Source organism: Pannonibacter indicus, from assembly GCF_001418225.1.
GTDB lineage: Bacteria > Pseudomonadota > Alphaproteobacteria > Rhizobiales > Stappiaceae > Pannonibacter > Pannonibacter indicus.
This window is the reverse complement of the sequence record NZ_LIPT01000017.1, coordinates 1-56,815: the sequence shown is the minus strand read 5'-3', so window position 1 is coordinate 56,815 and position 56,815 is coordinate 1. Positions and strand designations below refer to the sequence as shown.

Annotated in this window: 51 protein-coding genes and 1 tRNA gene; 27 read left to right on the top strand and 25 right to left on the bottom strand. The window is 64.1% G+C overall.

The window, feature by feature from the left end; translation table 11 throughout:
- Positions 1–211: 211 nt before the first annotated feature.
- From ASC48_RS17400 to ASC48_RS20025, 3 genes are all read right to left on the bottom strand, one after another.
- Entirely contained in the window at positions 212–1,297 is a 1,086-nt protein-coding gene (locus tag ASC48_RS17400; RefSeq protein WP_055456962.1) for an SH3 domain-containing protein, read from the bottom strand.
- A 263-nt stretch (positions 1,298–1,560) separates the two neighbouring features.
- Positions 1,561–1,634 (bottom strand) — tRNA-Gln (locus ASC48_RS17395).
- A 459-nt stretch (positions 1,635–2,093) separates the two neighbouring features.
- Positions 2,094–2,456 (bottom strand): hypothetical protein, encoded by a 363-nt coding sequence (locus tag ASC48_RS20025; RefSeq protein ID WP_167345152.1) that lies wholly within the window; start codon positions 2,454–2,456, stop codon positions 2,094–2,096.
- Between the two features lie 144 nt (positions 2,457–2,600).
- Here ASC48_RS20025 and ASC48_RS19850 point away from each other — a divergent pair, with 144 nt between their 5' ends.
- The 5 genes from ASC48_RS19850 to ASC48_RS17370 all read left to right on the top strand — a co-directional run bounded on the left by ASC48_RS19850 (position 2,601) and on the right by ASC48_RS17370 (position 8,457).
- Positions 2,601–3,977, top strand: a complete 1,377-nt coding sequence (locus ASC48_RS19850) for a Ppx/GppA phosphatase family protein (RefSeq protein WP_244270101.1) — start codon at positions 2,601–2,603, stop codon at positions 3,975–3,977.
- Complete coding sequence (locus ASC48_RS17385) at positions 3,974–4,720, top strand: RlmE family RNA methyltransferase (protein ID WP_055456960.1); 747 nt, start codon at positions 3,974–3,976, stop codon at positions 4,718–4,720. Before ASC48_RS19850 ends, ASC48_RS17385 begins: the two co-directional genes overlap by 4 nt.
- A 205-nt stretch (positions 4,721–4,925) precedes the next feature.
- A complete protein-coding gene (gene guaB, locus ASC48_RS17380) occupies positions 4,926–6,428 on the top strand; it encodes an IMP dehydrogenase (protein WP_019966407.1) in 1,503 nt (500 codons plus the stop codon).
- 70 nt (positions 6,429–6,498) lie between these two features.
- Entirely contained in the window at positions 6,499–7,791 is a 1,293-nt protein-coding gene (locus ASC48_RS17375) for an RsmB/NOP family class I SAM-dependent RNA methyltransferase (protein WP_055456971.1), read from the top strand.
- A gap of 165 nt (positions 7,792–7,956) precedes the next feature.
- A complete protein-coding gene (locus ASC48_RS17370) occupies positions 7,957–8,457 on the top strand; it encodes a DUF4405 domain-containing protein (RefSeq protein WP_055456959.1) in 501 nt (166 codons plus the stop codon).
- A 51-nt stretch (positions 8,458–8,508) separates the two neighbouring features.
- On the opposite strand, the gene ASC48_RS17365 is transcribed toward ASC48_RS17370, so the two are convergent.
- The 8 genes from ASC48_RS17365 to topA all read right to left on the bottom strand — a co-directional run bounded on the left by ASC48_RS17365 (position 8,509) and on the right by topA (position 16,766).
- A complete protein-coding gene (locus ASC48_RS17365) occupies positions 8,509–8,928 on the bottom strand; it encodes a hypothetical protein (protein ID WP_055456958.1) in 420 nt (139 codons plus the stop codon).
- A 23-nt stretch (positions 8,929–8,951) separates the two neighbouring features.
- Entirely contained in the window at positions 8,952–9,332 is a 381-nt protein-coding gene (locus tag ASC48_RS17360) for an NHLP leader peptide family RiPP precursor (protein WP_055456957.1), read from the bottom strand.
- Positions 9,333–9,366: 34 nt separating this feature from the next.
- A complete protein-coding gene (locus ASC48_RS17355; RefSeq protein WP_141659005.1) occupies positions 9,367–9,756 on the bottom strand; it encodes an NHLP leader peptide family natural product precursor in 390 nt (129 codons plus the stop codon).
- A gap of 329 nt (positions 9,757–10,085) precedes the next feature.
- Positions 10,086–10,253, bottom strand: coding sequence for a 50S ribosomal protein L33 (gene rpmG, locus ASC48_RS17350; RefSeq protein WP_019966402.1), 168 nt, complete (start codon positions 10,251–10,253; stop codon positions 10,086–10,088).
- Positions 10,254–10,417: 164 nt separating this feature from the next.
- On the bottom strand, positions 10,418–11,164 hold the full coding sequence (locus ASC48_RS17345) for an NUDIX hydrolase (RefSeq protein WP_055456955.1): 747 nt from the start codon (positions 11,162–11,164) through the stop codon (positions 10,418–10,420).
- Positions 11,165–11,179: 15 nt separating this feature from the next.
- Positions 11,180–11,647, bottom strand: coding sequence for a DUF983 domain-containing protein (locus ASC48_RS17340; RefSeq protein WP_055456954.1), 468 nt, complete (start codon positions 11,645–11,647; stop codon positions 11,180–11,182).
- 2 nt (positions 11,648–11,649) lie between these two features.
- On the bottom strand, positions 11,650–14,019 hold the full coding sequence (gene rnr / locus ASC48_RS17335; protein ID WP_082440177.1) for a ribonuclease R: 2,370 nt from the start codon (positions 14,017–14,019) through the stop codon (positions 11,650–11,652).
- Complete coding sequence (topA, locus tag ASC48_RS17330; RefSeq protein WP_055456969.1) at positions 14,016–16,766, bottom strand: type I DNA topoisomerase; 2,751 nt, start codon at positions 16,764–16,766, stop codon at positions 14,016–14,018. The genes rnr and topA overlap by 4 nt, the downstream gene beginning before the upstream one ends.
- A 257-nt stretch (positions 16,767–17,023) precedes the next feature.
- On the opposite strand from topA, the gene ASC48_RS17325 reads away from it, so the two are divergent.
- On the top strand, positions 17,024–17,473 hold the full coding sequence (locus ASC48_RS17325) for a DUF2267 domain-containing protein (protein WP_341860391.1): 450 nt from the start codon (positions 17,024–17,026) through the stop codon (positions 17,471–17,473).
- Positions 17,474–17,479: 6 nt separating this feature from the next.
- Here ASC48_RS17325 and dprA read toward each other — a convergent pair whose 3' ends face one another.
- From dprA to ASC48_RS17290, 7 genes are all read right to left on the bottom strand, one after another.
- Positions 17,480–18,619, bottom strand: coding sequence for a DNA-processing protein DprA (gene dprA, locus ASC48_RS17320; protein ID WP_055456953.1), 1,140 nt, complete (start codon positions 18,617–18,619; stop codon positions 17,480–17,482).
- Positions 18,616–19,269: a glycerol-3-phosphate 1-O-acyltransferase PlsY gene (gene plsY, locus ASC48_RS17315; protein ID WP_055456952.1), complete on the bottom strand. Its 654-nt coding sequence runs from the start codon at positions 19,267–19,269 to the stop codon at positions 18,616–18,618. The genes dprA and plsY overlap by 4 nt, the downstream gene beginning before the upstream one ends.
- Positions 19,270–19,293: 24 nt before the next feature.
- Positions 19,294–20,595: a dihydroorotase gene (locus ASC48_RS17310; protein WP_055456951.1), complete on the bottom strand. Its 1,302-nt coding sequence runs from the start codon at positions 20,593–20,595 to the stop codon at positions 19,294–19,296.
- An 11-nt stretch (positions 20,596–20,606) separates the two neighbouring features.
- Positions 20,607–21,506, bottom strand: coding sequence for an aspartate carbamoyltransferase catalytic subunit (locus ASC48_RS17305; protein ID WP_197717608.1), 900 nt, complete (start codon positions 21,504–21,506; stop codon positions 20,607–20,609).
- 160 nt (positions 21,507–21,666) lie between these two features.
- Positions 21,667–22,593 carry an AEC family transporter gene (locus ASC48_RS17300; protein WP_055456950.1) on the bottom strand — a complete coding sequence of 309 codons (927 nt, stop codon included), beginning with the start codon at positions 22,591–22,593 and terminating at the stop codon, positions 21,667–21,669.
- Positions 22,594–22,605: 12 nt separating this feature from the next.
- Positions 22,606–23,133 carry a Holliday junction resolvase RuvX gene (gene ruvX, locus ASC48_RS17295; protein ID WP_055456949.1) on the bottom strand — a complete coding sequence of 176 codons (528 nt, stop codon included), beginning with the start codon at positions 23,131–23,133 and terminating at the stop codon, positions 22,606–22,608.
- 192 nt (positions 23,134–23,325) lie between these two features.
- Complete coding sequence (locus ASC48_RS17290; RefSeq protein ID WP_055456948.1) at positions 23,326–24,021, bottom strand: GntR family transcriptional regulator; 696 nt, start codon at positions 24,019–24,021, stop codon at positions 23,326–23,328.
- Positions 24,022–24,309: 288 nt separating this feature from the next.
- Between ASC48_RS17290 and ASC48_RS17285 the strand changes: the two genes are divergently transcribed.
- Complete coding sequence (locus ASC48_RS17285) at positions 24,310–25,017, top strand: metal-dependent hydrolase (protein WP_055456947.1); 708 nt, start codon at positions 24,310–24,312, stop codon at positions 25,015–25,017.
- A 15-nt stretch (positions 25,018–25,032) separates the two neighbouring features.
- On the opposite strand, the gene ASC48_RS17280 is transcribed toward ASC48_RS17285, so the two are convergent.
- Positions 25,033–25,758 carry a GntR family transcriptional regulator gene (locus ASC48_RS17280; RefSeq protein ID WP_055456946.1) on the bottom strand — a complete coding sequence of 242 codons (726 nt, stop codon included), beginning with the start codon at positions 25,756–25,758 and terminating at the stop codon, positions 25,033–25,035.
- 37 nt (positions 25,759–25,795) lie between these two features.
- The gene (locus tag ASC48_RS17275; RefSeq protein ID WP_055456945.1) at positions 25,796–27,220 is read right to left on the bottom strand and encodes a formimidoylglutamate deiminase; all 1,425 of its coding nucleotides are present in this window, start codon (positions 27,218–27,220) and stop codon (positions 25,796–25,798) included.
- A 75-nt stretch (positions 27,221–27,295) separates the two neighbouring features.
- On the opposite strand from ASC48_RS17275, the gene hutI reads away from it, so the two are divergent.
- The 8 genes from hutI to ASC48_RS17235 all read left to right on the top strand — a co-directional run bounded on the left by hutI (position 27,296) and on the right by ASC48_RS17235 (position 37,080).
- A complete protein-coding gene (gene hutI, locus ASC48_RS17270; protein WP_055456944.1) occupies positions 27,296–28,507 on the top strand; it encodes an imidazolonepropionase in 1,212 nt (403 codons plus the stop codon).
- On the top strand, positions 28,504–30,030 hold the full coding sequence (hutH, locus tag ASC48_RS17265) for a histidine ammonia-lyase (RefSeq protein ID WP_055456943.1): 1,527 nt from the start codon (positions 28,504–28,506) through the stop codon (positions 30,028–30,030). The genes hutI and hutH overlap by 4 nt, the downstream gene beginning before the upstream one ends.
- Before the next feature lie 204 nt (positions 30,031–30,234).
- Complete coding sequence (gene hutG / locus ASC48_RS17260; protein ID WP_055456942.1) at positions 30,235–31,050, top strand: N-formylglutamate deformylase; 816 nt, start codon at positions 30,235–30,237, stop codon at positions 31,048–31,050.
- 60 nt (positions 31,051–31,110) lie between these two features.
- On the top strand, positions 31,111–32,796 hold the full coding sequence (gene hutU, locus ASC48_RS17255; RefSeq protein WP_055456941.1) for a urocanate hydratase: 1,686 nt from the start codon (positions 31,111–31,113) through the stop codon (positions 32,794–32,796).
- A gap of 53 nt (positions 32,797–32,849) precedes the next feature.
- Complete coding sequence (locus tag ASC48_RS17250) at positions 32,850–33,950, top strand: TRAP transporter substrate-binding protein (RefSeq protein ID WP_055456940.1); 1,101 nt, start codon at positions 32,850–32,852, stop codon at positions 33,948–33,950.
- A 486-nt stretch (positions 33,951–34,436) separates the two neighbouring features.
- Positions 34,437–34,937 (top strand): TRAP transporter small permease subunit, encoded by a 501-nt coding sequence (locus ASC48_RS17245; RefSeq protein WP_019966381.1) that lies wholly within the window; start codon positions 34,437–34,439, stop codon positions 34,935–34,937.
- On the top strand, positions 34,934–36,481 hold the full coding sequence (locus tag ASC48_RS17240; protein WP_055456939.1) for a TRAP transporter large permease: 1,548 nt from the start codon (positions 34,934–34,936) through the stop codon (positions 36,479–36,481). Before ASC48_RS17245 ends, ASC48_RS17240 begins: the two co-directional genes overlap by 4 nt.
- Positions 36,481–37,080, top strand: a complete 600-nt coding sequence (locus tag ASC48_RS17235) for a HutD/Ves family protein (protein WP_055456938.1) — start codon at positions 36,481–36,483, stop codon at positions 37,078–37,080. The genes ASC48_RS17240 and ASC48_RS17235 overlap by 1 nt, the downstream gene beginning before the upstream one ends.
- A 102-nt stretch (positions 37,081–37,182) precedes the next feature.
- Here the strand turns inward: ASC48_RS17235 and ASC48_RS17230 are convergent, their stop codons facing one another.
- Both ASC48_RS17230 and ASC48_RS17225 read right to left on the bottom strand, forming a co-directional pair.
- Positions 37,183–38,079, bottom strand: a complete 897-nt coding sequence (locus ASC48_RS17230) for an ROK family protein (RefSeq protein ID WP_055456937.1) — start codon at positions 38,077–38,079, stop codon at positions 37,183–37,185.
- A gap of 40 nt (positions 38,080–38,119) precedes the next feature.
- Positions 38,120–38,824 carry a class II aldolase/adducin family protein gene (locus ASC48_RS17225; RefSeq protein WP_055456936.1) on the bottom strand — a complete coding sequence of 235 codons (705 nt, stop codon included), beginning with the start codon at positions 38,822–38,824 and terminating at the stop codon, positions 38,120–38,122.
- Positions 38,825–39,399: 575 nt separating this feature from the next.
- Between ASC48_RS17225 and ASC48_RS17220 the strand changes: the two genes are divergently transcribed.
- The 5 genes from ASC48_RS17220 (at position 39,400) to ASC48_RS17200 (ending at position 45,638) form a co-directional block, all read left to right on the top strand.
- Positions 39,400–40,494 (top strand): ABC transporter ATP-binding protein, encoded by a 1,095-nt coding sequence (locus tag ASC48_RS17220; RefSeq protein WP_055456935.1) that lies wholly within the window; start codon positions 39,400–39,402, stop codon positions 40,492–40,494.
- A gap of 76 nt (positions 40,495–40,570) precedes the next feature.
- On the top strand, positions 40,571–41,668 hold the full coding sequence (locus ASC48_RS17215) for an extracellular solute-binding protein (protein WP_055456934.1): 1,098 nt from the start codon (positions 40,571–40,573) through the stop codon (positions 41,666–41,668).
- Positions 41,669–41,858: 190 nt separating this feature from the next.
- A complete protein-coding gene (locus ASC48_RS17210; protein WP_208975798.1) occupies positions 41,859–43,184 on the top strand; it encodes an ABC transporter permease in 1,326 nt (441 codons plus the stop codon).
- Between the two features lie 11 nt (positions 43,185–43,195).
- Complete coding sequence (locus ASC48_RS17205; RefSeq protein WP_055456932.1) at positions 43,196–44,050, top strand: ABC transporter permease; 855 nt, start codon at positions 43,196–43,198, stop codon at positions 44,048–44,050.
- A 361-nt stretch (positions 44,051–44,411) separates the two neighbouring features.
- The gene (locus ASC48_RS17200; RefSeq protein WP_055456967.1) at positions 44,412–45,638 is read left to right on the top strand and encodes a M24 family metallopeptidase; all 1,227 of its coding nucleotides are present in this window, start codon (positions 44,412–44,414) and stop codon (positions 45,636–45,638) included.
- Between the two features lie 97 nt (positions 45,639–45,735).
- Here ASC48_RS17200 and ASC48_RS17195 read toward each other — a convergent pair whose 3' ends face one another.
- A complete protein-coding gene (locus ASC48_RS17195) occupies positions 45,736–46,227 on the bottom strand; it encodes a MarR family winged helix-turn-helix transcriptional regulator (RefSeq protein WP_055456931.1) in 492 nt (163 codons plus the stop codon).
- An 84-nt stretch (positions 46,228–46,311) separates the two neighbouring features.
- Between ASC48_RS17195 and ASC48_RS17190 the strand changes: the two genes are divergently transcribed.
- From ASC48_RS17190 to ASC48_RS17180, 3 genes are read left to right on the top strand one after another with little or no spacing between them, the layout of a single operon-like run.
- Positions 46,312–48,087: an N-acetylglutaminylglutamine amidotransferase gene (locus ASC48_RS17190; protein WP_055456930.1), complete on the top strand. Its 1,776-nt coding sequence runs from the start codon at positions 46,312–46,314 to the stop codon at positions 48,085–48,087.
- Between the two features lie 3 nt (positions 48,088–48,090).
- On the top strand, positions 48,091–49,875 hold the full coding sequence (gene ngg, locus ASC48_RS17185) for an N-acetylglutaminylglutamine synthetase (protein WP_055456929.1): 1,785 nt from the start codon (positions 48,091–48,093) through the stop codon (positions 49,873–49,875).
- Between the two features lie 2 nt (positions 49,876–49,877).
- Positions 49,878–51,032: an osmoprotectant NAGGN system M42 family peptidase gene (locus ASC48_RS17180; RefSeq protein WP_055456966.1), complete on the top strand. Its 1,155-nt coding sequence runs from the start codon at positions 49,878–49,880 to the stop codon at positions 51,030–51,032.
- A 3-nt stretch (positions 51,033–51,035) separates the two neighbouring features.
- On the opposite strand, the gene ASC48_RS17175 is transcribed toward ASC48_RS17180, so the two are convergent.
- A complete protein-coding gene (locus tag ASC48_RS17175) occupies positions 51,036–51,671 on the bottom strand; it encodes a TetR/AcrR family transcriptional regulator (protein ID WP_055456928.1) in 636 nt (211 codons plus the stop codon).
- 388 nt (positions 51,672–52,059) lie between these two features.
- Here ASC48_RS17175 and gatC point away from each other — a divergent pair, with 388 nt between their 5' ends.
- From gatC to ASC48_RS17155, 4 genes are all read left to right on the top strand, one after another.
- Entirely contained in the window at positions 52,060–52,347 is a 288-nt protein-coding gene (gene gatC, locus ASC48_RS17170; protein WP_055456927.1) for an Asp-tRNA(Asn)/Glu-tRNA(Gln) amidotransferase subunit GatC, read from the top strand.
- A gap of 21 nt (positions 52,348–52,368) precedes the next feature.
- Positions 52,369–53,841 carry an Asp-tRNA(Asn)/Glu-tRNA(Gln) amidotransferase subunit GatA gene (gene gatA / locus ASC48_RS17165; protein ID WP_055456926.1) on the top strand — a complete coding sequence of 491 codons (1,473 nt, stop codon included), beginning with the start codon at positions 52,369–52,371 and terminating at the stop codon, positions 53,839–53,841.
- Between the two features lie 500 nt (positions 53,842–54,341).
- On the top strand, positions 54,342–55,190 hold the full coding sequence (locus ASC48_RS17160) for a chymotrypsin family serine protease (protein ID WP_055456925.1): 849 nt from the start codon (positions 54,342–54,344) through the stop codon (positions 55,188–55,190).
- Positions 55,191–55,365: 175 nt separating this feature from the next.
- Positions 55,366–56,466, top strand: coding sequence for an NAD(P)/FAD-dependent oxidoreductase (locus tag ASC48_RS17155; protein WP_055456924.1), 1,101 nt, complete (start codon positions 55,366–55,368; stop codon positions 56,464–56,466).
- A gap of 45 nt (positions 56,467–56,511) precedes the next feature.
- Here the strand turns inward: ASC48_RS17155 and ASC48_RS17150 are convergent.
- Positions 56,512–56,815: integrase core domain-containing protein (locus tag ASC48_RS17150; RefSeq protein WP_141659003.1), on the bottom strand; the 304-nt coding region annotated here is incomplete at its 5' end.

Sequence of the window (56,815 nt, the reverse complement as noted above, 5' to 3'; positions counted from 1 at the left end):
ACTTCCCACGAGTTGGGGTCTCCGGCAAACCCGGGGCGGTTCAGCCCCTTGGAACGGCCTTCAATTCTGACCTCATTCAACAGTTGAACGAGCGGAGCAGACAGCGGTGAAGTCCGCAGCCTTCTATCGACGGCAGCAGACCTCGTTCACATAGGTGTTGCCAACGGTGACAAACGCATCGTCAGGCACAAGCGACCGCTCTTTGAGGCCCCTAAAGCAGTTGCGTAGCCTTATCTACGGGCAGCGTGTCCTGAAGGGCGATGGCATACCATTTGTTCGTCGCCAAGAAAGCAACGAGTGGAAGCTGCGAGGCCTTCACATAGCTCTGTGCTTCTTCGAAGTTGTCGAAGCTCTTCACCTGAATGAACCGGTCACCGAACGGCTTTTGGATGAACTGGTCAACCCGAACCCAATTGTGGTGGAGGTATCCCGTTCGCCCTTTCACCTTGACCCGATACCAGCGCTCACCAACGCCCAAGATCTCGACGGGCTCTCCGTTGCTGATGGCCATGATCTTTGCGGACGATTGGTCCTCGGCTGCACGTAGGAATTCCTTGCCCTTCGGAACTCTCAGGGCCCCGCTGGTGGAGAGGGGGATGGTGAAGCGAGCATCATCCGCTGCGATCCGGTAATCGGGGAGCGCTGCACCTGCCGAGGCCGGCTGGTTGGGTGCGCTTGGACTTTGAGGCTCCGCTGACATCGAGGTCTGAGGTGCGCTCACCCCGCCAGTAGTCACGCGATACTGCGCCATCTCGCTCTTCGACAGATATCGCATGTCGTCCCGCTCATATCGCAAGGATAGCTGTAAGAGCCCGGGGGCCACGCCCATCTCGGTCAAATAGGCGATGGTCTCAGCAGTCTGGTGTTGGATGTAGGAGACGGCGTCATCGACGGAGATCCCGGAAACGCCGGAGAACGAGGACTTGTGGACGCCGATGGAACCGGTTTCGGCGTAGCGCGAAACTCCACCCATGAAGGCCAAAGCACACGCAGAAACACATTCGAGAGATCGGGGTTGAAGCGTGGAAAGACCGAGCGACCGGATCAAGCGCCCAAGTTCGATTGCCTTAGAGGGATTTCCGCCGGGCGAGTTGAATACGACCGTCGAACCTTTGCCGCCCAGCCTTTGAACCGCCTGAACAAATGGCGTCAGATTGTCGGACGGCTCGAACACACCGGATACAAGAATGTAGGATTTCGTCGGATCGATGTCCTCGACCGAAACAGTAATCGCCCAACTCGGCTGACAGGCGGAAATGAGCCCGACAGCACCCAACAACACGCGAACGAAATACACTCGATCCCCAATCTACCTTGGGTTGCAGTGTGCCTAAGCCGCCATTCCTGGGTCAATCCGCGAGTGCAGGTTACGCGTGTGTCGTAAGGCTTAGTTCCCAGCAAAGGTCAGATGCAACAAACAGTCTGCCATGCATCGCAGCGCCAACGCTGTAAGGCCAGCAAATCAGAGACAGATTTTCACACAGCCGAGGTACATTCAGCGGTACCATTTGAGGTACGCGGCGCTTGCTAAACATTTGAATCTGAATGCTGATAGAAGGATGGCTGGGGAACCTGGATTCGAACCAGGACTAACGGAGTCAGAGTCCGTGGGTCTACCGTTAACCTATTCCCCAGTAGACGCCTTGTTGGCGGGCGGCGCCTGGTGGCGCTGCGATGAGGGGGCTTATAGCGGCTTGGGGGCGGGGGATCAACTGGGGAGCGGCAAAAAAATGAAACGGCTGTGCGCCTGTGGATGAATGATCTCAAGCGTTTGGAAAAATGGCGGAATCCGGCCCCCCGGAATCTGTCCTGTTTTTGCGGTGCCATATCCGCCGCCGTGACCGGCCGGTGGCGGTCCGCGCTGCGGATGCTGCGTCCGGGTTTTGCCGGCCGGTTTTGATGGGGCTCAGCTGTCGTTGCGTCTTTCCTGCCTCTTGCGCTTTGCCGCCTTTGCGCTGCGGCAGGCAAGCTGATACACTTTGTCCAACATTATCTTGTTGCGCGCGCTGTCCTCTTGAGGGGCTCCTCCTGGGTGACCGGCGCCGGCGCAGAAGGGCATTCAGGTGGAAGAGCACGGTCAGGAGGCTGCCCCGCTACGGGAGCGGCAGGCTGGTGCGGCTTCGGTTCAGGATGCGCGGTCCGGCAAGGGCCCGCGCAAGAAGCGCCGTTCCAAGGGCAGGGGCGGCGCCCAGAAGCGAATCGAGAACGGGCCAGTTGCGCCCGGACCGCAGGCGGAAACGTCTTCGGGGCCGCGTCCGGCAAAGAAGAAGCACAGGCGCCGTCCGCGCGCCGATCAGCGGCCCAATCGTGCCGAGCGGCGCGCCTGCCTTCAGGGCGGGGATGGTCCTGCCGCCGGTGGCGCAGAGCAAACCGCCAGTGCCAGAGCTGCCGGCCCCAAGGCTTCCAGTCCGCAGGGCGGGCATGGAGGTGCCGGTCATGTCGGGCGGAACGGGCAAACGGGTTCTGGTTCCGGTTCGGGTTCGGGTTCTGGCAACCAGCCGCGGCATGCCCGCGGCGGGCTCCCCGGTTTCAAGGGACGGAGCGCTGGCGCAGCTGCTGGGGCGTCTTCAGGGCCATCTTCAGGTCAGCCTTCCCATCAGCTGCATGACCTGCCGCAGTCTTACGGTTCCGGCACCAGAAACGAGGCAGGCCATCTTGCAGCGGGGCAGGCCGCCCATCCCGGCGCAGAGGCGGACGGGGCAGGCGGGCGTGGCCGCAGGCGGCGGCGCGGGCGCGGCGCTGCGCGCGGCGTGCAATCCGCATCCGCCCATCCGGCCCCGCGCGGGGCTTCAGGGCCTGATAAGGCTGGCGGGGAGCAGGCTGCTCACCCGGCTGCTCACAATGCCGCCCGGCAGGCTGCGGAGCCGGGCTCCCATTCGCGCCCCCGGCCGGGCCATGACCTGCCGCAGGTGCGCCGCTCCGGCTATGAGGCAGGGCGTTCCAGTGAGGCGGACGGCGATCTTTATGCCGCGCTTGACCTTGGCACCAACAACTGCCGCCTGCTGATCGCCAAACCGGATGAACGCGGCTTTCGCGTCGTTGATGCCTATTCGCGCATCGTGCGCCTGGGGGAGGGCGTGGGCGCCAGCCGCCGCCTCAGCGAGGCGGCCATGGAGCGCGCCATCGAGGCGCTGGACAGCTGCCACCGCAAGCTGGCGGAGCGCGGCGTGCGCCGCTCGCGCCTGATTGCGACGGAGGCCTGCCGCGCGGCGGAAAATGGCAAGGAGTTCATCGCCCGCGTGCAGCGGGAAACGGGGCTGGCGCTGGAAATCGTCAACCGGGAAACGGAAGCCCGGCTGGCGGTGGCGGGCTGCGCCTCGCTGGTGGACCGGGATGCGGATGGTGTGCTGCTGTTCGATATCGGCGGCGGCTCGTCGGAGATCGTCTGGCTGGATCTGCGCAACCGGGGCGGGGCGCGCGGCTATGCGCTGACGCGCTTCATCCGCGCCTGGGTGTCGCTGCCGGTCGGGGTCGTCAATCTGGCGGAGCGCCATGGCGGCATGGATGTGAGCCATGAAGTCTTCGAGGCGATGATTGATGATGTCAGCAGCCACCTCGATGGATCGGCGCTTGGCGCCGGGCTCCGCGAGGCGATGGCCTCCAGCAACATGCACATGCTGGGCACCTCCGGCACGGTGACGACGCTGGCGGGCGTGCATTTCGGCCTGCGCCGTTATGACCGGCGCCGTGTGGACGGAGCCTGGCTGGCGGATGAGGATGTGTCGGCCATGGTTGCCAAGCTGCGCGACATGTCCTACCGGGAGCGGGTGGAGAACCCTTGCATCGGTGCAGACAGGGCCGATCTGGTGCTGGCGGGTTGCGCCATTCTGGAAGCCATTCGCCGCCGCTGGACCTGCGCGCGCCTGCGCGTCGCCGACCGGGGCCTGCGCGAGGGCATTCTGACCGAACTGATGGCTGCGGATGGCGTATGGTCCCGCGGCGGACGCGGCCACAAGGGCCAGAAAGGAAAATCATGACAGGCGGCAAACGCGGAGCGGGTGATCGCGGTCTGCATGTGCGGGTGAAGACAGCGGCCAAGCGCAAGGAATCCTCCACGCGATGGCTGGAGCGCCACCTCAATGACCCCTATGTCCGCCGGTCCAAGATCGACGGCTACCGGTCGCGGGCGGCCTACAAGCTGCTGGAAATCGACGAGAAGCTGAACCTGCTGCGGCCGGGCCTGCGCGTTGTGGATCTGGGCGCGGCACCCGGCGGCTGGTGTCAGGTGCTGGCCGATGTGGTCAAGTCCACGCCGGAAGAGCCGCTGGTCGTTGGCATCGATTATCTCGACATGGACCATCTGCCGGGTGTCGTGCTGCTGAAGAAGGATTTTCTTGATGAGGACGCCCCGGACGCGCTGATCGCCGCCCTTGGCGGGCACAAGCCGGATCTGGTGCTGTCGGACATGGCGGCGCCCACCACGGGCCACCGCAAGACCGATCATCTGCGCACCACGCATCTGTTCGAGGTGGCGATTGATTTTGCGCTGACGAATCTGGCACCGGGCGGGGCCTTCCTTGCCAAGGTATTCCGGGGCGGCACGGAGAATCAGCTGCTGACCGGCCTGAAGAAGTCCTTTGAGTCCGTCGCCCACATCAAGCCGCCGGCCAGCCGCAAGGAAAGCCCGGAGCTTTACGTGGTGGCAAAGGGGTTCCGCGGCAATCGCGCCGCCTCCCGCGACCCGCGCCTGATGGAGGGCGAAGGAGACGGCGAGGACTGAGGTCCGGGCAGGGCGGCGGTGTGGCCGGATGGAAGACGGCTTCAATCATCCATTTGTCACAGCTTGTTTGTTTGCCCTTCCCAACCTGTCACCTGCGTGTTATTCACCCGCGCCAACTTCTCCGGCATTGCCGAAGCGCATCCTGCCGCCGCCGCCTTCCCAAGGGCTGGCGGGTTCCGGCATTTCAACTCAAGGGGAATTGGCCATGGCTTCATTTTTCGTTCCGACCACCGGCGTTGATGCGCTGACCTTTGATGACGTCCTGCTGATGCCAGGCCATTCGGAAGTCATGCCGGGCCAGACCGATGTACGCACCCGCATCACCCGCGGGATTGAACTGAACCTGCCGATCCTGTCCTCCGCCATGGACACGGTGACGGAAGCCCGCCTTGCCATCGCCATGGCCCAGGCTGGCGGCATCGGCGTGGTGCACCGCAACCTCACCCTCGACCAGCAGGCCGAGCAGGTGCGCCAGGTGAAGAAGTTCGAATCCGGCATGGTGGTGAACCCGGTCGTCATCGGCCCGGACGCCACTCTCAAGGATGCGCTGGACCTGATGAAGGCCTATGGCATTTCCGGCATTCCGGTGGTGGAAAACGGCGGCAGCGGCGGTCTGGTCACCGGCCGTCTGGTGGGCGTGCTCACCAACCGCGATGTGCGTTTTGCCACCAATCCGGGCCAGAAGGTCTATGAGCTGATGACGCGGGAAAACCTCGTCACCGTGCGCGATACCGTCAGCCAGGAAGAAGCCAAGCGCCTTCTGCACCAGCACCGCATCGAGAAGCTGCTGGTGGTGGACGATGCCTATAACTGCATCGGCCTTGTCACCGTGAAGGACATCGAAAAAGCCCATCTCAACCCCAATGCCACCAAGGACGAGCAGGGCCGCCTGCGCGTTGCCGCCGCCACCAGCGTGGGCGAAGAAGGCATGCAGCGGGCCGAGCGCCTGATCGATGCGGGCGTCGACCTTGTGGTGGTGGACACCGCCCACGGCCATTCGGCCCGCGTGCTGGAAATGGTCAGCAAGGTCAAGGCCCTGTCCAACGGTGTGCAGGTTCTGGCTGGCAACGTAGCCACCCGCGACGGCACCAAGGCGCTGATCGATGCCGGTGCGGATGCGGTGAAGGTCGGCATCGGGCCGGGCTCCATCTGCACCACCCGTATCGTAGCCGGTGTCGGCATGCCGCAGCTGACCGCCATTCTGGAAGCCTGCGACGAAGCCACCAAGCAGGGCGTTCCGGTCATTGCTGATGGCGGCATCAAGTATTCGGGCGATCTGGCCAAAGCGCTGGCCGCTGGCGCTTCGGCGGCCATGATTGGCTCGCTGCTGGCCGGCACCGAGGAAAGCCCGGGCGAGGTCTATCTGCATCAGGGCCGTTCCTACAAGGCTTACCGCGGCATGGGCTCGGTTGGTGCCATGGCGCGCGGCTCGGCCGACCGCTACTTCCAGGCGGAAGTGCGCGACACGCTGAAGCTGGTGCCGGAAGGCATCGAAGGCCAGGTGCCGTATAAGGGCCCGCTCTCCAGCGTGCTGCATCAGCTTGCCGGCGGCCTGCGCGCTGCCATGGGCTATGTTGGCGCCAAGACGATCCCTGAGCTGCAGGAAAAGGCCCGCTTCGTGCGCATCACCGGTGCAGGCCTGCGCGAAAGCCACGCTCATGACGTGACGATCACGCGCGAAAGCCCGAACTACCCGACGAATATCTGAGCATTTGACTGACACCGTCCTGCGCAGGAGCATGACGCCCTGCGCAGGACAACGGAACCGGAGTTGCATGATGAAGGACGGCGGACGCCTTGCAGCGGCGATCGAGGTGCTGGGTGAGGTGGAAAGCCGCCGCCGCCCGGTGCAGGAGGCCCTGAAGGACTGGGGCAATGCGCACCGCTTTGCCGGGTCGGGCGACCGCACCATCATTGGCAATCTGGTGTTTGATGCCCTGCGCCATCAGCTCAGCCTCGGCTGGCAGATGCGTTCGGGAAGCCCGCGTGCGCTGGCGCTGGCAACCTATGCCCGGCTCTGGGGCCAGGGTGTGCCGCGCCTCACCGAGGTGCTGGCCGATGACCGCCATGCCCCCGAAGCCTTGAGCGAAGAGGAAATTGCCTTCCTCTCCACGGACCGGGACGAGCCCGCGCCGGACCATGTGACCGCAGATGTGCCGGAATGGCTGTGGCCGATGTTCACGGATGCCTTTGGCGCGGCAGCTGTTGCCGAAGGGCAGGCGCTGGCCGCCCGTGCGCCGATTGATCTGCGCGTCAACACGCTGAAGGCCACACGGGAAAAGGTGCTCAAGCGCCTTGGCGAAGAGGGGGCGGTGGAAACCGGCCTGTCTCCGCAGGGCCTGCGTATTGCCCCGCGCCCCGGTGCATCCCGCATGCCGCATGTGCAGGCGGAAGAAGGCTACCGCAAGGGCTGGTTCGAGCTGCAGGACGAGGCCAGCCAGCTGGCCGCGCTCATCGCAGCGCCGAAGCCCGGCGAACAGGTGCTGGATCTTTGCGCCGGTGGCGGCGGCAAGACGCTGGCGCTCGCGGCCCTCATGGAAAACCGGGGCCAGATCTACGCTTACGATTCCGACCGGCTGCGCCTTGCGCCCATTCATGAGCGGCTTGCCCGTGCGGGCGCCCGCAATGTGCAGGTGCGTGATCCCAAGTCGTCCTCGCTGGAGGATCTGGAAGGGCAAATGGATCTGGTCTTCGTCGATGCGCCTTGCACCGGCACGGGCGTGTGGCGGCGGCGGCCCGATTCCAAGTGGCGCCTGACCGAAAAGGCCCTTGGCGAACGCATGGAAGATCAGGCCCGCGTGCTGGATACGGCGGCGCGTTTCGTCAAGCCGGGCGGGCGGCTGGTCTATGCCACCTGTTCGCTGCTGCCGCAGGAAAACGGCGGCCAGATCGAGGCCTTTCTGGCGCGTGACAGCCGCTTTTCGCGCGGCTCTGCCGTGGCCTCCTTCGAGGCCGTGCTGCCGGGCAAGGCCTTGCCGGCCCATGCCACGGCTGAGGGGCATCTGGTGCTCACCCCGGCCTCGACCGCGACGGATGGCTTCTTCGTCTCGGTGGTGCGCCGTACGGCTTGAAGCTGACAGGACCCGCCGCGCGGATATTGAGATCTTCGCGGCGGCATCCCTTTGATTACGTATCGTTACAATTGGATACGCGCACGGACAGGTGCCGGTGCTATGGAATCCGGAGCCAAGGGCAGCCGCGATCAGGCGCTGCCCGATAGCCAAAGGTTTCCAGTCATGCGCGATCTTCTTTTCCGATGGGCAACCCCGCTGACGGCCGGGCTGTTCCTCGTCTCCACCATTTCAGGTGTGGCCCTCTTCTTCGGCTGGCAGTCCGGCCTCTTCCACGAAATGCATGAAGTTCTGTCCATGGTGCTGCTGGCGCCTGTGGCCGTTCACCTGTGGCGCAACTGGAAGCCGGTGCTGGGCTATTTCCGCCGTGCCGCCATGCCGCTGGCTCTGGCAGGGAGCCTTGCCGCAGGCGGCTTCTTTGCGGCCGAAGCCTTGAACGGGCCGGGCCGCAGCGGCAATCCGGCCATGGCCATGGTGAAGGCGGTCCAGAGTGCACCGCTGTCGGCTGTCGCTCCGGTTCTGGGCCTCGAGGAGGCTGCGCTGATCGCAAGGCTTGAGGCGGCTGGCATCACAGGCGCTTCCGGTTCGGATACGCTCTCCAGCCTTGCAGCAAGCCGCGGGGAGGCGCCCATGGCCATGCTGGCGAAGGCAGTCACAGCTCCCTGACCGGTATGTGATCTGTGCGCGGCGCATCACGGCAGCCGCGCACCGGCTGGCTCACCACCAGGATGTGCCGTAATTGATGTTCCAGGTAAAGCTTGTGCCGGCGCCTGAGCCGCCCGGCAATGTGGACCATGCAATAGACGCGGGACCGCCGGTCTGCGGGCCCTTCTGGAAGATGAAGAAGCCAGAGCTGCCACTACCCGAATTGTTGATCGTGAGAGTGTAGCCGCCGGATGCGGCTGCCAGCTGTGCGTCGGACAGTTCACCGGGCAGGGGCGGCAGCACGAGCACCACCTCACCGGGCACTTCCTCGATGACACGGAAGGTCAGATCGCCCTTGGGCGCCTGTCCGAAGGCTTCACCTATGGCTTCAGCCGGGTTGCTGACGAGCCTTGCTCGAAACTCAGCATCACTTGCTGCCTTCTCACGCAGCAGGGCTTCACAGGCGAGACGGGCGGGAAGTGGCGTTGTCATGAGTTTGGTCCTTCATCGCCGGATCATCGGGGGAAGAAAGGGAAGCGGATCGAGTAGGGACTGCCATCCCAGCCCATGGCGTTGTTGCCATCGCCGGGGTGCTTCGTGTTTGCTTGGGTGACGGAATCGGTCACCTGCGCATTGACGGCGTAGCCGCCGGCTACGGCCTCCAGATCCTTGCCGGAAAGCTCACCTGCGCCCGCTGGCAGCACCAGCGCCACTTCGCCCGGTTTTTCCTCGATGACACGGATGCTGACGCCCGGCTGCGCAGCGATGCCGAAGGCAGCTTCCAATGCGGTGGCCGGATTGGCCAGTAGCGCGGCGCGGAAGGCGCTGTCCTCCGCTGCCTTGCTCTGGATGGCAGCTTCAAGTTCGATGCGGCTGGTGATGGACGGTTTTGTCATATTCAGGCCTTTGCCAGTTTTGCGTGAAAGCGTGTCAGCGCATGTTGCCAATCACAGGCGACCGGCCGAATACAGCGTTGTTGATATGGCTGACCAACGCTTCAAAGGCTGCCTGGCGTGCCGGAGAATTCAGGAAGGCCATGATTTCGGCCTGTGACGGCATGCCGCCGGAGACCTTGTCGAGATCCTGCGCGGACAGTTCATCGCGAGCTTCAGACGGAATGGCAGGTAAAACCAGAACGACTTCGCCGGGTTTCTCCTCAATGATTCTGATCTGCAGGCCAGGAATACCCTGCGATCCGAAAACCTCTTCAAGCAGCGTATTGGCGTCTGTCAGCAGCATAGTGCGGAAGGCAGGGTCCTCACCGGCCCTCGTGCGAATGGCCGTCTCCAGGGTCTGGCGGGTATCCAGCATCATATCCATCGGTTTCGTCTCCATGCCGTTTACATGTTCAGACAGTAGCGGCCGGAGAGGATACCCGGAGAGATAGACCTTGAAAGTTCCGGTAAGAGGGAGATGGCGAACGTTCAAAGCCATGGGCCGCATGATTGCGTCAGGGCCCAGTTTACAATGCATCGAGCCATCCCTTTCCGTCGTGCCATGACGGAGGTGAAAGAGAGCGCACAAACAGCAAGAAGCCCGCAAGGTGATACCTTGCGGGCTTCTTGAAGGAAGATCATGTCCTGCGCTCTGCCATGTGCGGCCACGGGGATGGCGCGGGCGAGGGCTCCGCCAGTGCGGAGCGGCGCGGATTACTTGATCTTGGTTTCCTTGAATTCGACGTGCTTCTTGGCAACCGGGTCGTACTTCCGCATGGACATCTTCTCGGTCATGGTGCGGGAGTTCTTCTTGGTCACGTAGAAGAAACCGGTGTCAGCGGTGGAAAGCAGCTTGATCTTGATGGTGGTCGCCTTGGCCATAGCCTTCGATCCTGTTCTGGTTAGTCCGGCAAACGCTCAATGCGGCCAGTCTCTGGCGCCCTTTGAGTTCGCTGCGGTGTCACGAAATCAGGGCGCAAACTACTCATAAGCCAGCCAAAGTCAAGCTCTGGCGCGGCCTCCCCGCAAAATTCCCCGGCAATGGCTCAGATCAGCTCCCGGGCGAAGCCGTTTCCACGTGCATAATAGAGCGGAACCGGCGTTTGCGGCGCCAGATCCGGGTCATGCGCAAGCCTTTCGGCAAGGTCAGAGAGTATCTTATGGGTGATGATGGGCAGGTCCGCATCCCGCGTTTCGTCCAGCGTCAGCCAGGCAATGTCCTCCAGTTCCCCTGATGGTCCGGTGCCCTGCGGCAGCCGGTCAGCGATTCCATCGGCAAAGACGGCCAGAAAGCGCGTGTCGAAGCGGCGCGGCCGGCCCGGCGGCGTGATGGCGCGGGCGACCATGCGCACGGGCGAAAGGTCCAGTTCGATGCCCCGTTCGGAGAAGGCCTGAAAATCGCCTTTTGCGGGCCACTGGCGCCCGGTCTTGCGGCCGATGAAGAGGCCGGCCTCTTCGTAGGTTTCGCGTACGGCGGCCACCGCAAGCGCCTTGAGGCGCGAGGGCGTCAGCTTGCCGCCCTTTGGCAGCACCGCGAGCTTGCGCTCCACCTCCGGATGATAGCTGGACGAGACAGCCACACGGGAATCGCCCGGATCGACCCGGCCGCCGGGGAAGACAAACTTGCCCGGCATGAAGGTGTGGCGCTGGTGGCGCTTGCCCATGAGCACGCGTAAGGCGCTGCCGCTGCGGTCGAGGATCAGCAGCGTCGAGGCGTCCTTGGGGCGGATATAGGCGTGGCCCGTGTGCGTCTGGGCTTCCTTGTGGAGGGCGGCAAGGCCTTCGTCATGCATGTCAGGCTCGGCTTCTCAGGGGCTGCGGTGGCTGGCAGCGGGATCGGGTTCGGGCAAGTCCTCGATGGATTCGGGGTCGAAGCCATGCATGTAGAGCGCCCATTGCAGCCCGATCAGAGCACCTTTGACCGGCCGCAGGAAGCCCAGTGAAAGGATGAGGGTCAGCGGCAGCCACAGCGCCATGTGGATCCACACGGCCGGACGCCAGGCAAATTCCACCGCCATCATGGCCGGCACGATGATGTGGCCGACGATGGTGATGGTGAAATAGGGCGGGGCGTCATCGGCGCGCTGGTGATGCAGCTCCTCGCCGCACACAGTGCAGGCCGGGTTCACCGTCAGATAGCCGTTGAAGATCTTCCCCTCTCCGCAGGCCGGGCAGCGGCAGGCAAAGCCGCGCAGGATTGCCTGTCCCACATTGCGTTTCGGCTTTTCACGAACAGGTTCCTCAGGGCCTCCCCCCGTCAGATACTGCAAGCCCATGACTACCTTTTCCCCCTCCGTCCCGGGGTGAAACCGCCCTTGCGGGCAGGTGAACTGCGCCCGCCCGGCCCTGATGAGCCGCCCTTCCGGCGTGCGCCCTTGGCGGTGATGCGCCCCTCGCTCAGCAGCGCAAAGCGCAAGGCTCCGGCAAAGGGGGCAGCTTCCACCAGCTCAACCTCCACCTTGTCACCAAGCTGATGGGTTTCGCCAGTCCTCTCGCCGATCAAAGCATGCGACGCTTCGTCATAGCGGTAATAGTCGTGGCCGATGGTCGAGGCCGGAATGAAGCCATCCGCGCCCGTGTCATCCAGCTTGATGAACATGCCCGACTTGACGACGCCCGCAATGCGGCCCGTGAAGCGGGCGCCGACGCGCTCGCTCATCCAGAGCGCAATCAGCCGGTCGATGGTGTCCCGCTCGGCCAGCATGGCCCGGCGCTCGGCGGCGGAAACTTCCGCACCGATGGCGGCGAGCTTGCCGCCGATTTCCTCCGGCAGGCCATCGGAGCCGAACCCCAGCGCCCGGATCAGTCCGCGGTGCACGATAAGGTCGGCATAGCGGCGGATGGGCGAGGTGAAATGGGCATAGCGGCGCAGGTTGAGGCCGAAGTGGCCGATGTTCTCCGGCGCATATTCGGCCTGGGCCTGCGAACGCAGGATCACTTCGTTGACGAGATGGGCCTGCGGCGTGTCCTTCACCTTGGCCAGAATGCCGTTGAAGGTGGCGGGCCGCAGACCGCCGGAGGAGGGCAGCTTCATGCCGAGGGTGGACAGGAAGTCCTTCAGCGACTGCAGCTTCTCCGGGCTCGACGCATCATGGATGCGGTAGAGCAGGGGCACTTTCCGCTTTTCCAGCGTTTCGGCAGCCGAAACGTTGGCCTGGATCATGCACTCCTCAATCAGCTTGTGCGCATCAAGCCGGTCCGGGATGAAGACATAATCGACCGTGCCATCCGCCTTCAGCTTGATCTTGCGCTCCGGCAGGTCCAGCTCCAGCGGCTCGCGGGCATCGCGGCCACGGGTCAGGCACTCATAGGCCGCCCACAGGGGCTTGAGGATGGGCTCCAGCAGCGGGCCGGTCTTGTCGTCTGTCTGGCCGTCGATGGCTGCCTGCGCCTGTTGATAGGAGAGCTTGGCGGCAGAGCGGATCAGCACCCGGTGGAAGGTGTGGGCGATCTTGCGGCCGGTCTTGTCGAAGACCATGCGCACGGCCATGGACGGGCGGTCAACGCCTTCCTTCAGCGAGCACAGGTCGTTGGAGATGCGCTCCGGCAGCATCGGGATCACCCGGTCGGGGAAATAGACCGAGTTGCCGCGCAGATGCGCTTCCCGGTCCAGCGCCGTGCCGGGCCGCACATAATGGGCGACATCGGCAATGGCGACGAAAACCACGTGACCGCCTTCGTTGGCCGGGTCTTCGTCAGCTTCCGCATAAACCGCGTCGTCATGGTCCTTGGCGTCTGCCGGGTCGATGGTGATGAAGGGAATCTTGCGCCAGTCCTCGCGCTTGCCCAGCGTCACCGGCTGGGCGCGCTCGGCCTCCAGTTCGACGGCAGCGGGGAAAACGTGGGGAATGCCATGGCTTTGCAGCGCGATTTCGGAGACGGCCATCTCCGATTTCAGCGAGCCAAAGCGGCGCACGATCCGGGCCTTGGGCGCGCCATAGCGGCCAATGCGGGTGATTTCGACGCTGACGAGATCACCATCCACCGCCTCCTTCAGGTCGGAGGTGTCGATGTCGAGTTCGCGCTGCTTGCGGTCGATCGGCTCCAGATAGGGCGGCATGTGCCCGGCGCGCTCGCGCAGGATGCCAAGGATGGCGCCCTGCTGGCGCTCCAGCAGCTTCAGAACCCGTGCGGCGTGGGCAGCCTCCGGGCCGGGATCAAGATCGGCAAGGCGCACCAGCGCCCGGTCACCAATGCCCGGCGTTGCGCCACGCGGCGTGTCGCGGCCCGGAAGCACCAGCACTTTCGGCGGGTCGCCTGCCTCTTCGTCCCAGTTCACGGGCTCGCCCAGCAATTCGCCATGGGCATCGCGGGCGTTGAGATAGACCACGAAAACGGGGGGCAGGTCGCCGGGGCGGATCAGGCGCTTCTGCCGCTTTTCGACGACGCCTTCCTCGGCCAGATCCTTGAGGATGCGCTTCAGCTGGATGCGGGCGGCGCCGACAATGCCGAAATGGCGCGCCACTTCCCGCTTGCCCGCCTTACCCGGATTTTCCGCGACAAAGGCGAGGATGTCTTCGCGCGAGGGAAAGGCACCCGGCGTCTTGGCCGGTTTTGCGGCCCTGCCGCCGGGTTTTGCTGCGCTCTTGCGGATGCGGGCGGGGCGCTGATCGGATGCGCCGCCGCCATGGGTGCGTTTCGTGGTCAATTGGCCTCGTCTGCGGCAGTGCTGCCGGCTTTGGATCTGCTCTTGGCAGGCGCTTTCGCGGCTGTTGTCTTTACCGTTGCGGTTTTCGCCCTGGCTGCCGTGGTCTTCTTCGCGGCTGCCTTCTTCGGTGCGGTTTCGCCGTCCTCAGCCTTTTCAGCTTTTTTCGGGGCAGCCTTCTCGGTGGCGGCCTTCTTTGCGGCCGGCTTCTTGGCTGCAGCCTTCTTGCTGGCGCCCTTGGCCGCAATCAGCTCCAGCGCCTGTTCCAGCGTCACCGCCTGCGGATCGGTGCCCTTGGGCAGAGTGGCGTTGACCTTGGCCCAGTTGACGTAAGGCCCGTAACGGCCATCGCGCACGGTGATGGGTCCGCCATCGGGATGCTCGCCCAGTTCCTTCAGCGCGGCAGGAGCCGCCCGGCCACGGGCACCCTTGGCGCGCTTTTCCGCCAGAAGATCGACGGCGCGGTTGATGCCGGCCGAGAACACCTCATCGGCGGAAGAAAGGTTCGCATAGGTGCCATCATGCAGCACGAAGGGGCCGAAGCGCCCGATGCCGGCTGAGATCATCTTGCCGTCTTCCGGATGCGGTCCAATTTCGCGGGGCAGGGACAGAAGCTGCAAGGCCTTGTCCAGCGTGATATCCGCCGCAGACCAGCCACGGGGCAGGGAGGCGCGCTTGGGCTTGGCTTCCTCGCCCAGCTGCACATAAGGGCCAAAGCGGCCGGTGCGCAGGGAGACCTCCAGCCCGGTGGCCGGATCGGTGCCCAGCACCTTCGGGCCATCGGCAGCCGCTTCCCCATCCTCGCCCTCGGTACCGCGGGCCAGCTGGCGGGTGTAGCTGCATTCGGGATAGTTGCTGCAGCCGATGAAGGCGCCGAAGCGGCTGACCTTCAGCGACAGCTGGCCGGTGGCGCAGGACGGGCAGGCACGCGGGTCCTTGCCCTCTTCCTTCACGGGGAAGATATGGGCCGCCAGCAGCTCGTTCAGCGCGTCGATCACCTGGGCAACGCGCAGGTCCTTCGTCTCGTCCACGGCGGCGGAGAAATCGCGCCAGAAGGTGGCCAGCACCTCGCGCCAGGACAGTTCGCCGGCGGAAATCCGGTCAAGCTGCTCTTCAAGGCTCGCGGTGAAGTCAAACTCCACATAGCGGGAGAAGAAGCTTTCCAGGAAGGCCGTAACGATGCGGCCCTTGTCCTGCGGCACCAGCTGCTTCTTGTCGAGATCCACATATTCGCGGTCGCGCAGGGTCTGCAGCGTCGAGGCATAGGTGGAAGGCCGGCCGATGCCCAGCTCTTCCATCTTCTTGACGAGGCTGGCTTCGGTGTAGCGCGGCGGCGGCGTGGTGAAATGCTGGCTGGCATCGATACCCGGCTTGCCGTCAACGGCGGCAAGGCTCAGCGGCGCGCCATCGTCCACGGCCGGCAGGCGGCGGGAATCTTCGTCCTCATCGTCATCGCGGCCTTCCTGATAGAGCGCGAGGAAGCCGTCAAAGCGGACAACGGAGCCGGTTGCGCGCAGGGCGGCATGCTTGCCGGAGCCGCTGGCGCCGATATCGATGGTGGTGCGCTCCAGCACGGCCGACTCCATCTGGCTGGCCATGGTGCGCTTCCAGATCAGCTCGTAAAGCCGGGCCTGATCGGGATCGAGGAAACGGGCCACATCGCGCGGGCGGCGGCCAAGGTCGGTCGGGCGCACGGCTTCGTGCGCTTCCTGGGCGTTCTTGGCCTTGGAGGAATAGAAGCGCGGCTTTTCGGGAACGTATTTGTCGCCGAAGTCGCTGCCGATAACGCGGCGGGCAGCGGCAATAGCTTCGCCCGCGATCTGCACGCCGTCGGTACGCATATAGGTGATGAGACCGGTGGTCTCGCCGCCGAGCGTGATGCCCTCATAAAGCTTCTGTGCCACCTGCATGGTGCGGGACGCTGAGAAGCCGAGCTTGCGCGAGGCTTCCTGCTGCAGCGTCGAGGTGGTGAAGGGCGGCTGCGGATGGCGCTTGGCGGGCTTGGAGACGACGCTCTCCACCCGGTAGCTGGCGCCTTCCAGCATGCGCTTGATGGTCTGCGCCTGCTCTTCGGTCTTGATGTCGAGGCGGCCGAGCTTCTTGCCGTCAAAGCCCACCACGGAAGCGGTGAAGCCATCGCCCTTCGGTGTCTTCAGGCTGGCGAGGATCGACCAGTACTCTTCCTTGACGAAGGTTTCGATCTCCATTTCCCGGTCGCAGATGAGGCGCAGCGCCACGGACTGCACACGTCCGGCAGAGCGCGCGCCCGGCAGCTTGCGCCACAGGACGGGGGAGAGGGTGAAGCCGACGAGATAATCGAGCGCGCGGCGGGCGAGATAGGCATCCACCAGCGGTGTGTCGATCGGCCGCGGGTTCTTCATCGCCTCCAGGATCGACTGCTTGGTGATGGCATTGAACACGACGCGCTCGACCGGAATGTCCTTGAGCACCTTCTTCTTCTGCAGCACATCCAGCACGTGCCAGGAAATCGCCTCGCCTTCGCGATCCGGGTCAGTTGCAAGGATCAGGCGGTCGGCGCCCTTCACGGCGCTGGCGATCTCGTTGAGCCGCTTCTGGGACTTGCTGTCCACCTCCCAGATCATGGCAAAGTCCTCGTCGGGACGGACGGAGCCTTCCTTCGCCGGCAAGTCGCGCACGTGACCATAGGACGCCAGAACGTGATAGTCCGATCCCAGGTATTTGTTGATCGTCTTGGCCTTGGCCGGCGATTCCACAATGACGATGTTCATCACAATCCAGAAGCTGGTGAGCGGGCCGTGACCAGATTGTCCGGCCGTTTCCGCTGCAAATTCTTGTTCCCCCGGCAACGATCAAGGATCGAAAGCCGCCTGTCAAATGACCGTTTGTGAACAGAAGGTCAAGCCACGCTTGTGATTCTGGCTGTTTGAATGGTCATCGGCGTTTGACTGCCAGGCCGTGCTGGCGCAAGACACGTGACATGATGGACCGGTCCTGTGCAAGGCTGCAAGTCCGGCAAAACAATCAGATGGATCTTCTGCTCATGCCCATGCCGAATGAGTATCAGATGGCAAGCCAGCAGTTCGAGTGCTTCCTTGAAGATGCGCGCAACGAGCTGGATCTGACAACCCGCAACCAGACTTACACGGCAGTTCAAGGTGTGTTGCTGGCCTTCCGTGCAAGGCTGGATGTGGGGATGGGCCTCAGCTTTGCCAATGAGCTTCCGGCGGTGCTGCGGGCGATGTTTGTCAAGGATTGGGATCTGACTGCGCCGCTTCTGTCCTTTGCGAGCCTTGAGGAGATGGCCCGTGAGGTGGCGGCGCTGCGCCAGCATCATAACTTCGCTCCGCCCACAGCCATCGAAGACGTGGCCCGCGCCCTGTGGAAGCACGTGGACCGCATGGCCTTCGCCCGCATGCTTTCAACCCTGCCTGAACCGGCAAGTGAGTTTTGGGCGGAGCGGCCACGCGAGGGATGAGGGAGATTACTCCGTCAGGCTGACCCTCTGGCCGGAGTGGCGCTCCAGCCGCCCGGCAAGTTCCAGCTCCAGCAGCATCACATGGACGGCGCGGGCGGAGAGGCGGGTGTCGCGGATGAGTTCGTCGATGCCCACCGGCGTTGGGCCGAGGGCTTCGATGAGACGGGCGCGGGCGCTGTCTTCCGGCAGGTTGCCGTCCGGGCCCTCCCAGGAGGGCTCCTCAAGGTCCAGTTCCGGCGGCAGATCGGGCGCGGCGCGGTTGCCGATGGCTTCCAGAATGTCGGCGGTGGATGTGATCAGCTGCGCGCCCTGACGGATCAGGTGATTGCAGCCCTCGCAGCGCGGATCGAGCGGCGAGCCGGGCACGGCGAGGATTTCCCGGTTCTGTTCCAGAGCGAAACGGGCGGTGTGCAGCGAGCCGGAGCCCTTGGCCGCTTCCACCACGATCACCGCCAGCGACAGGCCGGAGATAATGCGGTTGCGGCGCGGAAAGTCGCGCCCGCGCGGGCTCCAGCCGAAAGGCATTTCGCTGATGGCATTGCCGCCCGCCGCCAGCAGCCGCTCCAGCAGGCTGGCGTGTTCGGGCGGGTAGAGCACATTCACCCCGCCGGCAAACACGGCGACGGTGCCAAGTCTTAGAGAGGCCTCATGCGCGGCAGCATCAATGCCACGGGCGAGGCCGGAGACGATGGTGAAACCGGCCTCCGCCAGTTCTCCGGCAAGCTGTGCTGCAAACTTGCGGCCCGCCAGCGAGGCATTGCGCGCCCCGACGATGGCAAGGGCCCTGGGATTGGCGAGGGTGCTGCCGTTTCCGCGCACGGAGATGAGTGGCGGCGGGCCGTCGATATGACGCAGGTGCGGGGGATAGTCCGCCTCGCCCATGGCCACCAGCCGTGCCCCGGAGCGGGCATGGGCTTCGAGTTCGGCTTCTGCATCGGCCATTGAGCAGATGCGGATGGCGGTTTTGCCGCCCCGGCGGGACAGGTCGGGCAGGGCCTCGATGGCCGCTTCCGCCGAGCCGCAATGGTTGACGAGGCTGCGGAACGTGGCCGGGCCGACGTTTTCCGAGCGGATCAGCCGCAGCCAGGCGAGACGTTGACGGTCGCTCAGGACAATCGTTCTGCCGGGCTGCGGGCCTGTTTTCATGATGGCGTGTCTGACCCTTCAGGTGCTGCGGCCCTGGCCTTGGAACCGATCTTCGATTCCGTGCCGCTCAGAAGCCGGCGGATATTCTCGTGATGCTTGGCCCACAGGAAGGCAGTCAGCAGCGCAAAGACGAGGGCGAGCTGCATCTGACCCAGCAGCACCAGCACGATGGGGCTGATGAGGCTGGCGATGAGGGCCGACAGCGAGGAATAGCGGAAGAGATAGGCAACCAGGATCCAGCTGAGCGCAAAGACGATGCCTGCCTGCCAGCTGATGCCGAGCAGGATGCCCAGATAGGTTGCCACGCCCTTGCCGCCCTTGAAGCCGAGCCAGACCGGGAAAATGTGCCCGAGGAAGGCGGCAAGACCGGCAAGCATCGCGGCGGAGGGGCCGAAGAAATGGCCCGCGATCAGCACCGCCACGGTGCCCTTCAGCGCATCGCCCAGCAGCGTGGCGGCTGCCAGCGACTTGCGGCCCGTGCGCAGAACATTGGTGGTGCCGATGTTGCCCGAGCCGATCTTGCGGATATCGCCGAGGCCCGCCATGCGGGTGATGACGAGGCCAAAGGGGATCGAGCCCAGCAGATAGCCAAGAGCGAGGGAGGCAAAAATCAGATGCGGGGCCAGATCAAAGGTAGGCGCGGTGTCCACGCGTTTATCTCCGGTGGTATTGCGTCAAGCGTAATCGTAGACCTTGCGGCCTGCAACAATGGTTGTGAGCACCCGGCCCGAGAAACGCGCATCTTCGAACGGCGAGTTCTTGGAGCGGGAGCGGATGGCCTTCTTTTCCAGTACCCAGGGCCGGTCCAGGTCGAAGATGATCACGTCCGCCGGTGCGCCAGCCGTGAGGCGGCCAGCGTCAAGGCCCAGCCGGTTGGCCGGGTTCAGCGTCATGGCGCGCAGCAGCGGCAGAAGGCCGATGTCGCCTGCATGATAGATCCGCAGCGCGGCGGCCAGCAGGGTTTCCAGACCGATCGCCCCGTCCTCGGCTTCCGCCCAGGGGTGGCGCTTGGTTTCCACGTCCTGCGGGTCATGGTTGGAGCAGATGATGTCGATCGTGCCATCGGCCACCGCCTGCACCATGGCCATGCGGTCATTCTCATCGCGCAGGGGCGGCGACATCTTGAAGAAGGTCCGGTAGGGGCCGATGTCGTTTTCGTTCTGCGTCAGATGATTGACGGAGACGCCGGCCGTCACGTCCAGCCCCCGGTCCTTGCCGGTCTGGATGGCGGCGGCGCCATCGGAGGTGGAGACGAGATTGGCGTGATAGCGCCCGCGCGACATGCCGACGAGCCTGAGGTCCCGCTCGATCATGATGATCTCGGCCTCGCGCGGCACGCCGGACAGCCCCTTCCACGAGGCATTGAGGCCGGCATTCATGGTGCCGCCTGCCAGATCCGGGTCTTCCGTGTGGTGCACGACCAGTGCGCCGAAGTCCCTTGCATAGGTCATGATCCGGCGCATGATCTGCGCATTGCGGACGGACTTGTGGCCGTCGGTGAAGGCGACGGCACCGGCTTCCTGCAACAGGCCAATTTCGGTCATGTCCTGCCCGGCAAGGCCCTTGGTGAGGGCGGCCATGGGCCGGACATTGACCACCGCCGTGTCGCGGGCGCGGCGCAGGATGAAGTCCACCAGCGCCGGATCATCGATCACCGGATCGGTCTCGGGCATGGTGACGATGGTGGTGATGCCGCCCGCGGCAGCCGCCTCGCTGGCGCTGGCCAGCGTTTCGCGGTGCTCGTGGCCGGGCTCGCCCACCGACACGCACATGTCGATGAGGCCGGGGGCAACGATGGCGCCGTCGCAGTCGATGATCTCGGCACCATAGGGCGCGCCCTGGTTCTGCGCTTCGGGGCCGGCAGCCAGAATAGTGCCATCGGCGATGATCACGCTGCCATCCGCATCAAGGCCGCGCGCCGGGTCGATCACCCGGGCATTCTTGAGAACCAGGGGCTTGGGAGTGTCTTGGGCCACGGGTCAGGCTCCTACTGGTTCGGCAGATGGGCGGCGAGGGCTTCCAGCACGGCCATGCGCACGGCCACGCCCATTTCCACCTGTTCGCGGATGAGGCTCTGCGGCCCGTCGGCCACCGCCGGGTCAATTTCCACGCCCCGGTTCATAGGGCCGGGATGCATGACGAGCGCATCTTCCTTGGCATAAGCCAGCTTTTCCGCATCAAGCCCGTAATAGCGGTAATACTCGCGCACGGACGGAATGAAGGCGCCATTCATGCGCTCGCGCTGCAGGCGCAGCATCATGACGATGTCGGCGCCCTTGAGGCCTTCCTTCATGTCGCGGAACACTTCCACGCCCATCCGGTCGATGCCGCTGGGCAGCAGGGTGGAGGGGGCGACCACGCGCACCCTGGCGCCCAGAGCATTCAGCAGGATGATGTTGGAGCGGGCGACGCGCGAATGCAGGATGTCGCCGCAGATGGCAACCGTCAGCCGGGCGATCTTGCCCTTGTGGCGGCGGATGGTCAGTGCATCCAGCAGCGCCTGCGTCGGATGCTCATGCTGGCCGTCACCGGCGTTGATCACCGAGCAGCCCACCTTGCGCGCCAACAGATGCACCGCGCCTGCCGCATGGTGGCGCACGACGAGGATATCCGGGTGCATGGCGTTCAGTGTCGCGGCGGTGTCGATCAGTGTCTCGCCCTTCTTCACCGAAGAAGCGGAGACCTGCATGTTCATCACATCCGCGCCAAGGCGCTTGCCCGCGATCTCGAAGGACGATTGCGTCCGCGTCGAGGCCTCGAAGAACAGGTTGATCTGGGTGCGTCCACGAAGCACCGGCCGGATCTTTTCAACCTGGCGGGAGACTTCGACAGCCTGATCCGCCCGGTCCAGAAGGCCGAGGATGTCCTGGGGTTGAAGGCCTTCCATGCCCAGCAAATGACGATGGGGGAAAAGGCCTGCTCGATGGTTTTCTTGTGCGCTCATCGAATGAACTGGATAGGGCTTGTTCCGCGAGTCTACAAGCGCGGAATGGCTTTACAGGCGCTCCCCGGCGGCCTGTCCACATGCGGGGGCAATTCTTGACCGTTCAGCCAAAAATCAACAGAGCTGCCGGAATGGTGACGGCGGCGGCCAGTGTCTGCAGCGTGATGATCTCTGCCATCAGTCTGGCGTCGCCACCCATCTGCCGCGCAAGGATGTAGGCGTTGCTGGCGGTCGGCACGGCGCTGGCGATGATCACCACCAGCTGAGGCGTGCCGGTGACGCCGAACAGCAGCGTGAAGCCATAGGCCGCCAGCGGCATCAGCAGCGGGCGCAGGAAGGTGCCGAGCGCAAGGGCAGGGCCGGGGCGGCGCAGGGAGGATAGATCAAGGCTCGCCCCGACGCAGATGATGCCGATGGGCAAGGAGGCGCTGCCGAGAATGGCAAGGGTGGAGTCCACAGCATCCGGCAGGGGCAGGCCGGCAAGGTTCACAAGGATGCCAGCCGCAATGGAAACGATGAAGGGATTGAGCGCCAGATCCTTGCAGATCTTGGACGCTCCCGGCGGATTGCCGCTGGCATAATGCGACAGCACCAGAATGCTCAGCACGTTCAGCAGCGGGATCATGAAGACCATGGCAATGGCCAGCATGGCCAGCCCGTCCTCTCCCACGACACTTCCGGCAATGGCCAGTGCGATCATGGCATTCCAGCGCAAGGTGCCCTGAAAGATCGAGGTGAAACGCGGGCCGGGAATGCCCAATACCCGCTCCAGCGGCAGCCGGATCACCAGCAGCAGCGCCGCCAGAGCCAGAATGGCCCCCGTCAGCGAGAACCCCATGCCGAAGGTTGGCAGCTTCGAGAAGTCGACCGTTGCAATGGTGCGGAACAGCACGGCCGGAAACAGGACGTAATAAGCCAGCCGCTCGACACCGCGCCACTGATCGCCGGTGATGAGCCCCGTCCGCGCCACGCCGTAGCCGCAGGCAATGACCAGGATGACCGGCAGAAGAGCGCTCAGCGTCATCAGCATGGGCGGCGGCCGTCAGTCTGCGTCATCGATGATGGTGAAGGTGCGCCGGGGCTTTTCCTCCTCCTGCTGCAGATAGCCCAGCCGGTCGAGGAAGCCCTGCAGGATGTAGGCGGCGGCCATCTTGTCGACGAGTTCCGCCCGCCGGGCCCGGCTGCGGTCTGCCTCGATCAGCGTGCGGGTGACGGCGGCGGTGGACAGGCGTTCGTCCCAATAGGTGATGGGAAGGGGGGTCTTCTCTGCCAGATTGCGCACGAAGGCGCGGGTCGCCTGCACGCGGGGGCCCCCGCTGCCATCCATGTTGAGCGGCAGGCCCATGACCAGCCCGCCCACGCCCTGCTTTTCACAAATCGCCAGCAGCTTCTGCGCATCCAGCGTGAATTTCTCGCGCCGGATCGTCTCCAGCGGTGTGGCAATGCCACGGCCAATGTCCGACAGCGCCAGACCGATGGTCTTGGTGCCAAGGTCAAGGCCGATCAGCCGGCTGCCGGGAGCAACAGCGGCGATGAAGTCTTCAAGCGGAAGCGTGGGGTCGTTTGCCATGAACTGGCGTGTATCAGGTGCCGTGGTTCAAAGCCAGAGGATGAGGGCTGGTGTGCCGCAACGGCTGCCCACCTGAGATCAGATCTTGAATATCAGGCATAAGTATATGTAAATATTTGTATTTGTATGGAATGAGGGTGCCAGTCCGCTTGACTCAAACAATGAGATATTCATCCGAATTTTCTGAAATCGCTAGGTCATCTGCTTCAGAGCAGCCCTTGCCGCGCTGACGAGATGGCGGCGCAGGGCGCGCTCGGCTTCCTTTGCGTTGCGTTCGATGATGGCATTGACGATGAGGGCATGTTCCTCGTTGGACTTCTTCATCCGCTCGGCGGCCCGCAGCTGCGAACGGCGGAAGGGAGCGAGCTTCAGCCGCAGGCCATGCGCGATCTCGATCAGCTCGTCATTGTGGGTGCCTTCGAAGATGAGTGTGTGGAAACGGGTGTTGCCGTCCTCATAGGCCTCGTGGAGGCAGGTTTCCGCCATCTCCACCATATCGAGATGCAAGGTCTCCAGCGCCGCCCGCTCGCTCATGCTCATGCGCTCGGCAGCAAAGCGCCCGCAGATCGCCTCGATTTCGCCCATGGCCTCGAACAGCTGGTCGATGCGCTCGCGGGTGATGGTGGCAACGATCACGCCGCGATAGGGCACGCGCTCGGCCAGATGGCGGGAGGCAAGGATATGCAGTGCTTCGCGCACCGGCGTGCGGGATACGCCGAAGCGATCGGCCAGGGCAATTTCGTCCAGCCTGCTGCCTGCCTTCAACTCACCGGCAATGATCTCGTTCTCCAGCTGACGGGCAATGACCGCGCTGTGCAACTGCTTCTGCCCGCCCGGGGCGGTGATGCCAGTGTCCTTTGAAGTGTCCTGCGGGGAGTTCTGGGTCATGGGGCCGTTGCTGCATCATCAAGGATAAGTGCCGGAAAGACAGTCAGGCCGGACCTGCCGCCACATGGCGCAAGTGCTCGCACAGCGGAGGTGTTTCGGCAAGCAGGAAGGAGGCGGGGACAGAGTTCCAGGCCCTTGCGCCGCCCTGGTGTGGGTTGCTGTCCGGGCAGGGCAGCTTATATTCCGGCTGATGGCGCGTTGCGGCCTGGCCTTAGCTTGCGAAGGTCTGCCCATGCGCTCCGCCGGTCCCGGTCCCATCCGGGGCCGCCCTCAGTCTGGAGTATTGCAATGAAACTGACCTGGCTTGGACATTCCGCCTTCCGCATCGAGGTGAAGGATGCGGTGATCCTGATCGACCCGTTCTTCACCGGCAATCCGGGCTTTCCTGCCGGTCTGACGGTGGAAGAGGCCAGCGCCGGCGTCACCCATATCCTGCTGACCCATGGCCACGACGATCACGTCGGCGACACGGTGGCGATTGCCAAGGCGAGCGGGGCGCAGGTGACGGCCAATTTCGAGATCTGCATGTGGCTGTCGGGCAAGGGCATCTCGAACATCAACCCGATGAACTCTGGCGGCATGGTCGATGTGGGGCCATTCAAGGCGGGGCTGACGCAGGCGATCCATTCCTCCGCCACCAGTCAGGATGGCGACGGGCTCAAATACATGGGCAATCCGCATGGCATCATCCTGGCAGCGCCCGGCGAGAAGGTGCTCTATCACATGGGCGACACGGATGTTTTCGGTGACATGGCGCTGATCAACGAGCTGCATCAGCCGAAAATCGGCCTCGTGCCGATTGGCGACCGCTTCACCATGGGCGCAAAGGCCGCCGCACTCGCATGCAACCGGTTCTTTGATTTCGAGACCGTCATTCCCTGCCACTATGCCTCGTTCCCGATGGTGGATCAGTCGGCCGAGCGTTTCATTGCCGCGATGGGTGCCAAGGCAGGCACGGTGAAGGCGCCGAAGGCGGGCGAAGCGCTGACGCTCTGATCTTCGCGCTGCCCGTCAGATCGCCGTGCTGACCTTGTGCCCCGGCGCATAGGTCAGCCGCACGGCGGTGACGGGCATGTCGCCGGAGAAGGTGGTGCGCTCCATGACGAAGAGGGCTTCGCCCGGCTTGCAGTGGAGCATGTCGGCGAGGATCGGGCTGGCGCTGGTGGCGGAAAAATCGATGCCGCCGCGCGAGAAGGGGATGTTCTGCACCAGCCATTCATTGGGGCTGATGGCCACGAAATCCTGCACTCCGGCGCCTTCGACCGCCGGGTTGATCCAGCGGTCTTCCTGGCAATAGGGCTTGCCGTCCGCCATATGCAGGGATGTGACATGCAGGCAGGGCGTGCCGGGCTCCAGTGACAGGGCTGCCGCGATGGCTGCGGGCAGGGGCTTTGTGCCGAGGGTCAGCCGCTGATAGGCATAATCCATGCCCTTGGCCTCCACATCCTGCCGGATGACGGGGATCTGGAACGTGGCGCGGCGCACGGGATTGAGCGGCACGCGCGTTCCGGCCTTGCGGCGGCGTTCCAGCATACCGAGGATGGCCAGTTCCCGCAGGGCCCGGTTGACGGTGGCCCGGGCGCAGCCGAATTCGGCCGCAAGCTCCTCCTCATGCGGGATCAGACTGCCCGGCGCCCATTCCCGGTCATGAATGCGCCGCAGCGCCTCCGCCTGAATGGACTGCCAGGTAATCTGTCCGGCTCCAGCACCCGGCCTGTTAGCGTCTGCCTTTGTCATTCCCCATACCCGGTTTTCATATGTCCGGTTTCCCCGGTCAGGCGTCTTTCAGCTTGCGGATGGTCCGCATGTAGGCTTGGCGGATCCTGTCCCGCGCAACGTGACGTCCGCCCTTGACCATATGCCGCCCGGCGGCCCAGACGTCGCTGACGATCCGGTCGTCTCCGGCAAAGATCCAGCTGTCGAGGGCGGTGTCGCCGCTGCGGCCCAGCATGTTGGCATCTTCCGTGTCCAGCGCAAGCAGATCTGCAAGAAAGCCTTGGGAAATCTCACCCGTCTTGCGGCCTGCCGCCTGCGCACCGCCCCGGACCGTCTCCTCGATCAGCACCCGGCCTGTAGACCGTTCCGCCGTAGCGAGGGCGGCACGCGAGCGGTCGCGCAGGCGCTGGGAATAGTCGAGGGTGCGCAGCTCCTCGGTGAGTGAAATGCGGATGTTGCTGTCCGAGCCGATGCCGAAGCGCCCGCCCGCTGCGGCGAAGCGCACGCCGTCAAAGATGCCGTCGCCAAGGCTCGATTCCGTGATGGGGCAGAGGCCTGCGACCGCACCTGTCGCGGCAAGGCCCAGCGTTTCGGCCTCTTCCATCTGGGTGCAGTGGATCAGGCACCAGCGTCCATCGACGGGCTGGTTGGCCAGAAGCCATTCCACCGGCCTTGCGCCGCGATGGGCCTTCACTTCGTCCACCTCGGCCACCTGCTCCGCCAGATGCATGTGCAGCGGCGTATCCGGGCGCAAGGCGGCGGCGCGGGAAAGGTCTTCGGCGGAGACGGCGCGCAGGCTGTGCGGAGCAATGCCGATGCGGGCATCGGCGGGCAGGGCGCCAAGGGCAGCTTCGGCACCTTCCACCAGCCTGGCGAAGCGGTCCATGTCATTGCCGAAGCGGACCTGTCCCGCCCCCAGCGCCCGCCTGTCGCAGCCGCCATACTGGTAGAGAACCGGCAGCAGCGTCAGGCCGATGCCGGATATGGCAGCCGCCGCTGCAATGCGGGCGGACATTTCTGCAAGGTCAGCATAGGGCGCGCCGCCCGGCTGGTGATGGAGATAATGGAATTCGACATTGGTGGCGTAACCTGCCTCCAGCATCTCCATCTGCACGAAGGCGGCAATCGCTTCCACATCCTCCGGCGTCAGCTGGTCGAGAAAGCGGTACATCAGTTGGCGCCAGGTCCAGAAACTGTCCCGCGGATCAGCTCCCCGCCGCTCGGTCAGCCCCGCCATGGCGCGCTGGAAGGCGTGGGAATGCAGGTTGGCCGGGGCTGGCAGCAGCAGGCCAAGGCGCACCGCATTCTGTTCGGGCTGCGTTCCGGCGGCCACATGGCCCACCTTGCCATCAGCGGCAATATGCACAGACACGCCGCTTGCCCAGCCATTGGGCAAAAGCGCCTGTTCTGCCCACAGAACCTGCGCCGCGAAAGACGGGTTTCCGCCACTTGCCGGAGTTTCTCCGTTTTTTGCGCTGCTCATTCTTTCGCCGCCTTTGCTGATTGACAGGGCTATTATGTGCATACATAAATAAACCGAACTTCAGGGGAAACCAAGATGGAACTTCACGGTCCGGCCCTTCTTTCCAACGCAAGGCTTGTCACCCTGCCGGAGACCGGCGGCTATGGCCTTGTCGAGCACGGCGCTGTTGCGATCCGTGATGGCCGTATCGAATGGGTGGGGCCGGAAGCAGATCTTCCGGCAGCTTTCTCCGGTCATGCGCGCCATGATCTTGAGGGGCGTCTGGTGACCCCGGCCTTCATCGACTGCCACACCCATCTCATCCACGGCGGCCATCGGGCGCGGGAATTCGAGATGCGGCTGGAGGGGGCGAGCTATGAAGAGATCGCCCGCGCCGGTGGCGGCATCGTGTCGTCCGTCTCCGCCACCCGCGCTGCCGGCGAGGCGGAGCTTGTGGCCTTAGCCCTGCCGCGCCTTGATGCGCTGCTGGCCGAAGGCGTGGCCGTGGTGGAGATCAAGTCCGGCTATGGCCTCGACATCGAAACCGAATTGAAGATGCTGCGCGCGGCGCGAAGCCTTGCGAGCGAACGCAAGGTGCGGGTGCGCACCACCTATCTTGGCGCCCATGCCTTGCCGCCTGAGTACAAGGGCCGCGAGGAGGCCTATCTCGATGAGGTCTGCCTTCCGGGTCTGCGCCGCGCAGCGTCGGAAGGGCTGGTGGATGCGGTCGATGGCTTCTGCGAGGGCATCGCCTTTTCGGTCGCATCCATGCGCAAGGTCTTCGATGAGGCCCGCCGCCTCGGCCTGCCGGTGAAGCTGCATGCAGAGCAGCTGTCGCATCTGGGCGGCACGAAGCTGGCAGCGGACTATGGCGCGCTCTCTGCCGATCACGTGGAATATGCGACCGATGACGATGCAGCGGCGCTGGCCCGTTCCGGCACGGTGGCAGTGCTGCTGCCCGGTGCCTTCTATGCCATCCGGGAAACGCAGGTGCCGCCGGTTGCTGCCTTCCGTGCCCACGGGGTGCCCATGGCGCTGGCCACGGATTGCAACCCCGGCACGTCGCCGCTGACATCGCTTCTGCTGACCATGAACATGGGCTGCACCTTCTTCCATCTTACCGTGGAAGAGGTGCTGCGCGGTGTTACGGTCAACGCGGCGCGGGCGCTGGGGCTTCCGGATTGCGGGCGCATCGCCCCCGGTCTTCGCGCCGATCTTGCCATCTGGAATGCCGATAGTCCGGCGGAACTCGCCTACCGCTTCGGTTTCAACCCCCTTCATGCCCGTATCTTCGGAGGCTCGGAATGACCCTCGTGCTCACGCCCGGCAAGACCACGCTGGAGCAGCTGGAACAGCTCTGGCGGGAGGAGCTGCCCGCCCGTCTTGCCCCCTCGGCCCGTCCCGCCGTGGAAGCGGCCAGTGCCTTCATTGCAGCCGCCGCCGCTGGCGATGCGGGCGTCTACGGCGTCAACACCGGTTTCGGCAAGCTCGCTTCGGTGAAGATCGCGGCCAAGGATACGGCAACGCTGCAGCGCAATCTCATCCTCTCCCATTGCTGCGGCGTGGGCGAGCCGCTGGACCGGGCCGCCACACGGCTGATGATGGCGCTGAAGCTGCTCAGCCTCGGGCGGGGCGCGTCGGGCGTGCGCTGGGAGGTGATCGCCCTCATCGAGGATATGCTGGACAAGGGCGTGACGCCGGTCGTGCCGTCGCAGGGCTCGGTCGGTGCCTCCGGTGATCTTGCGCCGCTCGCCCACATGACGGCGGCGATGATCGGCGCCGGGGAAGCCATTTACGAAGGCGAGCGCCTGCCGGGCGGCGAGGCGCTGAAGCGGGCAGGGCTGACGCCCGTGGTTCTGGGACCGAAGGAAGGGCTGGCGCTGATCAACGGCACGCAATTCTCCACTGCGCTCGCGCTCATCGGCCTGTTTGGAGCCTGGGCCAATGCGGCCTCATCCATGGTCATTTCGGCCCTGTCCACCGACGCCATCATGGGTTCGACCGCGCCGCTGCAGCCGGAGATCCACACCCTGCGCGGCCATCGCGGCCAGATCGAGGTGGCCGAACGCATGCGGGCGCTGATGGAAGGCTCTGCGATCCGCGAAAGCCACCGGGAAGGCGACACCCGCGTTCAGGACCCGTACTGCATCCGCTGCCAGCCGCAGGTGCTGGGCGCGTCCGTTGACCTCCTGCGCTTTGCCGCAGGCACACTGGAAACCGAAGCCAATGCGGTGACCGACAATCCGCTTGTGCTGGGCGAGGGCCGCATTGTCTCGGGCGGAAACTTCCATGCCGAGCCGGTCGCCTTCGCGGCCGATCAGATCGCGCTGGCAGTGGCCGAGATTGGCGCGATTGCCCAGCGGCGTGTGGCGCTGATGGTGGACCCCACGCTCAGTCACGACCTGCCGCCGTTCCTGACGCCGGAGCCGGGGCTCAACTCGGGCTACATGATCGCCGAAGTGACGACGGCGGCGCTCATGAGCGAGAACAAGCATCTGGCGACCCCGTGCTCGACGGATTCAACGCCGACCTCCGCCAATCAGGAAGACCATGTGTCCATGGCAGCCCATGGCGCAAGGCGGCTGCTGCGGATGAACGGCAATCTCTCGGTCATCCTTGGCGTCGAGGCGCTGTGTGCAGCACAGGGCATCGAATTCCGCGCCCCGCTCAAGACCTCGGCACGGCTTCAGGCCGTCATCGCCATGCTGCGCGGCCATGCGCCTGCGCTGAAGGAAGACCGCTACCTCGCCCCGGATATCGAAGCGGCTGCTGCTCTGGTGCGGGAAGGGGCATTCGTTGCTGCGGCAGAGATCGGGGATTTCCGGCCGTAGGGGGATGTGCTGCCAAGAGGGGGCTTCACTCCCGGTGTCATCCCGGCCTTGAGCCGGGATTCAGTAGCCCCGGCGCTAGTGATGGCGAAGGCAGGGCTTACTGGATCCCCGTCTTCGCGGGGATGACAGCAAGGGGCGGCGCCAGCGCACCCGGACAAGAAAAGATGAACGGAACGAACGGTCGCAGGGAAGGATCGAACTGAGATGACGCAGGATAATCAGGCCGTTCCGGCATCGCCCGTGACGGTGGAACGCGGGGACAGCCCGGTGGTTCTGGGGCTGCCGCATTCGGGCACTTATGTTCCGGCAGACATCCGTGCAAAGCTGAATGCGCGCGGGCTGGTGCTGAGCGATACGGACTGGCACGTGGACCGTCTCTATGCGGGACTTCTGCCGGGCGCAACCACCGTTGCCGCCACCTTTCACCGCTATGTCATCGACGCCAACCGCCCGCCGGATGGGGCAAGCCTCTATCCGGGGCAGAACACTACCGGTCTTGTGCCGCTGACAGACTTTGACGGCGAAAACATCTGGCTGGAAGCCCCTGATGGGGGCGAGATCGAGCGGCGGCGGTTGGCCTATCACGCGCCCTATCATGCGGCGCTGGAGGCAGAGTTGCGGCGCGTTCATGCCCTTCATGGTTTTGCCGTGCTCTATGACTGCCACTCGATCCGCTCCAACATCCCGTTCCTGTTTGAAGGCACGCTGCCGGATTTCAACATCGGCACCGTGGAAGGCAAATCCTGCGCGCCTGCGATGGCAGAGGCTGTCGCCAATATCTGCCGGGAAGCAGAGGGCTACCGCAGCGTGGTCAACGGCCGCTTCAAGGGCGGCTGGACGACGCGCCGCTATGGCCGCCCGGAGGAAGGCTTCCACGCCATCCAGATGGAGCTGGCGCAGTCCACGCATCTCACCACTGAGCTTCCGCCTTACGCCTATGACGAGGCGCGGGCAGGGCGGCTGCGGCCCATCCTGAAAACCATTCTCGAAACCCTTGCTTCAGGCAGCTGGCGCGGCTGAGGCCGCCGTCCTTCCTGTTTATTGCAAGTCCAATGAAATAACATGATCCGGAGAGGAAACATGACCAATCCCCGCCATAACCAGCGTGATATTTTCCCGCCTACCGGCACCACGCTCAATGCCAAGAGCTGGCTGACGGAAGCCCCCTTGCGCATGCTGATGAACAACCTGCACCCGGATGTGGCCGAGAACCCGCATGCACTGGTGGTCTATGGCGGCATTGGCCGGGCGGCGCGCACCTGGGATGATTTTGACCGCATCGTCGCGGCGCTGAAGGCGCTGGAAGACAATGAGACGCTGCTGGTCCAGTCCGGCAAGCCGGTGGGCGTGTTCCGCACCCATGCGGATGCGCCGCGCGTGCTGATTGCCAATTCCAATCTCGTGCCGCACTGGGCCACCTGGGACCATTTCAACGAACTCGACAAGAAGGGCCTGGCCATGTACGGCCAGATGACCGCCGGGTCGTGGATCTACATCGGCACGCAGGGCATCGTGCAGGGCACCTATGAAACCTTCGTGGAGGCCGGACGCCAGCACTATGGCGGCAATCTCAAGGGCAAGTGGATCCTGACCGGCGGCCTCGGCGGCATGGGCGGCGCGCAGCCGCTGGCCGCCGTCATGGCTGGCGCCTGCTGCCTTGCGGTGGAATGCGACGAGACCCGCGCCGACTTCCGCATCCGCACCCGTTATGTGGACGAAAAGACCCATTCTCTGGACGAGGCGCTGGCGATGATCGAGCGCTGGACCAAGGCGGGCGAGGCCAAGTCCGTGGCGCTGATCGGCAATGCGGCGGACGTGTTCCCGGAACTGGTCAAGCGCATGAAGGCGGGCGGCCCGCGCCCGGATATCGTCACCGACCAGACCTCGGCCCATGATCCGGTGCATGGCTATCTGCCTTCCGGCTGGAGCGTTGCCGAATGGCGGGCGAAGCAGGAGAGCGATCCCAAGGCCGTCGAGAAGGCGGCCCGTGCCTCCATGCGGGTGCATGTGGAGGCGATGGTGGACTTCTGGAACGCCGGTGTGCCGACCCTCGACTATGGCAACAACATCCGTCAGGTGGCCAAGGACGAAGGGCTGGAGAATGCCTTTGCCTTCCCCGGCTTCGTGCCTGCCTATATCCGCCCGCTGTTCTGCCGCGGCATCGGGCCGTTCCGCTGGTGTGCGCTGTCGGGCGATCCGGAAGACATCTACAAGACCGACCAGAAAGTAAAGGAACTGATCCCGGACGATGCCCACCTGCACAACTGGCTGGACATGGCGCGTGAGCGCATTGCCTTCCAGGGCCTGCCGGCCCGCATCTGCTGGGTGGGGCTTGGCCAGCGCCACAGGCTCGGCCTTGCCTTCAATGAAATGGTGCGCAACGGCGAGCTGAAGGCGCCCATCGTCATCGGGCGCGATCACCTCGATTCAGGCTCCGTTGCCTCGCCCAACCGCGAGACGGAAGCGATGAAGGACGGTTCGGACGCCGTGTCCGACTGGCCGCTTCTGAACGCTTTGCTCAACACTGCGTCAGGCGCCACCTGGGTGTCGCTGCATCACGGCGGCGGCGTCGGCATGGGCTTCTCGCAGCATTCCGGCATGGTGATCTGCTGCGACGGCAGCGAAGCGGCAGACCGGCGCATCGCCAATGTGCTGTGGAACGACCCGGCCACCGGCGTCATGCGCCACGCGGATGCAGGCTACGAGATCGCCCTCGATTGCGCCCGCGAGAACGGACTTAACCTGCCTGCGATCCTGAAAGATTGAAAAAATCAGAAGCAGGCATTTCATGAGTGGAACCAGCAGGATGGAGAACTGACATGCAAAGACGTGACTTCCTCAAGGCAGCGGGCATCGGTGCGGCGGCAACGGCAACGGGCGCAACCCTTGCCACCCCGGCCATTGCTCAGGGCATCACCAAGTGGCGCATGGTCACCGCATGGCCGAAGAACCTGCCGGGCCCGGGCGTTGCCGCCCAGATGCTGGCAGACCGCATCACCGCCCTGTCGGGCGGGCGGCTGGAAGTGGAGCTTTTCGCCGCCGGCGAAATCGTCCCCGGTCCCGGCGTGTTCGATGCCGTGGCCGAAGGCACGGCGGAGATCTACCACGCGGTTCCGGCCTATTGGGGCTCCAAGTCCAAGGGCATCCTGCTGTTCGGCTCCCAGCCGCTGGGCCTCACCGCCATCGAGCAGATCGGCTGGCTGATGCAGGGCGGCGGTCAGGCGCTCTATGACGAGATGTATGGCCGCTTCGGCCTGAAGCCGTTCCTTTGCGGTAATTCCGGCCCGCAATGGTTCGGCTGGTTCCGCAATGAAATCAAGACGGTGGATGACCTCAAGGGCTTGAAGTACCGCACCACCGGCCTCAACTCGGAAGTCTGCGCCAAGCTGGGCATGGCGGTTGAAGCCATGTCTGGCCCTGCCATGTTCCAGGCGTTGCAATCCGGCGCGCTGGATGCGGGCGAGTTCATCGGCCCCTGGTCCGACAGCGCCCTTGGCCTGCAGCAGGTGGCCAAGAACTACTATGCGCCGGGCGTCGGCGAGCCGGGTTCGGCGGAAGAATGCGCAGTTAACCTCAAGGCCTGGGAAGCCCTGCCGGACGACCTGAAGCAGGCGGTCGCCTATGCGGCCGAAAGCCTCTACAATCCGGTGCTCACCGAGTACAACACAAAGCACGCGATGGCCCTGCGCGAGCTGACAGCCAAGCATGGCGTCACCGTGCGCAAGCTGCCGGACGAGATCGTCATCGCCATGGGCAATGCCATGGGCGAGGTGGTCAAGGAACTGCGCGAAAGCAATGACGAGCTGGTGCGCAAGATCACCGAAAGCTTCCTTGAGTACCGCAAGCTGATGGTCGAATACATGCCCTATGCGGACGCCGGCCAGATGAACGCCCGCGGCCTCGACTACAACTACGGCTGAGCCATCCCCTCCGGCGCGGAGTAAAAGCCGCGCCGGGGTTTGCCTCTGGCTTATCCCGGTTTGCCGCATCGCTGCAAGACCGTGATCCAGTATCCGGGGTGCTCGCGGTGCCGGGGAGAGTGCCGCAGGCTCCGGACGATGTTTATACCGGACAGTCAGTCAGACGCCCGTTCCTCTCCCCCTTGAGGGGGAGATGCTCCCGGCAGGGGGCGGAAGGGGGGAACGGACTGTCTGTTTGTGAGAGAGATTATGCTCTGCCGGAGCGCTGCTACCCCCTCTGTCTGCTGCGCAGACATCTCCCCCTCAAGGGGGAGAGGGGGGCTGCGGCGAAGCGTTAGTCCTTCCCCCTCCTTGCATCCGGTGCGGGCATTGCCCAAACACCGGGGCGATCGGATACCTGCCTGCGCGGGGATGACGGACGAAGGTGAAACGAAAGCAAATATGATCAGGGCGGCAAACGCCCGCAGCAGCAGGGGACAAGAGGGAATGGAACGGCTTGCCAGGGCTCTGGATTGGGTCAGCAGGGCAGTGGGCGCGGTGACGATCTGGTTCGCGCTGGCGATGGTGCTGCTGCAGTTCGTCATTGTGCTGCTGCGCTATGTGTTCGGCTACAGCTCGATCTTCCTCAATGAGGGCGTGCTGTATCTGCATGCCAGCGTCTTCATGCTGGGGGCAGGCTACACGCTGATGGTCAACGGCCATGTGCGGGTGGACATCTATTACGCCCGCATGACGGCGCGCGGGCAGGCGGTGATTGACCTTTTCGGCCATGTGGCGCTGCTGGGCGCCTCGCTCGTCATGCTGCTCGTCTACTCCTGGCCCAGCGTGCAGCGCTCCTGGGCCATTCTGGAAGGGCCGATTTCCGTTGGTGGCATCCCCGCATCCTTCCTGTTGAAGAGCCTTATTCCGGTGTTCTGCGTCCTGCTTCTGCTGCAGGGCCTTGCCGCCTTCCTGCGTGACTGCCTCAAGCTGCGGAGCGCCGCATGATCCCGCTTGATATCCTGATGTTCGCCGCACTGATCGGCTTCATCCTGCTCGGCTATCCGGTTGCCTTCACCATTGCCGGTGTGGCGACGGGCTTTGCCCTGCTCGGCTTTGCACTGGGTGACTTCAACCTGTCGCTGATGGGCGCGCTCGGCCAGCGGTTCTTTGCGGTGCTCACCAATCCGGTGCTGACGGCCATTCCGCTCTTCGTGCTGATGGGCGTGATCCTTGAAAAAAGCCGGATTGCCGAAGACCTTCTGGAAACCATGGGCCGCCTGTTCGGCTCCATGCGCGGCGGGCTGGGCGTCTCCGTGGTGCTGGTCGGCGCGCTGCTGGCCGCCTCCACCGGCATCGTCGGCGCAACGGTGGTGGCCATGGGCATGATTGCCCTGCCGGCCATGCTGCGCAACGGCTACAATCCGCGCCTGTCGGCCGGGCTCATCTGCGCCTCCGGCACGCTCGGCCAGATCATCCCGCCCTCGACGCTGCTGATCATTCTCGCCGATGTCATGTCCTCCGCCTTCCAGCAGGCGCAGTACAAGCAGGGCAAATTCTCCATCGAGACCATTTCCGTCGGCCAGACCTTTGCCGCGGCTCTGCTGCCGGGACTGCTGCTGGTGGTGCTTTATGTGCTCTATGTGCTGCTGCGCGCCTGGCTGGTGCCGGCGGATGCACCGGCCATGAAGGATCTGGACCGCAAGGCCACACGCGGTGAGGTGATGGGCGCGATCCTGCCTGCCGTCATTCTCATCGTCGCGGTGCTGGGCGCCGTGCTCTTCGGCGTTGCCTCGCCCAACGAGGCCGCGTCCGTCGGGGCCATTGGCGCCATTCTGCTCGCCGGCTACAAGCAGGGCGGCCCGAAGCGGCTGATCCTGGGCGGTGCCATTGCGCTTTTCGTGCTGGTGCTGGCAGCCGGATATTATCCGGTGCGCCTGCAGCGTTCGGACGCCGGGGCGCAGGAATACACGGTGGCGGGTGCCTATGCGCTGCTCGCCCTGACCGGCCTTGCCGCCGTTGCCGTGTCGCTGCGCCGGTCCTTTGGCGCCCGCACGCTGATCCCGGCGCTGATCCAGACCATGGTGGTCACCTCGATGATCTTCGCCACCATCCTGATGGCGTCCTTCTTCTCGCTGGTTTTCGTCGGCCTTGGCGGCGAGCACCGGGTGGCCAATATTCTGGCGGCCATGCCGGGAGGGCCTACGGGCGCACTGATCTTTGCCATGGCTTTCATCTTCGTGCTCGGCTTCTTCCTCGATTTCGTGGAAATCGCCGTCATCCTGCTGCCGCTGCTGATCCCGCCGCTGATCCTCATGGGGCATGATCCGGTGTGGCTGGCGGTGCTGATCGCCATCAACCTGCAAAGCTCGTTCCTGACACCACCCTTCGGTTTCTCCCTGTTCTACCTGCGCGGGGCAGCGCCCAAGGAAGTCACCACGGGCATGATCTATCAGGGCGTCGTGCCTTTCATCCTGCTGCAGATCCTCGCCATGGCGCTGATCTGGTTCCTGCCGCAGATCGCCACCTTCCTGCCGAAGGCGATGTTCTGATGGCGGTACACCTCATCCGCTGGGGTATGGCGCGGGCCATGCCCTGGAAGAACGGCGGCGGCATCACGCATGAACTCGCCGTCTTCCCGCAAGCGGCCGGGCTTGACGACTTCGGCTGGCGGCTCTCCATGGCCGAGGTTGCCAGTGATGGCCCGTTCTCGGCTTTCACCGGCATTGACCGGACGCTGGCGCTGGTGGACGGGGCAGGCATCGGCCTCGATTTCGGCGCTGATGGAGAAACGATCCTCAGCACGCCCGGCGCCTTCACCAGCTTTGACGGCGGCGTTGCCGTCACAGGCCGGCTCATCGATGGCCCGGTGCTGGATTTCAACATCATGACCCGCCGCGGGGCTTTCCGTCACTCCATGGAGCGGGTGACGCTTGAGGAGGGCAACGGTCTCGAATGCTCCGGTCCCGGCGCAGAGGAAACCATCGCGCTGGTCTGCGTGTCAGGCCGTGTCACCGTTGCCTTGGCCAAGAGCGGCAGAGAGACGCTTCAGCCGCGCGATTGTCTTGTCATTGCAGATGAAGAAGATACACCGCTGATCCTCGGTGGTGACGGGGCAGTATGTCTGGCGCGGCTTGTGCCCGTGGCGTGACAGTGCGCGGCCTCAGGCCATCTCACCCGAGGCCCACACGCTGCCGTCCCGGACTTCGGTCTCACTTCCGCCGGGAAAGCAGGCAGAGGAGGCCGTCAGCCTTCAATCATTCCACAGCCAGGCCGCGCCACGCACGCCGGAGCTGTCGCCGTGGACGGCCTTGCGGATCGGCACGCCGTAAGTGTCGGAGAAGATATAGGGTGCCATGGCAGGGGGCAGGTCCGTGTAAAGCTCGTCCACATTCGACATGCCGCCGCCGAGCACGAAGACATCCGGGTCCATGAGATTGGCGGACATGGCCATGGCACGGGCGAGGCGGCTGACATAGCGCTCGTAGGACGCGATGGCCTCGGCTTCCCCGGCCCGCTTTGCGGCGATGATTTCGTGGCCCTTCAGGTCCCGGCCCGTTGCCGTGCGGTAGTCGAGGGCAAGGCCGGTTCCGGAGCACCAGCGGTCGATCGTGCCGCGATGGCCGGTCCAGCATTCGGGGCCGGGATATTCGTCTTCCTTCATCCATGGCACGGGGATGGCGCCCCATTCGCCGCCGATACCATTGGCCCCGCGATGGGCCTTGCCATCAATGGCGATCCCTGAACCGCAGCCGGTGCCGATGATGATGGCATGCACGAAATGCGCGCCCGCGCCCGCGCCATCTGTCGCCTCGGAGACCGCAAGGCAGTTGGCGTCATTCTGGATGCGGACCGGACGGCCGAGACGGGCCTCCAGATCCTTGTCCAGCGGCATGCCATTCATCCAGGTGGAATTGGCGTTCTTGACGAGGCCGGTGCCCGGCGAGATGGAGCCGGGAATGCCGAGCCCCAGCGTGCCGGTCAGCCCGGTTGCCTTTTCCGCATGGGCCACCAGCAGGGCCACGGCCTCGATGCAGCCGGCATAGTCGCCGCGCGGTGTCGGCATCCGCTCGCGGTAAAGCTCCATCCCGCTGTCATCCAGCGCGATGATTTCCATCTTGGTGCCGCCCCAGTCAATTCCAAGCCGCATGAGTGCTCCCGTCCGTCATTTTTTGCACTGCAAGGACGCCTCAGGCGCGTTGCAGCGGCATTTCAAAGGCATCGCCCGCATCCGGGTCAAGGTCCCCCAGCTGCTTGCCATAGTTTTTGAACTTCCGGATGTTCCGTTCGATCTCCCCGGCAGACAGCAGCACAGGCTCGCCGCCGGAGAGGGCCGAGAGATACTGGTCGGCCAGTTCCTCCACGCCTTCCGCCAGGGCCAGCGCCTTCGGCAGATCCCGGCCATAGGCGATCTGGCCGTGATTGGCGAGAAGGCAGGCGCGGCGGGGTCCGAGTGCCTGAAGCATGGCTTCTGACAGGGCGCGGGTGCCGAATGTGGCATAGGCCGAGCAGGCAATGTGATCACCGCCCGCAATCGCGATCATGTAATGAAACGGCGGAATGGGGCGGCGCAGGCAGGCGAGCGCCGTTGCCCGCGGCGAGTGGCAATGCACCACGGCGCCGGCGTCCGGGTGGGCGGTGTAGATGTCGAGATGCATCCGCCATTCGGAAGAGGGCAGGACGCTGCCATGATAGCCGCCGTCCATGTCCATGAAGACGATGTCATCCAGCGTCAGGCTCTCATAGGGCCGCCCGGATGGAGTGATGAGAAAGCCGTTCTCGCAGCGGGCACTCACGTTTCCCGATGTGCCGCGCGTCAGGCCGCGCGTGACCAGCGCCCGGGCCGTGCCGATGACCGCCTGCCGGACCGCGGAAGTGCCATTTTCGTGCTGCATGACCGGCCCCCCGAATCCTTTCAGAGCTTTCACTCACAGGCGGCATTTAAGCTGCGCTGTAAGGGGCGGGCAAGCTGCGCCAAGCATTGGCGCGGTAGGGCAGGGACAGAAAACCAGGCAGTGGCCGGCCGGAGGGTGGATGACAGTGCCGGATGAAGTGTCGCATTCAGGCGGCTCCATGGCGCTTTGAGGCTTGCACGTGATTGCCCGTTCCTGATGCTTCCCTGTGCAGGTTGCGAGGGATGCCTGCGCCTGCCTTTTCGTCAGGCAGCGGTTTGGGGCGGAAATCCTCCAGATTTCGAGCGGCGCCGGAATGGCTTGGGCTGCAATGGGGAATTCTGGGAAAAATTTTCCTGCGCAATTGGGTGTGCGCAAATATTGACTTCGATCCTGAATAAAAAACGTTCAAAAAATTCCAAATGCCCCCTTTTGTTATGTTCGATTTTTTGCTTTCCTAGCGTTCGAGATGACGGTTCAAGAGGTCATCGCGACGGGGTTCGCCGGGGCATGGTCCCGGTAATAAATGCGTGAGCGGCATAAAATAAAAATCCGCCCGCATCGCAATTGGGGAACAGATGGCGAAAAAACGAGGGGCGTCAGTCCGTTACGAGAATGTCCAGAAAAGCTATGACGGTGAAAGTCTCGTCGTCAAAAATCTCAATCTGGATATTCCTCCCGGGGAATTTCTCACGATGCTCGGGCCTTCCGGGTCCGGAAAGACAACATGCCTCATGATGCTGGCCGGGTTCGAACCCGCAACGCACGGCGAAATCTTTCTGAACAACAAGCCGATCAACAAGGTGCCGCCGCACAAGCGCGGCATCGGCATGGTGTTTCAGAACTATGCCCTCTTTCCGCATATGACCGTGGCTGAAAACCTGGCCTTTCCGCTGCAGGTGCGCGGCATGGCCAAGGCGGAGCAGGAGGCCAAGGTCAAGCGGGCGCTGGAGATGGTGGAACTGGGCAAGCTCGGCTCCCGCCGCCCGGCCCAGCTGTCCGGCGGCCAGCAGCAGCGTGTGGCCGTGGCCCGCGCTCTCGTCTTCGATCCGGAGCTGGTGCTGATGGATGAGCCGCTGGGCGCGCTCGACAAGCAGCTGCGCGAGCAGATGCAGTATGAAATCAAGCACATCCACGAAAATCTCGGCGTCACCGTGGTCTACGTGACCCACGACCAGACCGAAGCTCTGACCATGTCGGACCGGGTGGCCGTGTTCAATGACGGCATCATCCAGCAGCTGTCGACGCCGGACCTGCTCTACGAGGAGCCGCAGAATTCCTTCGTGGCGCAGTTCATCGGCGAGAACAACAAGCTGAACGGCACCGTGGTCTCGGTGGACAATGGCTCCTGCGAGGTGATGCTGCCTGACGGCACCCGGCTTCTGGCCGACAAGGTGAATGTGGGCGGCACAGGCGATTTCACCACCGTGTCGCTGCGCCCGGAACGCGTCGAACTCGCGCCGGAAAAGCCCATGGACAACATGCTGCAGGGCCGGATCGAGGAGCTGATCTATCTGGGCGACCATATCCGCGTGCGCATGACGGTCTGCGGCAACAGCGAATTCATCGTCAAGGTGCGCAACCGCGCCGACCGGCGCCAGCTTGAAACCGGCAGCACAGTGCCGGTCGGCTGGGCGAAGAAGGATTGCAAGGCACTCGATGCCGTAGCGTAATGGACGGGCAGGCGGAACAGCCTGCGCCTGATTGGCCGGCAACCGGCCCAATGCTCAAAAAAGGGGAGCAGCACTAATGAGACTGGCAAGCACACTTATGGCTTCGGCCTTTGTTCTGTCGGCTGGCGCCGCAAGCGCCACGGATCTGACGATCGTGTCCTGGGGCGGCGCCTATTCGGCGTCGCAGAACAACGCCTATCACAAGCCCTTCATGGAACTGCGTCCGGACGTGAAGATCATCAATGATGAATCGTCCAACGAGGCAGTCGCCAAGCTGCGCGCCATGAGCGAGGCTGGCAACGTCACCTGGGACGTGGTCGACGTGGAAGGCCCGGATAGCCAGCGCCTGTGCGACGAAGGCCTGGCCATGGAGATCGACTTTGACGAATGGCTGGCCGCCGCTCCGGATGGCACGCCTGCTACCGCGGACTTCGGCCCGTCGCTGATCAACAAGTGCTTCATTCCGCAGATCGTGTTCTCCACCACCTTCGGCTACCGCACGGATGTGGCCGCCTGGAACGGCAAGGTGCCCACGAGCCTGTGTGACATCTTCGACACAACCACATTCCCCGGCAAGCGGAGTCTGGAAAAGCGCCCGAAGAAGAACCTCGAATGGGCACTGCTCTGCGACGGCGTTGCCAAGGATGATCTCTATACGGTCCTGTCCACTCCGGAAGGGCTGCAGAAGGCGCTGGCCAAGCTCGACACCATCAAGGGCGATGTTATCTGGTGGTCGGCCGGTGCCGAGACGCCGCAGCGCCTTGCCGACGGCGAAGCGGTGATCGGCTCCACCTACAACGGCCGCCTGTTCTCGGTGATCGAGGAGCAGAAGCAGCCGGTTGCCATGCTGTGGGACTGGCAGGTCTTTGATTTCGACGGCTGGATCATCCCCGCTGAGGTGCCGGAAGACAAGCTGCCGCTGATCAAGGAGTACATCAAGTTCGCCACCGACACCCAGCGTCTGGCGGATCAGGCCAAGTACATCTCCTACGGCCCGGCCCGTGCCTCGTCGCAGCCGCTCGTCGGCAAGCATGCCGAACTCGGCATCGAGATGGCGCCGCACATGCCGACCAACCCGGAAAACCAGAAGAACTATCTGGTCAACAACATCGAGTGGTGGGCCGACAACCAGGATGAGGTGGAAGCCGCGTTCCAGGTTTGGCTGACCAAGTAAGCCTGCTGATGCGCCGGATGGCTGCTATGGTGGCAGCCGTCCGGGACCCTGCATGAGACCGTTTGCCGTGCGGCAGAGGCCGCTGCCCGGCAAACGGATCAGGGTCAGGCCAAAACCGGGGCTGGGCGAGGTGCGCTTCTGCTGCGGCTTTATGGCCAGAACAGATACTCAAGCTGGATTTGCCGACCTTATGACCATAGCCGATGCGCCAGCCGCAGCCGCTTCAGGCGGAGCGGGACCAAGCGGATCACGGACGGGCGAAGCTGCTCCGTCAGGCCCCGTGCTGACCCAGGATGGCCGCCCTCTGAAGGCAAGCCTTGCCAGGGCGCTGCGCCGCGAGAAAATGCGCGCCTTCATCCTGATCGCGCCGCTGCTTTTCTTCATCCTGATAACTTTCGCAGCACCCATCTTCGACATGCTGCTGCGTTCGGTCGACAACAGCATCGTGCCCAACACGCTGCCGCGCACGGTGGTGGCACTTCAGGACTGGGACCCGGCCACCGGTGAACTGCCCGGCGAGCCGGCCTTTGCCGCACTGGCTGAAGACCTGAAGGAAGCGGTTGCTGCCAAAACCCACACCCGGCTTGGCACCCGTCTCAATTACGAGACTTCCGGCATGTCGAGCCTGATGCGCAAGTCTGGCCGGATTGTTGAAGACCTCTCCGGCCCCGGCATCAAGGAACAGATGATCGCTGCCGAAAAGGACTGGGGCCGGCTCGATGTCTGGACCACCTTGAAGCGTTATTCCGGCACCTACACACCGGGCTATTTTCTGGCTGCTGTCGATGCGAAGAAAGGGCCGGAGGGAATCGAGCGCCTGCCGGAGAACGAGCGCATCTACATCATGCTCTTCGGCCGCACGCTGTTGATGAGCATTGCCATCACTCTCATGTGCGTCCTTCTGGGCTATCCGGTGGCCTTCCTGCTGGCGCAGCTGCCGCTGCGCACGTCGAACCTGCTGATGATCCTGGTGCTGCTGCCGTTCTGGACCAGCCTTCTGGTGCGCACCTCCGCCTGGAAGGTTCTGCTGCAGCAGCAGGGCGTCATCAACGATCTTCTGGTCTGGGTGGGATTGATCGGCAATGACGGACGCCTCGTGATGATGAACAATGCCACCGGCACGGTCATCGCCATGACGCATATCCTGCTGCCCTTCATGATCCTGCCGCTCTATTCGGTGATGAAGACCATCTCTCCGTCCTACATGCGGGCGGCACGCTCGCTGGGGGCCAATGACTGGACGGCCTTCTGGCGGGTCTATTTCCCCCAGTCCGTGCCCGGTATCGGGGCAGGGGCGGTGCTCGTCTTCATTCTGGCCATCGGCTACTACATCACGCCGGAACTGGTGGGCGGCACTTCGGGCATCTTCATTTCCAACCGCATCGCTTATCACATCTCCACGTCACTCAACTGGGGTCTGGCCGCTGCGCTCGGTGCCCTGCTGCTGCTGGCCGTGATGGTGCTGTTCTATGTCTATGACAAGATCGTCGGCATCGACAATGTGAAGCTCGGGTAAGGAGAGAAACCATGTCATCCCTTCCTCCTTACGCATCGGCTGGCCAGATCGCGTGGCACTACACGTTCCGCACGATCTGCGCGCTGATCTTCTTCTTCCTGATCTTTCCGATCATCACCATCATTCCTCTCTCGTTCAACGCGGAGAACTTCTTCACCTTCACACCGGCCATGCTGGCGCTGGATCCCGAAGGCTATTCCACCAAGCATTACGTGGATTTCTTCACCAATCCGGACTGGCAGCAGGCGCTGAGGAATTCCTTCATCATCGCACCGGCGGCGACGCTGATTGCAACCGTGCTCGGAACGCTGGCCGCCATCGGCCTGTCGCAGAACCACGTGCCCTTCCGCTCCACCATCATGGCGATCCTGATCTCGCCGATGATCGTGCCGCTGATCATCTCGGCGGCGGGCATGTATTTCTTCTACTCCCGCATCGGCCTTCAGGGCACTTATTGGGGCGTGGTTCTGGCCCATGCGGCGCTCGGCACGCCCTTCGTCATCATCACGGTGACGGCGACGCTGGTCGGCTTTGACCAGAGCCTGGTGCGCGCTTCCGCCAGCATGGGGGCAGGGCCGGTCCGCACCTTCTTCAAGGTGCAGATGCCGCTGATCCTGCCGGGTGTGGTGTCGGGCGCGCTTTTTGCCTTCATCACCTCCTTTGACGAAGTGGTGGTGGTGCTGTTCCTCGGTTCTGCCGGTCAGAAGACGCTGCCCTGGCAGATGTTCACCGGCCTGCGCGAGCAGATTTCGCCCACCATTCTGGCGGTCGCCTCGATCATGGTGCTGCTGTCGGTCATTCTTCTGACCGTGCTGGAACTGTTGCGCCGCCGGTCGGAACGGCTGCGCGGCGTGACACCGGCCTGATGTGGCAGGCGGACCCGGGAGCTGGCGCATTTTGACAAGTGTTTGGCGCGTTGCTCCGCTTGATCAGATGCGCCCGGATCACGCAGACTGAAGCAAATTCAAACGCATGTTCCGCGCAGCGGAGCGGCATGACACCGCTGGAATGATGCTTCCTCCAAGGCCTCTTGAGGCTCTTTGGAGACCCGGGGCGGTACGCCAGTTCCGGGCATTCTTCCAGCACCGAGTTCAGGCCTGGCGGGCCGGCTTCCCATTCGGGGGGCCGGCCCGTTCTGGTTTCAGATCTCCGGTGACTAGGGGCTGGTGATCAGGGGCGGGTGATCAGGGGCGGGTCAAACCGGCCCGCCAAGATGGAGCGATGGATATGGCGGAAGACATGATGCGGCTGCAGGTGATCGAGAACGGCGAAAAGAGCTGGTCGCCGTTTTCAGCAGGAGAGATGCAAGGCCGGCAGGACCGGCTTCGCGCCCGCATGGCGGCACTCGGTGTGGATGCCTGCCTTTTCACCAGCTACCACAACATCTGCTATTTCTCCGGCTTCCTCTATTGCGCCTTCGGCCGGCGCTTCGGTTTCATCGTCGATGATGAGGCCGCAACGGCGGTGGTTCCGGGCATCGATGGCGGCCAGCCCTGGCGGCGGGTGCATGGCACGGCGCTGACCTATACCGACTGGCGCAAGGACAACTATTTCCATGCGGTCTCCGAAATCCTCTTGCGTGGCGGACGCAAGCCGAAGCGGCTTGGCATCGAATTCGACCATGTGCCGCTCGACCTGAAGGCCCTGCTGGAAGCCGCGCTTCCCGGCATCGAACTCGTTGACGTAAGCGATGCGGTGATGCGCATGCGCACCATCAAGAGCGCCGAGGAGCATCTGCTGATCCGCCATGGCACGCGCATCTGCGATATAGGCGGTGCAGCCATCACGGCAGCCGTTGCGGCTGGCGTTGGCGAGCATGAGGTGGCGCTTGCGGGCACGCAGGCCATGGTGCGGGAAATCGCCGCCTCGTTCCCCTTCGTGGAGCTGATGGACACCTGGGTCTGGTTCCAGTCCGGCATCAACACCGATGGCGCGCATAATCCGGTCACCAACCGCAAGATCAAGGCAGGCGACATTCTCAGTCTCAACTGCTTCCCGATGATCTTCGGCTATTACACCGCGCTGGAGCGCACGCTCTTCTGCGAGCATGCCTCGGATGCACATCTGCGTCTTTGGGAGGTGAACTGCGACGTTCACCGGGCCGGGCTGAAGCTGATCCGCCCCGGCGCCCGCTGCTGCGACATTGCCATGGAACTCAATGACATCTACCGTCAGCATGACCTCCTGCAATACCGCAGCTTCGGCTACGGCCATTCCTTCGGCGTACTGTCGCATTACTATGGCCGCGAGGCTGCGGTGGAATTGCGCGAGGATGTGGATACGGTGCTGGAGCCGGGCATGGTCGTCTCCATGGAGCCGATGATCATGATCCCCGAAGGCATGCCGGGCGCGGGCGGTTACCGCGAGCACGACATTCTGATCGTTACGGAATCTGGCGCCGAAAACATCACCGGCTTTCCCTTCGGCCCGGAACACAACATCATCCGGGCGTGAGCACCTGCATCCTGGCGCTCGTTATCAAGGGGAGAAGAACTTCTGTGCCATGCGGCTGGCTCAAGCTTCTCTCCTCCACAGTCAGGCGCATCTGGCCTCACTCCGGTGCTTTCGCCGTCATCTCGCCCGTCGTCAGGATGGCCGCTGCGTCGAGGCGGTGGGCGTCCATGAGGGCGGCGATTTCCTCAATGGCGCTGGCGAGGGACTGCTGGGCCGCGCTGTCCTTGCGGGCGAAGCGGGCTTCAAATTCCTCGTCCAGCAGGGCAGGCGCGCGTTCCAGCAGCGTGCGTCCTTCCTCCGTCAGCCGGGCATGGACGATGCGCCGGTCCATGGCTGAACGCTCCCGCGCCACAAGCCCGCGCTCTTCCAGCCGGTCCAGAATGGTCACCACCGTGGCTGCGCTCAGATCCGCTTGAGCGGACAGCGCTTTCGTCGTCACATCCCCCAGATCCCGGATCGCCTGCAGCACCACAATCTGCGGAATGGTCAGTCCCGCCGTGCGTGCGACCTCGCGCGAGCGCAGGTCAATGGCGCGGACGATGCGGCGCAAGGCCTTGAAAATACGGGTGGCTTCGGCGTTCTGCGGCATGATTTGCCCTGATGATTTGAACTCTAATGATTAGATCCCTATATATTATACACCAATAATAGCAAATGGAGGCTCGGCCCGGATATGTGCGGCTTGTGTGGAGAAGTGGTCTTTGGCGATGGCGACGCGAATGTGCGGCGCGTGGACGCGATGGTGCGCGCGATGGCTGCCCGCGGACCCGATGGCATGGGGGTCACCCAGCAGGGGCGCGTTGCGCTCGGCCACCGGCGGCTGAAGATCATTGATCTCAGCGAGCGCGGCGCCCAGCCGATGCAGGACCGGGACGCCGGCCTGTCGCTGGTCTTCAACGGCTGCATCTACAATCATGCGGAGCTGCGGGCAGAACTGAGCAAACTCGGCCAGCGCTTTGCCTCCACCAGCGATACGGAAGTGATTCTGAAGGCCTGGGCCCAGTGGGGCCGCGATTGCGTGAAGCGGTTCCACGGCATGTTCGCCATCGCCGTGCATGAGCGCGACACGGGCCGGGTGCATCTGGTGCGAGACCGTTTCGGCATCAAGCCGCTGTATCTGGCCGAAAGCAAGGGGCGCCTCGCCTTTGCCTCGACGCTGCCGGCGCTGCTGGCGGGCGGGGGGATCGACACGACGCTCGATCCGGTCGCCATCCACCATTACATGACATGGCATGCGGTTGTGCCTGCGCCGCGCACCGTGCTGAAGGGCGTGCGCAAGCTGCCCGCGGCCACCATCCGCACCTATGATGTGAACGGCAGCTTCTCCGATCATGTCTACTGGAAGCCGGAGTTCGAACGCAGCAATGCGGATGAGACCCGGTCCGCCGGAGAATGGCGCGACATGGTGCTGGACGGCCTGCGCACCGCCGTGCGCCGCCGCATGGTGGCCGACGTGCCGGTGGGCGTGCTCCTGTCGGGCGGGGTGGATTCCAGCCTCATCACCGGCCTTCTGGCCGAAGAGGGGCAGAAGGACCTTGCGACCTTCTCCATCGGCTTCGAAGAGGCCAATGGCGAGAAGGGCGACGAGTTCCATTACTCGGATCTGATTGCCCGCCACTACGGCACAAAACACCACAAGATCTTCGTGCCCTCCGCCGATATGCGCGCCGAGCTGCCCGCCGCCGTGAAGGCCATGTCCGAGCCGATGGTTTCCTATGACAACATCGGCTTCTATCTGCTGTCGCGGGAGGTGTCGAAGCATATCACCGTGGTGCAGTCCGGGCAGGGGGCGGATGAGGTCTTCGGCGGCTATCACTGGTATCCGCCGCTGGCCGGCTCGAACCAGCCGGTGGCCGATTACGCGGATGCCTTCTTCGACCGCACGGATGCCGAACTTCGCCAGCAGGTGAACCCGGAGTATCTGCCGGAGCGCGACGAGAGCCTTGCCTTCGTCGAGCAGCATTTCGCCCAGCCCGGCGCTGCCGACCCGGTGGACAAGGCGCTCAGGCTCGACACCAATATCATGCTGGTGGACGATCCGGTGAAGCGCGTGGACAACCACACCATGGCCTTCGGCCTGGAGGCTCGGGTGCCGTTCCTCGACCATGAGCTGGTGGAGCTTTCGGCCCGCATTCCCGCCCGCCACAAGCTGGCACAGGGCGGCAAGGGCGTCTTGAAAGATGTGGCCCGCAAGGTGATCCCGGCGGATGTGATCGACCGGCCCAAGGGCTACTTCCCGGTGCCGGCGCTGAAATACCTTGAGGGCGAGACGCTGGAGATGGTGCGCGAGGCCCTGCACAGCCCGGCGGCGCGCCAGCGCGGCCTGTTCAACACCCGCTATGCGGACATGCTTCTGGCTGAGCCGAGGGAACATCTGACGAAGCTCAGGGGTTCTGCCCTGTGGCAGGTGGGCCTTCTGGAAATGTGGCTGCAGGAACAGGGAATCTGATCCATGAGCGAACTTGAGCTGAACCGTCCGCGCCGGGCCTATGACCACCGGCTGCTGCGGCTGCGTGAGCATGGGCTGAAGCCGGGCATACGCCTGGATGAGGCTGGTGGTGACCCGGATGCGAGCGTTGATTGCGGCTGGGGGCGGCTGATTTTCGGAGATACCTTCGCCGAGCCGAAGCCGCTGGTGGAGGCGCTGCTCGCCGAAGTGCCGGGGCGGCGGGATATCGCCATCTATGTGCGCGATCCGCATGTGCTGCTGGCGGCTGCCCCGCAAGATCTGTTTCTCGATCCCTCGCACATGTTCCGGCTGGATCTGGCGACCTACCGCACGGCCCGCAACCGCAGGCCCGGCTTCACCATCCGCCGCGCCTCCTCGCGCGCCGATGCTGAGGCCGTGAACCGGCTTTATGCGGAGCGCGGCATGGTGCCTGTGCCGCTCGATTTCTTCTGGTCACAGATGGACGCGCGGACGGTGACTGTGCTTGTCGCCGAGGAAGAGGAAACCGGCGAGATCGCCGGAACCGCCATGGGTGTGGATCATGAGCGGGCAACGGATGGCGCGGCGAGCGGGGCTTCGCTCTGGTGCCTGGCCGTTTCGCCCAAGGCGAAGTTTCCCGGTGTTGGCGAGGCGCTGGTGCGCCGTCTGGCCGAACATTTCAAGGGGCGCGGGCGGCCCTTCATGGACCTCTCCGTGCTGCATGACAATGAGCAGGCCATAAAGCTCTACGAGAAGCTGGGCTTTTCCCGCGTGCCCTATTTCACGGTGAAGAAGAAGAACACGATCAACGAGGCGCTCTATGCCGGGCCTGCTGTGGATGCGGCGCTGAACCCTTATGCGGCGATCATCGTCAACGAGGCGCGGCGGCGGGGCATTCATGCCGATATTCTCGATGCGGAAGGCGGCTTCTTCCGCCTGTCCTATGGCGGTCGGCAGGTGAAGTGCCGGGAGTCGCTGTCCGAATTCACCAGCGCCGTTGCCATGTCGATCTGTGATGACAAGGCCGCCACCCGCCGTGTGGTGGAACAGGCCGGCATCAGCGTTCCGGCGCAGGCGCTGGCCACCGACGAGGAAACCGTCAAGGCTTTCCTTGCTGCCCATGGCAAGGTGGTCGTGAAACCGGCACGCGGCGAGCAGGGCAAGGGCATCGCAATCGGCCTCACCGGCCTTGAGGAAACCATGGCCGCCATTGCCGTGGCCCGCAACACTTGCGCCGATGTGCTGCTGGAGGCCTGCGTCGAGGGCATGGACCTGCGGCTGGTGGTGATCGACTACAAGGTCGTTGCCGCCGCCATCCGCAAGCCGGCGGAAGTCACGGGCGACGGCGCGACGCCGATCCGCGATCTGATCGCCGCCCAGTCCCGCCGCCGGGCTGCGGCAACAGGGGGCGAGTCCCGTATCCCGATGGATGCAGAGACCGAACGCTGTCTGGCGCTGGAAGGCTATGCTCTCGATGATGTTCCGGCGGCGGGCGTCACTGTTCGCGTGCGCCGTACGGCGAATCTGCACACCGGCGGCACCATCCATGACGCGACCGGCGAGACCCACGGCGCGCTGGTCGACGCGGCGGTGCGGGCGGCGAAAGCCATCGAGATCCCGGTGACGGGCATTGACCTGATGGTGAAGAGCCCGCGCGAGCCGGAGTATCATTTCATCGAGGCGAACGAGCGCCCCGGCCTTGCCAACCACGAGCCGCAGCCGACAGCGGAGCGCTTCGTCGATTTCCTGTTTCCGCTGTCCATGCCCCAGCCCGTCCGGGCCGCCTGGCGCGGGGGAGGTGAGCTTTGAGCCTGCCGTCCATTGATGTGGAGGAGCTGGAGCGGGTGCTGGTGGCGCTGCTGAACGTGCCAAGCCCCACCGGCTTCACCGATGAGGTGGCGCGCTGGGTCTGTGCCTATCTGGAAGATCTTGGCATTTCCTATGAAATGACCCGGCGCGGCGCGATCCGTGCCCGGCTTCCGGGCGAGGCGCCGCGCCCGGCCCGGGCCATCGTCTCCCATCTCGACACGCTGGGAGCGCAGGTGAAGGCGCTCAAGCCCAACGGGCGGCTGGAGCTTGTGCCGGTCGGCCACTGGTCGGCGCGTTTTGCCGAAGGCGCGCGGGTGACCATCTTTTCAGGCGCAGGCGCCTACCGCGCCACCATCCTGCCGCTGAAGGCCTCCGGCCACACCTTCAACACGGAAGTGGACACCCAGCCCACCGGCTGGACCCATGTGGAAGCCCGCGTCGATGCGCTGTCCCGCACGGCCACCGATCTTCACCGCCTTGGTATCGAAATCGGCGACATGGTGGCGGTCGATCCGCAGCCGGAGTTTCTGCCCAATGGCTTCATTGTCTCACGGCATCTGGATGACAAGGCGGGCGTCGCCGTCATGCTGGCGGCGCTGAAGGCGCTGGTGAAGGACAGCAGCGTGCCGACGGTGGACACCTATTTCCTCTTCACCATCGCCGAGGAAACCGGCCACGGGGCAGGCGCCGTTCTGACGCCGGACATCGCCTCGCTGGTTGCCATCGATAACGGCACCACGGCGCCGGGGCAGAATTCGGACGAGTTCGGCGTCACCATCGCCATGGCGGACCAGACCGGGCCATTCGACTATCATCTGACCCGCAAACTGGTGGAACTCTGCCGCCAGCATGACATCCGCTACCAGAATGATGTGTTCCGCTACTACCGCTCCGATGCAGCTTCGGCTGTGGAGGCAGGAGCGGACGTGCGCACCGCGCTGGCCACCTTCGGCGTCGATGCCAGCCATGGCTATGAGCGCATCCACATGCATGCGCTGCGCTCGCTGGCGGAACTGGCGGCGGCCTATGTGCTGAGCCCGGTCGAGATCCAGCGCGATGCGGAAGCGTTCTCGAGTGTGAAGGGCTTCACCCGTCAGCCGGTGGAGGAAGCCCCGCAGGTGCTGCGGCCCGACCTCGTGCCGTATCCGCAAGGATAGACCTCACAGCCCCGGCATCGCAGCCTCCGTGCTGCCGGGGCTTTGCGGCTGTGCAGGGGCAATCAGCCCCAGAACCAGCGCTGCCGTGTCCTCGATCAGCCGTTGCTGCGGCGGAGTTGGCGCTCCCGTTTGAAGGCGCAGGAAGCCGGTGAGCAGCTCGATACGGGCGGCAAGGGCGGCCTCAAAGGGCGTGGCAATCAGCATCTGCCGCAGGGCAAGCCGCCATTCATCTTCCAGCCCTGCCGCGAGCTGCGCCATCGGGCAGCCTTGAGCGTTGCGGGGCAGGCGGGCGAGTGCGCGGCCCAGAACCGTTCCGCACAGCCGCTGGCAGGCTTGGCTCAGGAATGCCGCCAGTTCCCCCGCCGTGGTGCGCTGAAACCCGGCCCGCCCGGCACGCAGGTCCGATAGCCCCGCAATTCCATGCTCAATTGCGGCCAGCATCAGCCCGGCCTTGTCCGGCCAGCGCCGGTGCAGCGCCTGCTGGCTAGTTCCCGCCGTCCGCGCAATATCCGCCAGCCTTGCGCCCTCCGGCCCATGGTCTGCAATGGCCTTCAGCGCGGCGTCAAGAATGCGCAGCGTCAGCGCCTCATCCTGATGGCGTCCACGCGGGGAGAGGGAGTTGGTTTGAGGCTGGGTCATGGTGGCTTTGGCACGGCTTTTCAGCCCTCCTCCTCCTCGTGGGGAGGGGTGAGGGGGCAGCGTTTCCGCTTGGCAGAAAAGTCATTGATTACGGGCAGCTGTTCCTCTTGATGTCTCTTCAAGAAAATATCCATCTTTCAGATGGTTGTGAGCTCCCAGCCTCCCACCCCTTACCCTTCCCCGCCAGGGGGAGGGTGCGGAGAGACCTTGCGCTGAAAATCCGCTCATTAATCCGGGCTGCATCTCAATGCGTCTTATTGCGGTATCCCTCCATACCGTAATCCATTCCGCCTCCATCCTCAAGCCCCGGCCACCCTTGCCTTTGGACAAGCACAGCGGAATAAGGGGACATCTGTCTTCATGAGACCATCCGGCACGAGGAAACGCCATGTCTGTCGATATCAATACGGTGAAGCGCGTTGCGCGTCTTGCCCGCCTCAAGGTGAGCGATGCGGATGCCGAGCGCATGACCGGCGAGCTGAATTCCATTCTCCAGTTCGTCGAGCAGCTGGATGAAGTGAACATCGAAGGCGTCGAGCCGCTGACCTCCGTGGTGGCGCAGACGATGAAGAAGCGCGCTGATGGCGTGACCGATGGCGGCTATCCCGCCGACGTGGTCGCCAATGCGCCGGCCAGCGAAGACAACTTCTTCATGGTTCCCAAAGTCGTCGAATAAGCCGGGCAAGGACATCACATCATGACCGATCTGACCAATCAGACTCTTGCCGAAGCCCGCCGCGGCCTGCGCAACAAGGATTTCACCGCCGCCGAGCTGACGGATGCCTTCCTTTCCGCCATCGAGGGCTCTAACAGCGCCATCAACGCTTATGTCGCCGTGACGGCAGACAAGGCCCGCGCCATGGCGAAGGCCTCCGACGAGAAGCTGGCCAAGGGTGAGGGCGGCGCGCTGGAGGGCCTGCCGCTGGGCATCAAGGACCTGTTCGCCACCAAGGGTGAGCATACCCAGGCCTGCTCGCATGTTCTGGACGGCTTCAAGCCCACATATGAATCGACCGTCACGTCCAATCTGTGGGCCGATGGCGCGGTGATGCTGGGCAAGCTGAACATGGACGAATTCGCCATGGGTTCGTCCAACGAAACCTCCTACTACGGCAACGTGGTGAACCCCTGGCGCAAAACCGGCTCCACCCAGGCGCTGGTGCCGGGTGGATCGTCCGGCGGTTCGGCGGCAGCTGTTGCCGCCAGCCTGTGCCTTGGTGCAACGGCGACCGACACGGGTGGCTCCATCCGCCAGCCCGCAGCACTCACCGGCACGGTCGGCATCAAGCCGACCTATGGCCGCTGCTCGCGCTGGGGCATCATTGCCTATGCTTCCTCGCTGGATCAGGCCGGCCCCATCGCCAAGACGGTGGAAGACTGCGCCATCCTGCTGAAGTCCATGGCCTCCGTAGATCCCAAGGACACCACCTCCGTCGATCTGCCTGTGCCCGATTATGAGGCTGCTGTCGGCAAGTCCGTAAAGGGTATGCGCATCGGCATTCCGCGTGAATACCGCGTCGAAGGCATGCCGGCAGAAGTGGAAGCTCTCTGGCAGCAGGGCATCGCCTGGCTGAAGGAAGCTGGGGCTGAGATCGTTGATATTTCGCTGCCGCATACGAAATATGCCCTTCCGGCCTATTACATCGTTGCTCCGGCGGAAGCCTCCTCGAACCTTGCCCGTTATGACGGCGTGCGCTACGGCCTGCGCGTGCCGGGCAAGGACATTGTCGAGATGTACGAGAACACCCGCGCCGCAGGTTTCGGCAAGGAAGTGCAGCGCCGCATCCTCATCGGCACCTATGTGCTGTCGGCCGGCTATTACGACGCCTATTACCTCAAGGCCCAGAAGGTGCGCACCCTGATCAAGCGCGACTTCGATCTGGCCTTTGAAGCGGGCGTCGATGCCATCCTGACCCCGGCAACCCCGGATGCCGCCTTTGCGCCGGGCGAGTTCTCCGATCCGGTCGCCATGTATCTCAACGACATCTTCACGGTGACGGTGAACATGGCTGGCCTGCCGGGCCTCTCCGTGCCTGCAGGCCTGTCCTCCACCGGCCTGCCGCTCGGCCTGCAGCTGATCGGCCGCCCCTTCGGCGAGGAAACCCTGTTCCAGGCTGGTGCGGTAATCGAAAAGGCTGCCGGCCGCTTCATCCCGGACCGCTGGTGGTGACATAAGTCTGGCGCTGTCAGCTTGAGATATCAGACCCGCCGGGGCAGCCCGGCGGGTTTGTTTTTGAACGCCCTTTTCCTCTTTCCTCTCCACCGTCATCCCGGCCAAGCGCAGCGCGAGCCGGGACCGGTGAGCCGGGGTGCCTGTTGCATGTTCGCATTGTTCATAGCCGGCAGGCCTTGGCTCACCGGTCCCGGATCTCCGCTTCGCTGCGTCCGGGAAGACGAAGGAGATGGGATCTCTGCAGTCTGACTAGCCTGATCGTGTAGTGTGCTTTTCTGAAACGGCATGGATGCCACGATCAAGCCGTGGCATGACGAAGTCTCTCCGGGGAGGGACACTCCCTGCAAGCCTCGGGCAAGGTCCGGCTCGTCTAAGCCGTAGAGGCCTGCGCGAAAGCCCTGCGGTGAGTCCCGGCTGTGTTGCCGTCTGTCTTTCACGCCAGCCCCCATGGATGCGTCTCCTCCTCAGGGACGGGGAGCATCTTGAGAGAGACGGCGATGATCGAAGACTATCTGATGCAGGCGCATGGCGCCGTGACGGCCGCCATGCAGACCCGGGGCCGCGGCCATCTGCCGTTGACGCTGGCCTATGTGGATTGGGAAACCGGTGTCCTGACGGCCGGGCTCGATTTCAGCGAAGGTCCGTCCGAGGAGACCTTCGCGCACCTGCGCTACCTCACATGCGGCCTGCCGCTGCGTCTGCAGCCCTTCACGGCACGCCGGCACATGTCCAATCAGAACCGCATCCGCCCGGTCGCGGGTGGGATCCAGATGGTGGTGAACCGGAATATGCAGGTGCTGACCGGAACCGTCTGCGTCGGCTGCAGCTATGATGATGGCTCGATCGCGCCCAAGCACGGGGTCCTCGTCTCCGGGCATGTGGTCAGCAAGACGAATACGACCGTCTACCAGAACAGCAAGGTGTCGCAGGACAACATCGGCAAGGTGCTGGTGATCGCCGACTGGAAGACCGGCAGCTGCGATGCCGCCTTCGTTGCCAGGACTGCGGCTGCCGCCGTCACCAAGGGAGAGATCTGGACGGCGGCCGGGCCCTATTTGCGCGTGACGGCTGCCGCCGGGGATGACGGGATCGTGCCCGGCCTTGATGTGAAAATGCTGGGCATGAACAACGGGGCTCCGCAGGCGGGTCAGGTGGTTGCCACCGGCGTCAGCGTCACCTTCGCCGTGGGCGAATATGACGAGCCGCAGACCCTGACCAATCAGGTTCTGGCGTCCTATGCCTCCGAAGAGGGCGACAGCGGCGGGCCGGTCTATACTCAGGTGGGAACCAATACCAACGCACCTTCTGCGGCATCAATGTCGGTTCCTGCTCCAACACCGATGTAACCGCCAGCACGCCGGCCGTCGGCGCCGGGACCTATGGTATCTTCTCCCCCTGGTCCCGGATTGATGCCGCCTTCGGTGGAAGGCTGAATGTCCTTTCGGCTTGACGGTTTGAATTGAGCACGGTCTTCTGCCTGCCTTTCTGCCGGGATCATTCCTGTCATAGCTGGAGAAGGCCGTGTTTGACGTGGATACCGTTGTCATCGGAGCAGGGGCCGTTGGGCTGGCCGCCGCCCGTGCTTTGGCTGAAAGCGGGCGCGAGGTCCTGGTGCTGGAGCGCCACGGGCTGATCGGTTCGGAGACGAGTTCCCGCAATTCCGAAGTCATCCATGCCGGGATCTACTACCCGGAAGGCAGTCTGAAGGCTGAGCTTTGCGTGGAAGGCAAGGAGCGGCTCTATGCCTATTGTGCCGCGCGCGGCATCGGCCACCGGCGCTGCGGCAAGCTGATCGTTGCAACGTCTGAAGAGCAGGTGGCGGAGCTGGAAAGCATTGCCGCCCGCGCTGCTGCCAATGGCGTTCATGATCTGGCGTTTCTGACGAGGGCTCAGGCGCAGGCGCTGGAACCGGCTCTGGCCTGCGAGGCAGCGCTTCTGTCACCCTCCACCGGCATTCTCGACAGTCACGGCTACATGCAGGCGCTGGAGGGAGACATAACCTCGCTGGGCGGGCAGGTGGTGCTGCACAGCTGTGTGGCCGCCATCCATCACCGCAGCGGCGGCGGCTTCGAGCTGCTGATAGAAGGACCGGAAGGGTACAGGCTTTCCTGCCGCCATCTCGTGGTCAGTGCAGGTCTCTTCGCAATGCGGCTGCTGTCAACGCTGGACGGCTATCCGCTGCGGCCCTTCCACATGGCCAAGGGCAACTATTTCCGCCTGTCCGCCCGCCCGCCGTTCTCGCGTCTGATCTATCCGGTGCCGGAGCCGGGCGGCCTTGGCGTGCATCTGACGCTCGATCTGGCAGGGCAAGGGCGTTTTGGGCCGGATGTGGAATGGACCGGCGAGGAGGATTACAGCGTCGATCCGGCACGTGCAGCCGGATTCTACGCCGCAATCCGCCGCTATTGGCCGCATTTGCCGGATGAAGCTCTGCTGCCTGACTATGCAGGTATTCGCCCCAAGCTGACAGGTGAAGGCGAGGCTTCCGCAGATTTCCTCATCGAAACGGATGCCGGCCACAAAATCGCCGGTCTCGTGAATCTTCTCGGAATCGAATCGCCGGGATTGACGGCTTCATTGGCGATTGGCGCCCGCGTTGCCTTGATTGTTAATGATATGTGAAGGCTGTTTGGTGATCGGCCCCCACGGACGGGTCCAATTTGATTGTTAGTGCAATGATGGTCGTGGCGCCAGCGCGGGCGGCATTGCTGGTTGGGGTTGCAGGGCCGCCCGCGCGAATGCCGGGATGAAGACCTCCGGCGCCGGCGGCTTGTAGCCGAGCGATCCATGCGGACGCACGGTGTTGTAATGCCGACGCCAGCTTTCCACGATGATCCTGGCCTCTTTGAGCGTGTAGAAGATCTCGCCGTCGAGGAGTTCGTCGCGCAGGCGCGCGTTGAAGCTCTCGATGTAGCCGTTCTCCCATGGACTGCCGGGAGCGATGTAGGCGGTCTTCGCCCCGACTGCGGTG

What these genes read in the sequence shown, in the direction of transcription:
- ASC48_RS17360 (WP_055456957.1), bottom strand. Translation starts at nt 9,332, where the DNA reads ATGACAAAACCGTCCATCACCAGCCGCATCGAACTTGAAGCTGCCATC.
- ASC48_RS17235 (WP_055456938.1), top strand. Translation starts at nt 36,481, where the DNA reads ATGGCGGTACACCTCATCCGCTGGGGTATGGCGCGGGCCATGCCCTGG.
- ASC48_RS17225 (WP_055456936.1), bottom strand. Translation starts at nt 38,824, where the DNA reads ATGCAGCACGAAAATGGCACTTCCGCGGTCCGGCAGGCGGTCATCGGC.
- hutH (WP_055456943.1), top strand. Translation starts at nt 28,504, where the DNA reads ATGACCCTCGTGCTCACGCCCGGCAAGACCACGCTGGAGCAGCTGGAA.
- ngg (WP_055456929.1), top strand. Translation starts at nt 48,091, where the DNA reads ATGAGCGAACTTGAGCTGAACCGTCCGCGCCGGGCCTATGACCACCGG.
- gatC (WP_055456927.1), top strand. Translation starts at nt 52,060, where the DNA reads ATGTCTGTCGATATCAATACGGTGAAGCGCGTTGCGCGTCTTGCCCGC.
- guaB (WP_019966407.1), top strand. Translation starts at nt 4,926, where the DNA reads ATGGCTTCATTTTTCGTTCCGACCACCGGCGTTGATGCGCTGACCTTT.
- ASC48_RS17355 (WP_141659005.1), bottom strand. Translation starts at nt 9,756, where the DNA reads ATGGATATGATGCTGGATACCCGCCAGACCCTGGAGACGGCCATTCGC.
- gatA (WP_055456926.1), top strand. Translation starts at nt 52,369, where the DNA reads ATGACCGATCTGACCAATCAGACTCTTGCCGAAGCCCGCCGCGGCCTG.
- ASC48_RS17195 (WP_055456931.1), bottom strand. Translation starts at nt 46,227, where the DNA reads ATGCCGCAGAACGCCGAAGCCACCCGTATTTTCAAGGCCTTGCGCCGC.
- ASC48_RS17285 (WP_055456947.1), top strand. Translation starts at nt 24,310, where the DNA reads ATGAAACTGACCTGGCTTGGACATTCCGCCTTCCGCATCGAGGTGAAG.
- ASC48_RS17340 (WP_055456954.1), bottom strand. Translation starts at nt 11,647, where the DNA reads ATGGGCTTGCAGTATCTGACGGGGGGAGGCCCTGAGGAACCTGTTCGT.
- ASC48_RS17220 (WP_055456935.1), top strand. Translation starts at nt 39,400, where the DNA reads ATGGCGAAAAAACGAGGGGCGTCAGTCCGTTACGAGAATGTCCAGAAA.
- hutG (WP_055456942.1), top strand. Translation starts at nt 30,235, where the DNA reads ATGACGCAGGATAATCAGGCCGTTCCGGCATCGCCCGTGACGGTGGAA.
- ASC48_RS17190 (WP_055456930.1), top strand. Translation starts at nt 46,312, where the DNA reads ATGTGCGGCTTGTGTGGAGAAGTGGTCTTTGGCGATGGCGACGCGAAT.
- ASC48_RS17345 (WP_055456955.1), bottom strand. Translation starts at nt 11,164, where the DNA reads ATGCATGACGAAGGCCTTGCCGCCCTCCACAAGGAAGCCCAGACGCAC.
- ASC48_RS17305 (WP_197717608.1), bottom strand. Translation starts at nt 21,506, where the DNA reads ATGGAAGGCCTTCAACCCCAGGACATCCTCGGCCTTCTGGACCGGGCG.
- hutU (WP_055456941.1), top strand. Translation starts at nt 31,111, where the DNA reads ATGACCAATCCCCGCCATAACCAGCGTGATATTTTCCCGCCTACCGGC.
- ASC48_RS17300 (WP_055456950.1), bottom strand. Translation starts at nt 22,593, where the DNA reads ATGCTGATGACGCTGAGCGCTCTTCTGCCGGTCATCCTGGTCATTGCC.
- ASC48_RS17370 (WP_055456959.1), top strand. Translation starts at nt 7,957, where the DNA reads ATGCGCGATCTTCTTTTCCGATGGGCAACCCCGCTGACGGCCGGGCTG.
- ASC48_RS17210 (WP_208975798.1), top strand. Translation starts at nt 41,859, where the DNA reads ATGACCATAGCCGATGCGCCAGCCGCAGCCGCTTCAGGCGGAGCGGGA.
- ruvX (WP_055456949.1), bottom strand. Translation starts at nt 23,133, where the DNA reads ATGGCAAACGACCCCACGCTTCCGCTTGAAGACTTCATCGCCGCTGTT.
- ASC48_RS17275 (WP_055456945.1), bottom strand. Translation starts at nt 27,220, where the DNA reads ATGAGCAGCGCAAAAAACGGAGAAACTCCGGCAAGTGGCGGAAACCCG.
- ASC48_RS17215 (WP_055456934.1), top strand. Translation starts at nt 40,571, where the DNA reads ATGAGACTGGCAAGCACACTTATGGCTTCGGCCTTTGTTCTGTCGGCT.
- ASC48_RS17160 (WP_055456925.1), top strand. Translation starts at nt 54,342, where the DNA reads ATGATCGAAGACTATCTGATGCAGGCGCATGGCGCCGTGACGGCCGCC.
- ASC48_RS17325 (WP_341860391.1), top strand. Translation starts at nt 17,024, where the DNA reads ATGGATCTTCTGCTCATGCCCATGCCGAATGAGTATCAGATGGCAAGC.
- ASC48_RS17245 (WP_019966381.1), top strand. Translation starts at nt 34,437, where the DNA reads ATGGAACGGCTTGCCAGGGCTCTGGATTGGGTCAGCAGGGCAGTGGGC.
- ASC48_RS17200 (WP_055456967.1), top strand. Translation starts at nt 44,412, where the DNA reads ATGGCGGAAGACATGATGCGGCTGCAGGTGATCGAGAACGGCGAAAAG.
- ASC48_RS17280 (WP_055456946.1), bottom strand. Translation starts at nt 25,758, where the DNA reads ATGACAAAGGCAGACGCTAACAGGCCGGGTGCTGGAGCCGGACAGATT.
- ASC48_RS17250 (WP_055456940.1), top strand. Translation starts at nt 32,850, where the DNA reads ATGCAAAGACGTGACTTCCTCAAGGCAGCGGGCATCGGTGCGGCGGCA.
- ASC48_RS17175 (WP_055456928.1), bottom strand. Translation starts at nt 51,671, where the DNA reads ATGACCCAGCCTCAAACCAACTCCCTCTCCCCGCGTGGACGCCATCAG.
- ASC48_RS17385 (WP_055456960.1), top strand. Translation starts at nt 3,974, where the DNA reads ATGACAGGCGGCAAACGCGGAGCGGGTGATCGCGGTCTGCATGTGCGG.
- ASC48_RS17230 (WP_055456937.1), bottom strand. Translation starts at nt 38,079, where the DNA reads ATGCGGCTTGGAATTGACTGGGGCGGCACCAAGATGGAAATCATCGCG.
- ASC48_RS17375 (WP_055456971.1), top strand. Translation starts at nt 6,499, where the DNA reads ATGAAGGACGGCGGACGCCTTGCAGCGGCGATCGAGGTGCTGGGTGAG.
- hutI (WP_055456944.1), top strand. Translation starts at nt 27,296, where the DNA reads ATGGAACTTCACGGTCCGGCCCTTCTTTCCAACGCAAGGCTTGTCACC.
- topA (WP_055456969.1), bottom strand. Translation starts at nt 16,766, where the DNA reads ATGAACATCGTCATTGTGGAATCGCCGGCCAAGGCCAAGACGATCAAC.
- ASC48_RS17290 (WP_055456948.1), bottom strand. Translation starts at nt 24,021, where the DNA reads ATGACCCAGAACTCCCCGCAGGACACTTCAAAGGACACTGGCATCACC.
- ASC48_RS17205 (WP_055456932.1), top strand. Translation starts at nt 43,196, where the DNA reads ATGTCATCCCTTCCTCCTTACGCATCGGCTGGCCAGATCGCGTGGCAC.
- rpmG (WP_019966402.1), bottom strand. Translation starts at nt 10,253, where the DNA reads ATGGCCAAGGCGACCACCATCAAGATCAAGCTGCTTTCCACCGCTGAC.
- ASC48_RS17365 (WP_055456958.1), bottom strand. Translation starts at nt 8,928, where the DNA reads ATGACAACGCCACTTCCCGCCCGTCTCGCCTGTGAAGCCCTGCTGCGT.
- ASC48_RS17240 (WP_055456939.1), top strand. Translation starts at nt 34,934, where the DNA reads ATGATCCCGCTTGATATCCTGATGTTCGCCGCACTGATCGGCTTCATC.
- dprA (WP_055456953.1), bottom strand. Translation starts at nt 18,619, where the DNA reads ATGAAAACAGGCCCGCAGCCCGGCAGAACGATTGTCCTGAGCGACCGT.